We start from the raw sequence: 57,671 nt of genomic DNA, 5'->3' as shown, positions 1-57,671 counted from the left end.
AAACCAGATGCGAAACTTATTTTTGAAAATAGTGCTCCACTATTCCAACGTTTCCGCTGTTTAAGCAGTTCGCTCCAGCTACTACAGGAATCCGTAACAGCGATAGCAGATTCAACATGCCGAATTTTCCAGCCGAATTTGGGCCGGCTTACTATTTCTTTGCAGAGTATTCGGTCTTCCGTTTGGTAAATTGCAGACTCGAAAGGATCTAAAGGCTCCAAGCCTTTTAAATATACATCTAGGGGTTGCGGACCGATCTGAGGTGGTAATTTCGGGTCGCTTGCAAGTGCAGCCCAACGAATTGCGCTAAATTGACCCGGCACAACACTGATATAACCACTAGCTGATTCCCCCCAAATCCCTGCAAGGGATTTTTTTGCAAAGTCATTGAACTGCCAGATCGATAATAAATTAAAATAGTTTTTAGGCGGATGCGTATACAGGCTCGTGGAAGCCGCTCCCATGTTCTCCTGACACTGAAACGCGTACCAAACATTGTACACAGCCTCTTTTACAGGGCATGTACCAGCATCAATCTGAAAACAATAACTCGGAACTATATAGTCACATATTTTTTGATAATATAATTTATGAGAATCAAGTTTTCCTGCATTTTTACTTTTAATACACACTAAAAATTGAACAGATATATCGCTACATCGAGTTTGCAATTTGTCCTGACAAACCCCGCCACTGCATTTAACACTAAATTTGTAAAGATCCAACCATGCACTCGCTGCCGGTATCTCGTCAACCGCATTTAGCCGATGCAACTCCTTATGAGCGTTATAGAAATAAATATCGTCTTTATTTAGCATTGGCAGTGGGAATTCTATTCCTTGCGATTCAAAAAATATTTGAGCGCTACCGGACATTTCCTCAACACCATCTACAATAATGCAAATGGTAATATTTTCTGAATACTCCTCACCATTTTTCGCATAGAGATACGCGATACTATCTGTTAATGCGGCTAGTGTGGCTGCAAGTGCGTCTCCTGTTTCATTGTATAAAGTGATAAGAAAGATTAGTCCACCTTGCTCACAGGAGATAGTTTCCAAATCAAACTCATCATAAGTGCCCTTCTTTCCAAACCCACTAAAATCATGCGTCAGGCTATCGAAAGCCAAATCACTTACTGGAAAGCTAGCTATTTTTTCTTCTATACTTACGTCCACACCAGCAACGTCCCCTGTTTGCAAATATATCTTTTACATACTTTTGATTTTTATAATACTAAGTATTTAAACTGTTCACTTGTGCGTTAAATTGCAACACATCTTGGGGGCTCAAACGATGCAGCCTAATTAATGGAATGTAGCTCGCCACAACAACAACAATACTGATAGCGGTTAAAACCCACCCTACGAGCAGCCAAAACAGACTTGAATTCGTAGCAACCAGATTCTGAGTAATCGCAGGCAGCATTAGTGTCATCAAAATAACACCTGGCACCACGCCAAATGCAAAACGCTTTATATTTTCAAAAATAAATTTTCTCGTTACCCTAGCGTCACCAACGCCAACAGACTTCATCACGCCAATTTCAAGTGATTTTTGCATAATGGTTCGCTTGGTGACTCCGTAAATGCCAAGCGCCGACATTATTAGCGCAAGAAATGCCGCCGGTAGAAAATTATAGAGCATGTCCTTTAGATTTTTTCCATTTTTTGCAAGGTGTTTATCAAGGCTGTTAATTTCAGACAAAGCTACACTATTATCCACCTTTGAAGCAGCCAGCCTTAGTGGTTGACTGATTTTTTTTGCATTTAAATCGGATTTAATCACCACTTTCATTTCCCACCAGCCATGCAATACTTGGGTCATAGGCCTATATATTACGGAAAATTTAGACGGATCAAATACTATCGGTGAACCATAAACAAGCTCTGGCGCTACACCTACTACAGTAATGAGCGGGCCGTTTTGTTCAGGATTCAATTGAAACTGCTTCCCTGCAACATCACTATCACCGGGCCAAAGCTTATCAGCCATATTTTTATTGATTATGGCTACATTCGATGAAGCACTAGTATCGTTGTCGTTAAACATACGCCCATTAAGTAACTTTACACCGAGCTGAGATAAATAGTTGTCACTTACAATTATTTCTATAGCTTTTGGATTTGAACCGTTGTCGACAATCTTCTTATCTACAGACTGGTAGCTACTGGAGTAACCAAAATAACCTGGCAAACCTCCTGAGTAAGCAACTTGTTCAACTCCGCTGATTACTTCTATCCTTTGAGACAATTGTTCGTAGTAAGCTAGACGTTGCTCAGCTTCGCTGTAGCTACCAGAAGGAAGTTTTACTGAAGTGACTATGTAACCTTCCGTATCAACTCCGTAATCTGCGTTTAAAACATAGTGTAACGCTTGGAAGCTAAGCCCGGTAAAAACCATTAATACGAATGCACATAGAATTTGCGATGACGTAAATATTTTCATCAAGGGTCCTGAGCTTTTGCTACTACCCCCTTTTGAGCCACCCGCAATTGCGCTATTAGATGGTGACTTCACTGCGTGAGTAACCGGAAAAACGCCAGCAATAAACCAAATTAAAATTAACGCTACTATACCGGCCAAGAACATTCCGGGTTCGCCTTGTGTTTTCCACCAGAATGGCCCTGTGTTTATTTCACTAGCCAAGTATGTGATGGCGTATTTGCTTATGATAAAGCCGAACATCCCTGCAATTCCACACAACACAAAGGTTTCCAAGAGTGGTGGCATTACCAGTGCTTTTAGCGGTACACCAAAAGCGGATTTAATCATACTGTCTTTTGATCTTTCTAGAGCCCTTACCACCAGCAAGTTACTCACGCTAAAACATCCCATGGCTAAAATTGCAAAAGCAACTATTGACATAATTACGGTGGGAACTCGCATAGCGTTAGAGTAGGCCTCGGTATAACGATGCGTTGCTAGTGACTTACCGCCGTATACCAATGGGTATTCAGATTGAAGCTCCTGACTAAGGGAGTTAAATTCATCCCTTGCCTGCTCTAACGAAACTCCAGGCTTTAACTTCCCTACGAACGTCAGCCAACCGGCATTTTGCGGGGCTTCGGTTATTGGAGGCTCGTAAGCAATCCAGAGGTTCTGATTCAACGGGAATTCGTACTCTTTTGGCATTACACCTACGATACGAGTAGCTACACCGTCGATATTTACAAGTGTACCGAGCACCCTATCGTCAGAACCAAAAAAACGTTGCCAAAGATTAAAACCAATTACCGCAACGGGTTCAGCCCCAAACTGTACGTCGTCTTGCGTAAATAATCTGCCATGTAGAGGCTCTATGCCAGTTAAACTAAACACCTCTTCACCAACACCCACGCCATTGATGATGGTAGAAAATTTCTCATTATGCAGGGTGACGCTTCTAGCCTCCCATACACCAAAATTTTCTAGTACGGCCTGTCTTCGCTTTATATAGTGATATTCAAAATATGATATTCCACCATTTACACGTTCGTTTGCACCATCCACCCGAGATACTTGTATAAATTTTTCTGAATTGACAAATGGCAGGGGCTTATAAGCAATCGAATATACTTGTGCGTAGAGAAATAACGAAACAGACAAACATAGTGCTAAGGTAATTATAATTAGGAGTGAGTACTCTTTATCTGCCACCAATCTATTTAAAGAGTGTTTAATATCAAAAGCACTTATCATCTATTATTTTCCTGTCTTCGCGTATTCTACACTCGCAACATCAACGGCTGTATTTAGAGCAACCTATATCTAGTCCATAACTGCATGATTCTCTTTAAAAGGACTCACCACACTATCAACCGTGCTTGAGTGTTGCAGCGAACCATCTAGCATGGCGTATCGCTGGGTAGCATCTACCAGATGCCTGTCGTCATGGCTTACAACGCAAACGGTAACTCCTGCGCTGTGCTGCTCTTTCAATAAAGTCATGATTGTTGCAGCATTTCGTGAGTCTAAGTTTCCAGTAGGCTCATCAGCATAAATAATTTTAGGCGCCCCAATAATTGCCCGGGCGATCGCGACTCTTTGCTGTTGTCCACCTGAAAGTTGCGAGGGATGATGCTTTATGCGATGCAGCATATCCACTTCTTCCAGAGCCTTTTCTACACGTTTTTTTATTTCTTTCTTGGTAAATTCTTTTCGATAGCGAATGGGTAATGCGACGTTATCGAAAACTGTATAGTCATCTATTAGATTAAAGGCTTGAAATACGAACCCCAATTCTCGGTTTCGTATTTCAGCTAACTTGGAACGCCCATGTGATGTTATATCCTGACCCGCTAAACTATATCTACCAGAACTTGCCCCCTCTAGCAGCCCCATGATTGACAGCAAGGTTGACTTTCCTCCACCAGAAGGACCCGTTATAAGCAAATATTCACCGCTATTAACTTTCATACTTACATTATTCACCGCCAGCGTCTCGACATCTTCTGTTCGGTATATTTTATGTATGTTTTCTAGCTCTATCAGTGGTGTCGCCATCATCAACCCCAATATTAAATCATTTTATTCTATAATTATTTTTTCAGCGCCGCGGGCATCATCTAGATCAGTCAGTATGATCTCTTGGCCTTCTTCCAAACCCGCTTTTATTTGAACATACCGATTAGATATCTCGCCGAACTGAACTTCCTTCAAGTATGCGAACTTTTTTGATTCCCCAAAAACATATATTTTTGTTGAGCTGTTTTCAACTAGGCTAGACATTTTCTCAACAAAAAGCGTTTCTTCGATGTTAAACACCTTGATCTCGCCACTTACATACATATTCGTTTTTAAGAATGGCGCTTCTTGCTCTAATGCGATATCAACACTCAAACTTGCCCCTACAACATTAGGATCTATGCGAATAACCTTTCCCTGGATTTTTCGACCATTGGATTCTATCACTGCGTTTTGATTGACCTCTAATTTATCACTTTTTATCGCAGGCACTTTAAGGCGAACAAAAATATCGTTTGAACTAACAATCTTCCCCAAAACCTGACCAAGATTTAGACGCTGACCGGGCTTTATTTCAACCTCTTGAATAACACCCTCTTTCTTTGCCTTGAGCGATAAGGAGTCAACTTTTTGCCGGATGTTTTCTAATCGCTTTTCTGCGACCGTAACGTTTACCCTATACTGTTCTAGTTGGGCATCACGTTTTTGTTTAAAATTTTCCACTTGTTGGACAGCAAGTTTCCATTGTTTCCTAAATTGTTCAGCTCGTATTTTTGCTTGAGAATAATCCAGCGCAGAAATTGGCGGAACATCCAAATTCATAAGTTTTCTCAAAGCTTGATATTTTTCATCGACTATACGGAACTCAGACTCCAACCTTACTTCTTCGAATTCTAATTTAGTAAGCTGCTCATCTAATTCAAAGCTTCTCGATGCTAAAGTCGCATTACTCTCAGCGAGCTCCAAGGACTGCGCCGAAAGTTCAACCTTCAATTCCTCATTTGTCAGGGTAAATAAAAGTTGCCCCGGAGTAACGTAGTCACCTGATTTAACATGTACCTCCACCACATCACCCACAGTTCTCGGTATTACTAGATCTATATCGTTCGGAACGACCGTTCCGTTACCAAGTACCTGTACAGTAAAAGCCCCCTTTTTCACAACCCCCGTTCTGATATCCTCGGAAGCAACACGCAAATTTCCAATATCACTAAAACTATATCCGAACAAAATCACTATAAGAAGAACAGCACCTAGGACTACCCACTTGTATTTTAAAACCCAACTCTGTTTTCGCTCTATCTGTTTATCCAAAACATCTTTCCAAAATCTAAATTAAAGATCGATAAATACTACCCTAAACATTACTAATTTAATCAATACCAATCTAATGTTCCGTGAACATGTATCGACTTGACATTTAGATAACCAGAAAACATTGACAAAAATTCAGACCTATCTAGATGTTTGAATCTTGCATCTGGAATCATTTGACCAATTTTTAAAAATCCGATACCTAATTTAGGATCGCGCGGATCCATACCATGGTCTTTTAACCAATGTTCCAGCTTAATTTTGTAATCCATCCCAAACCACTGCTTATTCGACATACCAAAATAAATATCGAAATCGGCGGAAATGAACTCCAACGGCCGAATATTATCTACACCTACAGCACTATCTTGATCATAATATACATCTAGCACCTGCTTACCAACATCACAATAATGCAAATAAACACCACCAAAATCAGAATGGGGGCTAAAATAATTAAAGTCTTCGGGGCGCAACGGTAAACGCCTTTTCGGTCCTTTAAATGTAATATCGAGTTTTGAGAAAGACGTAGCACCTTCGTCGCTAGTGGAACGCAGCCTCGCCTCATATTCGTGAATGTACAGATTAAAATTCTCAAGCGCATTCTTCACTGATTCGGGCCCACTAACAAACATCCAGCCTGGGTTTAATCTCGGCCCCCGGTGAAGTTCAAAATATTTATGAAGCTCATTTAGGTCATCTTGTGTACAACTTTCGCTCGCGTTTATTGGAATAGCATCCTTAGCAAAAGTGTTTACAGTGTCAATACAATTATTAATTAAATCTGTCAGCTCCTTCTTTGATTTTTCAGCTCCAGGAAAACCTACAAATCGCCCCAAAACTTTTGAACTATTCAACTGGTGCTCTTCCAGCGCAACCTTGGCATCCAACGTCTCTTTCAATAAATCCAACCACTTTTCAGCAGGAGAAAGGTTAAAAATATTAAAAAATAGCGGGATATCGTTTACCAATCCGTTTTGATCAGAAATACTGTGTGCATTAGTGAACACCACTTCAACGACGGCCATTCTAATTCCTCATCCTTTGCAAACCCAACCAAAAACTTAGCCAATTTAAATACCCCTTGATTCGGTCAAAACCTTTTGCACCTCGAACATTTGAGCCAAAATATATCGTTCGAGCCTTATGGGTATAAACGGCTATTGTTTTAATTTTTGGATTACATATAAAAAACCCATCAACATCCTCAACCTTACAATCGCTCATCATTTCAATAATATTATTTACGCTGCTATTTCTGACAAGCATACAATGAGCACCCCAGTAAGCTGGGTAACACTGAAAATTCGGGTTGTAAATACCTTCTTTTATTTTATCTTTTGCAAGCGGTCCATCACCATTTGGATCAACAAACGCTATATCAAAGTGCTCGCTATAATTTCTTAGAGTATTTTGGATGGCCGCAATAAAATCTTTTCTAAAAATAAGATCATCCTCTATTACAAGGGTGAACCCTGATTTATCTTTAATGCTTTTCAATGCATTATTATGGGCAATCCAACAGCCAACGATACCCACCCTTGCCCTTTCGCCTAAATCCTCAACGTACTCCCTTACACCTCTTTCCGTTGTACACCGATGCTCGATAGAGTTAGCTTGGTAGCTAACTCCCTTTATCCAAGTTTGTTTTAACGGTATCCGCATCAACAATAATCTCAGCAATGCCCGTCTGCCCATATTATTAGGCATGCTGATATACCGAATAGATTTAACATCTATAGTGCTATAGTTTTCAGCGCTCATGGATTTTTTTGTGTGAATAAATTATTTTTCATTACTATTATTATAGCTGTCCAACATACGTCTTACTGACGACAAAATACCTCTATTCGCCTGCAATCATCTCAGAACATAAATCATAAAAACTATTTAGCTCTGGAAAAGTCCTTCTAAAGGATGTCCCGCGCCGTCGATCATGCTCATCTACAAAGCGGATAAAGTCCTTACGGGAATCGGCAAGATCAATATTTTCATTCCCTTGAGGCGAACTCTTGATAAACTCTATCAATCTCTTTAGTTTGTTTATTTCAAAATCGTAAAAACCTGCCTGCGACCCCATCTCAACTGAATTTTGCTGCATGTAATCCAAACTTGCATCAAAAGCGTCGTGGTATTCAGGGGAAAGAACGGAAAGATTCAAATGATGAGGGTGTCGTAGAATAGCAATATCTATTGCGATGGGAATCCATCGATTTTCATTCAAATATCTACTCTTAAGCGTATAAATATACTCCAAAAGGCGTTTGTAACGAGTAACAGAAAATACATTTGTAGTACTCATAACCACCACTGTGGCTGATGGAATTTCCCGCAAAATATGCTCTATGTTTTTTTGCCAGAGAGAGAAATCCAATCCAAAGCGACTATATTCAGCGGTTTCTTCCCACCCATCAACACTTGTGTAAATAGTCAAACTCTTAATTTTTTTGTCTTCCAGCAAGCTTTTTGCGTTCTGCACAAACTTATCAAATAGTTCAAATGGAATGCTACCATTTGTATTTATACCCAACTCAAGAAAAGGTTGCGGATTTACCTTGAGTTGATTCAGAATTTCAAAAGAGTCCTTACTTAATAAAGGCTCTCCTCCCGTGACTCTTAAAACTTTCAAGCCATCTATTAATGTGGGCCACCAACGCCAGAAAGCCTCAACAAATGGATTATATTTACTATGGTGAATAGGGAGTTCACCACTTTCCTCAAAGTACTGTAAATCCCCAAAGTTTGCACTCGTTGGATAAGGGCCGTGGGTTTTTATTTCTTCAACCCAGCGACTAGAATATACCGGAGAACAATATGAACACTTCATATTGCAATGGTTAGAAAAACTCACCTCCACATAACTTGGATCCACTTTGTCCACAATCTTATCTTTAGAGAAACTGTGAATATATTGATTTGCCCAGCTATCTGAGGATTTTATTACACGATCTGAAAAAAGATTGCCTTCCGAAAAACCCTTTAAATCCTCCACATTCCAACAATATTGGCACTCAGATGGCCGCTCACCGTTAAGCATTTGCAACCTGGCGTTTATTTTTTGGGGTGTGTTGTGAAGTGCGTCATGTCGATCTGACAAAGACTCGAGTGGGATAGGGTGAACCTGGGGATGGTGGCAACTATGAGTATGTCCATTGTGTAAATGTAAGGTGACTTGCTTCCATTTTGCTACACACATTGTAGGGCTAACTTCATCAAGCAGCTCCTTTGTTTCAATAAGCGTAGTGCTCATACACTTCCTTTTTTCCTTGAAACACACTAGTGACATCTAAAATTTTTATTCAACGAGTTGAATTACAACCCAAATAGTAAAACACAACCCCTACACTATGTACAACTAAACTCTTCAACTGATATTGATTACGCTAGGTCCCAATTAAAAATTAGTTAATATATACATTATTCTTCATTCTATTTAATATCCCGCACACCCTAAAACCCTACATTTCTAAAGGAATAATAGCGACGCTCACTTTGATGAGAGACAATACAAATCAGAGTTAAAAAATCCTTATTAGGCCATAAACACTGCTACAAAGATTGCCCCAGTGAATTTTATAAAAACGCCTTCGCGATAGTCCGAACGCAAGGCTATGTAATGCCAGAAGTGGCGTATTCTTTGGTCTAGCGAACAATATCCTCCAAAAATTCAAGGAAAAAAACTAAGAATAAGTAAAAGGGTAAAACCATGGTCTAGGATGAGCATGTTTAGCCAATGCGTTTGCGAAAAGAGTAAAGCTTCTGCGCATGCAGAAAGCGATCTACGAAAAGCAGGATTCTTCTTCACGAAAAAACTTAATTAATGTACGAGCTTATGAAGCAATAAATCTCATGCTTTGTGGCGATAAAGTCATTCCAAGTAATAGGCGATGGTACTAACGCGTTTGTTGATTAGCGAATGCGACTGGCTAAACTAATAGTAGAGGATACAGTTCGCCTGCATTGCAGCAAGAAGGGTCTGTTTGACCAAAGTCCAAGCAGTCTCTGTAGTCGCCAGATGCTGAAAGAGGTCCTCGAAGAGGGCTTTTCTTTTGATCGCTATTGAGTATGGTACGTGATAAAGACACATGGATTGTATGAAACACAACGTCTCGCGTAGCACGCGACTACTAAGCAAAATGCCAGAGATGCAGCGGCCGATAACTGATTGAATTAAAATTTTACAGAGCCTGGATTGGCCCAAATGTAGGCCGGCGACCTCACTCAACAGCGCCCAGTTAAATAGCTACCACTCTCTGTATACGAAACAATAATCTGGCTCTATACCGAAGCGTTACACTAGGGCCTGTTAACACTAATTCAATTCGCTCTGCTGGAGCCTGTATTTTCAGGATGAAAGGCATTTTTGGCGTTGTTTAGCGGGCTAAACGAGCGAAAAATAACGCATCAGCCTGGAAATACAGGCCCAGACCTGCGGGTTGCGGCTAAAATCCCGCTCTCAGCGTTGTTTATCGCTCATTTGGAACAACCACTAAAACGCCGGGAGCGTTTTAGCGTGTAACCCCGTAGGGGTGAGGCATAGGGATATGCCGAACAACCTGCGCTCCAAACGTCGGGGTGCCGCATCACTCGATAGCGAAATTTTAGCCGCAACAGAATGAATCGAATTAGTGTTAACAGGCCCTTTGAGGGAACACCATCAAGCCGCAAATCCCTGGCAGCGACTCACGGATCTATAAGTATTACGGCGAAATGAGTGGCAAAATAGCCACCACCATACCGTCGTACGATGCCAGTGATGGTCTGGATGGTTTTCACACTCTGGACATAAGAAACAAGCGGGTAAATATTATTGTTGGTCAATATTTTCAAGGAGTCGTGAATAAAAAAAACCAGTGGACTCCCTTCTTCCTTGATGAATAACAATATAAGGATAAAGGTTTAATATCTCACACGGTCAAGCAAAGATTCACCTGCTGAGGTACCGCCAGTTGACTCTGGTTCGATCTACACAATTCATCCGGGCACACTAACTGAAGGTAGCGTTAGACATGGCTAATCCACACGAGTACTGTGGATATCGAGTGTCGTTGCTGTGGTACGACTAACCCCAAGTAGAAGCGAAATCATCAGGTTAATAAAGTTTGGCAGTTATACAGTGTATTGATGAAGGAAACCAATTGCTGAAAACGCTAACGCCGGCTTTCTCCGTAGGCCGAGATCGCAGGTAGAAAACTCACAACTACAGTAACGCCCAATATTAATAATATCGGGACTAAGGCGTCTCCAGTGAGCACCGCGGGGCTGATTGTCAGACCGAATTGACTGACCATAGAGCTTTGTGCCAACCACAGCCCCGAACTTAATAACAGGGCCGCCAAACAAATGCTCATACTTACAACAATTAAGGATTCAATTTGTATTAGAGTAAAGATAAATAACGGACTGGAACCTACGGCTCTAAGCACCATAAACTCATGACGTCTCTCGCGCATTGCAGCTAGCATCATGGTGGTAAGGCCTATGAGCGCTGCCCCCAGCACCAGCCACGATATAAACGTAAGAATATTTTCTACCGTTCCCATCATCCGCCACAAATCCGACAATGCAATACCTGGCAAAATCGCCAGCAAGGCTTCTTTTTTGAATTCGTTTACCTTGCGCTGATAGGTGAAAGTAGACAGTTTGGAGTTCAGCCCAACCATAAACGCCGTAATGCTGCTGGGCGTTAGGTTCTGATCTTTTGATACGTGCGTATATTTCGATAAATCCACACCGGACTGCCACCCTTTATGGGTCGCGTCTATACCATCGAGCCTGACATGGACAGTCTGATCAACTGGCGTACCTGTTGCGTCTAATATGCCAACGATAGTAAATGGATTATGCTTGTGTTCGCTGAAGCTGTTGGCGCTAATACCGTGTGTGAGCGTTATCTTATCGCCAATTTTATAACCCAGGCGTGCGGCTACCTCGTGCCCAAGAACAGCTTCAAAGGTACCGGTAAAAGGTCTTCCTTGTGCGAAGGTAAGGCTGCGTTTGTTTGCATACTGAAAATGTTCGAAGTACGAACCCGTTGTCCCCAGAACCCGAAAGCCTCTGTGAGAATCACCCAGCGAAATAGGAATTGTCCAGGCAACAGCCTTTGACGAAGCCAGTGCTTGATAGCTGTCCCAGCGGATATTGTTGGTGGCATTGCCTATTCTGAAAACCGAATAAAGTAAAAGGTTGATTTGCCCCGTGCGGGCGCCAACAATCAGATCGACGCCTGAAACCGTATTGGTGAAATTGGTTTTCGCTTCAACTCTAATGTGTTGGATGGCCAACAATACAAAAATGCTAATGGTGATAGACGCGATAGTAAGGCCAACGGTAACTTTTCTGGCCCAAAGGCTTTTTGCTGCGAGACTAGCTATCATGACTGGCTCCCTCGCTTTGGGCGATATCAGGCACAGCATTCAAGCTTGTTAAATTTAACTCTGTATTAAAATACCTCGCAAGCGATCTATCGTGGCTGACAAATACAATTGAGGCGCAGGACTCCTTAACACACGCCATCAACAGTGCCATAAAATCGTCGCGAGATTCAGTGTCGAGAGCCGAAGTGGGCTCATCCGCGATAATTAATTCCGGGGCATTAATAAGTGCCCGCGCTATTGCAACGCGCTGTTGCTGCCCGATACTTAAGGCGCGAGTCTTGTGTTGCATAACGTCTTTTGCCAAACCCAGCTTTTCCAGCAGCTCCGCCGCTCGACTAACCATTTGTCCTTTAGGCGCGGCTTTTCGTCCCGAAAAATGCTGGGCAACGGCGATATTGTCCGCCACTGTAAGCCAGGGAATCAGATTGAATTGCTGAAATATTATGCCGATGTGCCTGGCTCTGAATTTATCACGCTGCGGCCCGCTGAGCTTGCTAATCTCGGTTCCCAGAACGTTGACCGCACCGCTGGTCGGTATGAGTAGCCCGCCGAGCAGGTTGAGTAATGTTGATTTTCCAGACCCGGAAGGGCCGTAAATGAACGCACTTTCACCCTGAGGCAGTTGCCATTTATCGATATTTAATACGCTTTGACGACCTTGGCCATAGCTAAACTGCAAGTCATGCAGCTCGACGGCACATTTACCGTCAATTTTATGGAAAGGTGAAGCCGGTTTTGACATAACAACAATAATAAAAATAGGGTTTATCGTAAGACAATATACAAATATAATGATATATCCTATCACCTTCTTGTTTGAGACACACCCTATGGCGCGCACAAAATTTATCGCTTGGCACTACGTTGTTATGCTGCTACTAGCGCTTTGCGTCCAGCCTCTGTCTGCTACCACCACTGAGGATGCGGGCTCTAAACAAAGGAACGGGTATCAGCTCATAGAGTGGGTCGAACTGATGCCCGACGACGACCTGGAGGCCTTGCTGAATCCTCCGGCGTATTTGGATAACATCGCTGATGGATCAGAAGCCGATCAGATTGGGAGCCAAGCAGCAGAAGCCGCTGCCAAGCAAAGCAATGACCGCTACCAGCAAGCTTTAACGTCAACCAAAGTTCGCCCCGAATTTAACCAGCGCAAAATCAGCATACCGGGGTTTATTGTGCCCCTGGCTTTTGATGAGAATATGGTTATCACTGAATTCTTTTTGGTTCCATTTTTCGGCGCTTGTATTCATGCCCCACCGCCGCCGCCAAACCAAATGATTTATATCCGTTACCCTAAAGGCTTGAAGCTGGAAAACCTATACGATCCCTATGTCGCAGAAGGCTCTTTAATTATCGAGGGCCACAAATCGGACGGAATGGGAGCTGCGTCTTACAGTATGAACGTGGACAACCTGTCACCCTATACGGAGAGTTAATCAATGAAAACATCATTGAAAATAGTGGCTGCAGCGATCGCAATAGGTTCAACCACGGCATTCCCCTATGCTCTCGCTTGCCCGTTCCACCAGCAATACGGCTATAGCAGCCATCCTTACGGTGGTATTGAAAAGTGGCGATCGGCGGCCAATACCAGCCTACGTGCGGCTACCACTGCTGCGGGAACTCAATGGGTTGAACTTACACTTCCCCCGCTGGTTGCCGCAAATCGAAACGAAAAATCTGAGATTAAAGTAGCCTATACCAACGCTAACGATGTCAACGACCTGGAAGTACAGCTGGAAGATATTCCAGAGATTTCAATTGTCAACGTTGAGCACATACAAAGTGATTCAACAGCCGGATTCTATATTTTCACTGTCGTTCCTGTTAAAGACGGCATACACAAGCTTTCAGTTGTGGCAAAAGCACGTACTACTAACGGTGATAAAACACTGCAAAAGTACCTCTATTTAAATGCCCTTGAAGCTTAGCGGCTGAAGTGCTCAGAACCTGAAGCGCTCTGAAATAGATGTGTGTTTAAAAGGCAGGGCAATGCTGACTGCCTATTTAAGTGCGCCGCTTAAGGTTCTCAAGTTGTAGTTCATCATCTTTAAATACGTCGAAGCGGGCCCTTCTCGTTCACTCAATGCATCGGAGTACAGGGTTCCACCAACCGAAACGCCCGCCTCCGCTGAAATCTGCTGGAGAAGCCGTTTATTGCTGATGTTTTCCAGGAATAACGCTTTGACGTTTTTCGTCTTGATCTGCTGAATGAGCGCCGCGAGATCGGCTGCACTTGGTTCTTCGTCGGTACTTATTCCTACCGGCGCAATAAAGGCCACCTTTAAATCGCGGCCCAAGTAGCCAAAAGCATCATGATTAGTAATGACTATGCGATTTTGAATGGGGATATCTGCAAATGAACGCTGACTGCGTGCAATTAGCGCATCCACCTGTTCAATAAATGCCTGATATCGATTATCTAGATCGGCCTTTCTATTGGGCAACGCCTCGATCAAAGCCTTGTTGATATTTTTTGCATAAATCTTGATGTTCTGCAGGCTTTGCCACGCATGCGGATCCACCTCATCGCCGTGGTACATTTTACGTACCCCTGCGCTAGCTTCGATCGCCGCTCCATCAAACCCCGAACTTTGTATAAGTCGCGACATCCAACCTTCGAAGTTCAACCCATTAAAAATGAGTAAATCCGCGGCCGATACCGCAACCACATCAGATGGTCTGGGTTGATACAGGTGGCCATCGCTATTAGCACCAACCAGATTGGTAATTTTCACATTATCGCCACCGAGTTCTTTCGCCAGATCAGCCAGGATCGAAAAGCTGGTTACGACATTTAAAGGTGATGGCTGGTAATTATCCGCATTCGCGCGAGCCAGACTGCACAAAATGAGGATCAACGAACAGGCAAATTTGGCGAAATATGTCATAGCACTACCCGGTGTAATGTTTGTTCTGAGTTATTTTTGATATATACCCGCCTTTTTTTCCGACCAGCAACGAAATTACATAGAAGACGCCAAGGCAGAGCACTATTGACGGGCCGCTTGGAAAATCCCAATAAAATGAAAAAAGAAGACCGCAATAGCAGCCGATAAACCCTAGGAGAAGCGATAACAGGAGATGCGCTTCAAGCGTTTCCACCCAGAGTCGTGAAACGGCCGATGGCAAAATCATTAACCCAACAGCCATGAGAGTCCCAAGCGCGTGAAATCCAGCGACAAGGTTAATCACCATTAAAAACAAAAATCCGAAATGTGAAAAAGCCCCGAACACACTGCGCATCTTTAAAAACTGGGGGTCTACACACTCAATAACTAACGGGCGGTACAATAACGCAAGCAAGAGCAAGCTCGTGGAGCAAATGGTTCCGAGAAGTAGCAGCATATCTCGATCCAATGCGAGAACATTACCGAATAGCACATGGAATAAATCCACATTGCTCTTCTTAACGGAAATGATTAACACACCCAAGGCGAGAGAAATCAAATAAAAGGCACCCAAGCTGGTATCTTCTTTAATATGCGTATTCCGGGTAACCCAGCCTGCGGCAAGCGCGACTAGCAGGCCTGCGCACATTCCCCCGAGCGTTAACCCAAAAAGCGATAAGCCGGAAAACAGGTAAGCGATCGCCACGCCGGGCAGAATTGCGTGCGCCATTGCATCACCCGTTAAACTCATGCGCCGCAACGTCATGAAGACACCAACGGGAATTGCACCCACGCACATGGCTAAGCAGCCGACCAGGGCGCGTGACATAAACCTATATTCAGAAAACGGCGCAACGAATTCCAGTGTCATGCCGCTTTAACACGTTTGCAAATCGGGGCTTGCTGATCAACAGCTTCAACCATGCGCCTGGCCTTTTTTAGATTCTCGTTTGAAAGTACCCAATGGGTTGCACCATAAGCAATGCATTCGCGCGCGAGCAATAGTGATGTCGGGCATATCTCGCGTACGTATGGCAGGTCGTGAGAAACAATAACAACGGTTCTTTTCTGTGCGTGCCACGTCAGAATGACTTCGGTAAGATCGCGGGTAGTCTCTGTATCCACAGCATTGAAGGGTTCATCCAACAAGATGGTTGAACAATCCTGAACCAGAACACGTGCAAATAGCGCGCGCTGCAGCTGACCGCCCGAAAGCGTGCTGATCTGACGTTTTTCAAACCCCGATAACCCGACAGAGTCGATCGCCTGGGCACAATATTCCTTATGTTCGGGTGTCATGGATCGACTTATACCAACGGCTTTCCACAGGCCAGAAAAAACCAGCTCCTGAACTGAAATTGGTATCTCCTTGTTGATCAGCGCCTGTTGGGGTAAATAGGCCACACCCTCACGTTCTATGCCCAGTATTTTACCTTCAGAAACCTTTTCCAACCCCATTAATGCGTTAAGTAATGTCGATTTTCCTGCGCCATTTGGGCCCACGAGCGCTACCAGCGAACCCTCCGCAATCACGGCTGACAAATGATGCACCGCAGGGTGGCGATCGTAGGTAACCGTGACATTTTCAAGAAAAATCGGCATAGTCAAATCAACCTTAATATCCAAAACCAAACGACGAGTGCGATGCATGCCGCAAATGTCAGTCGGGAATAAACGCTCCAAAACAACAACGGTCTGATGTCGGGTATTCTCAGTTTAATTTTTGTAACCACGGCGTTTAACATCTCTAGATCGCTGCGCACCTGTTTATATTGCCCCAGGAACTGGGGCAACCACACCTCAGGGTGCGAGCAATAGTGTCGAATGCGATGCGTCGAGAGTGGCTGAGCTTTGACGATTAAATGCGATCCATTCTGCAGTGATTTTCTTGAATCCGGGGAATACGTCAAATAATTTCACAGCCATTTTTATTTGACGTTGGTCGGCACATTGCCAGTCGTAAGTCGCATCGAAATCCATATGCTGACCCTCGTGACCCTCGTGACCCTCGTGACCCTCGTGACCCTCGTGACCCTCGTGATCCTCTCCGTCTTCATGAACGCCTTCATCATCACTATGCTCATGCCCAACTTCAGGTATTTTTACATCCGTGCGGCTCAGCCTGCATGAACGCGTAAGCTCGAAGAGTTTTTCTGGCGCTTTTAACGTGGCTAAAGCGTTGGCATAAATTTCCCGCTCAGACTCATCTTGAGGTGCATGCTCAAACCCCATCACATTCGCAGCTGGGGTTTCCAGAGCCACGAGCAAATGCCCGCGCTCGAATACCACCGTTAATTTACCTTCTCCGTGCGTATGTGCCTTTAGCGGTTCCGCGAACACATTGACACAAAAAGAAACACACATAATTACTATAAATTGACAAAATCTCATCGTTATTTTCCACAACGGCAGTAAGGGTCAGCACCCAGTAATTTATTTCAGACACGCAAGGAATGACTACACGCAATCCAGCGTGAGCACACAGCGCGGCGAATGAACATTAGCATTGGCGGAACGGTGTATCAGGCCTTTGCCTTCGTTACCCTCCCAGATTTCACCCTTCATAAGTGCCACCTGTCCGCTACCTAATTGGTTTATCGGCGCCGAATCTGGAACCACGACAAAGCCACTGCAGTCTCTGCTAGCGAATGCGTTCTCAACCCACTCAGTCCCGTCGCCGTTATAGGTTGTAATCAAGCGCGCAGGAACTCGATCCACATGAAAGCGCGGACACATGGCCCGGGTTAAAACAGCCAGCCGTAACCCCACTTCCCGCAGCGCGAGCAATTCCGAAAACATGTCCGACAGCAGAACAATATCCTGGATAAACTGAGACTTGCCGGGTGCGGGTGGCAAATCTTTAATGAGATGTTTTTCCACCGCGGCGAGATTTCCGACAAAGCGTGTCGAGTAATGGGTAAATGCTGCGCTGAGGTTCTGTCCATAGGAAGCAACATCCTCAGTGAGTGAACGATGCCATACGGCAAGATTACAGTCCGAACGGTAGATATCGGTCAGTGCACTGGGGTCGTCATCGGCCTTAAACAGCCGCTCTGCGGCACTACTCATAGTCAATGCACTACTCATACTCAACGCACTACTCAATGCTCTGCTCCTCGCTTAGTTGCTCCGCCCAGGCTGGGAAAGGATCAGACAGCGTCTGCCAATATTCTTTGCCCGCCAATAGCTCATCATCCGTCAGCAAGCAGTCATCAAGCGAGGCAGTAAGATTTGTCTGATCCAGCCCCTGACCGATAAACACCAATTCTTGCCGCATATCCCCAAAGGGTTCGATCCAATTTTGTCGAATGGACGCGAGATAGTCTTCGTCTTGTGGCCATTGCTCTTTGGGGACGGCCTTCCAAAACAAGCCAGCAAACCCATAGCGTGCAATCCCACCAGCCTGATTCCACTGCCCTGCGTATTCTGGCCGCGTCGCCAGCCAAAAGTAGCCCTTGGAGCGAATTAACTTGCCTGCGCGGTCCTTAGCGTGCAAAAAGTCGTGAAATTTTTGTGGATGGAACGGCTTGCGCGCCTTATATACAAAGCTCGAAATGCCGTATTCTTCCGTTTCGGGTACATGCTCCCCACGCATTTCCTGCAGCCAACCAGGCGCCTGCTGCGCCTGCTCGAAGCTAAATTTTCCCGTACCTAACACATCGCCTAACGGAACTTGCCCGTTAATGATTGTTTGAATGGAAGCACCCGGGTTCAGGGTTTTAAGTACCGCGCGCGTGCGCTCCAAGTGTGCACCGCTTACCAGGTCCGCTTTACTAATAAGTATTACATCTGCAAATTCGATTTGATCTACCAGTAAATCTGCAACAGTACGTTCATCCTCTTCGCCAAGGCTCTCACCGGTTTCCTGCAGGTATTTGGCTTCATCGAAGTCGCGCAGAAAGTTTGCGGCGTCTACCACTGTTACCATCGTGTCCAGTTCGGCGACATCGGAAAGGCTCACCCCAGTTTCGTCTGCGAAGGTAAAGGTTTCCGCCACGGGCAATGGTTCTGAGATGCCCGTGGATTCAATTACGAGATAATCAAACCGGCCCTCCTTTGCAAGCTTGTTTACCTCGATCAACAAGTCCTCGCGCAAGGTGCAGCAAATACACCCGTTACTCATCTCTACGAGTTTTTCCTCGCTTCTATTAAGAGCGACCTCCTTTTGCACGGTAGTCGCATCTATATTCACTTCGCTCATATCATTGACAATAACCGCTACACGACGCTGCTCGCGATTATTAAGAATGTGGTTTAGCACTGTCGTCTTGCCAGCGCCGAGGAACCCTGAGAGTACGGTGACAGGTAATTTTTGATTCATTTAAGATCCTGCTAAGTGTTGCTTACCCGGTTGTCGTTCGCGTAAAAGGCGGAATGGCAGCACCTGAACCGATACCGCACCCCAACAACCGGTAACGTTATGATATACCATATCATTATGTTTGCGAAAATCCCTCGGTGTCAAGCATTAGGCGCACGAGGGTGCGGGTGACAGGACGTTAAAGTCGTGCTGCTTGTGTTAGCCATACGACAGCAGTAAGGAAGTGCAATGCAGGAAAGATCCGTTTGCTAACTTTTAAACAAGTTTGATTAGTCGCGCCTACGATTCACGCGCGCCAATAATTTGCTTAAGTTGCCCCTGTAACACTGCCAGTTCCTTTAGCAGCTCACGACTCTCCAGCGTCCGGTCAGCCAGCGCCTGTCGGCAACGCTCCAACTCTTTATCCGTACGCGCTAAGCTTTGATTAACCAACAACAACTCTTTTTCGCTGGCTTTGTTGGCGTTTGCCGCCAGGGCAAGCTTTTCGATTACAGCGGTATTGTCCGCTTTTAACTGGCTGCTCTGCGCGTGCTCAACCTCAAGGTTTTCTGTTAGCTGACGAACCTGGGCGGCCAAGGTGTCACATTGATGGGTAGTGCGTATCTGGTCCTGTTCAAGCGCGAGATTGTGTTTACGCAAGGCTTGATTTTCTGCCGCCGCCTGTACCCCCCGCTCTTCAAGGGAGGCCACCTGCGCTCTCAGCGTGTCAATCTGTATCATGAGCTGCTGGTTTGCGGTGCGAAACTGCTCACGCTCGCTCTGGCGATCCTCCGCACTGCGTTCCTGATAGTGGGCGAACTGCGCGCGCGCGTCACGATTTTCCTGCTTGAGCTCGCTCACGGCGTCACGCGCTTCCATCAATAAAGCGTCTGCCTGCTGCAACTTCAGGCTTTCGCGTTCCAGCAAGCCCTTAGTATCAGTCAAATCAGCGGTTCGCTTCTCGAGAGCCAGCTCCGTGGCCGCCAACGTCTGCGCTAGCTGTTCCACCTGTTTGGCCAGGGTGCTTGCCTCGGCTTGCGACGCGTTAAACCGCTCACTCAACGCATTTAATTCCGCTTGCTGAAGGTCGTGAGCAGTTGCAATGCGCTTATCCGCTGCAGTGTTTACCTGACCATACAATGTTTTTAGTGCGGTCAATAATTCTTCCGGCAAGCCATCTGTATTCACCTCTTTCACTCTTTCAGACCGCCAGCGCTTAAGTAGCGGTGCAATGGTGCTTTTACTGCCGGTCCCTAAACGTTCCCTAACGCGATCAACGGTTGGCTCCTCCCCCGCTTCCACAACAGCGGTAGCAGCGTTGCTTATGTCTTCGAACGTAACGCCCAGGCGTGCCATCAATAGCTCCAAAGCTTATCTAGATTACGTAACATGTAATATTACATTATTAGCGCTAAAAATAGCCACTCCAAAAGAGCTATACCTAACCTTCGATAATGTATATTATCGTGAGTTATGCTTTCTTTATGAAGATATTTGTGCCGTTATACTGGTACATCCCCACTTAACATTGAGGCTTACCCAAGGGTGGACAAGAACAACGCGGGTCTTACATTACGTAACGAACAAGCACCAAGCACGCAGCAAACAAACCACGAAGAGCTTCAAAAGTACCTTCGTGCGGCTACTGCAGACAACACACGAAAAACCTATCAATCGGCCATTCGGCAATTTGAAAAGTGGGGTGGCCGCCTACCAACTGAGCGAGAGACGGTAGTTCGCTACCTGTTAGACAAAGCCAGTGCATTAAACCCGCGAACACTCAGCTTGCACTTAACCGCAATCAGCCAATGGCACTACTATCAAGGCTTCGCAGACCCGGTACGTGACCCAGTGGTTCGTAAAACGCTGGAAGGCATCACAAGGACGCACGCTAGGCCAAAACAAAAGGCTAAAGCGCTCCGGCTGGAGCATATCGCCCATATGACAACCTATTTGCGCGCCTTACCAAAAAGCAAACAGACCTCTCGTGATTTGGCTCTGCTACTTGTCGGCTTTTTCGGCGCATTCAGAAGAAGCGAGCTGGTAGCCATTCAGCTGGAACACTTGGTGTGGGAGCCGGAAGGCGTGTTGGTACGGTTGCCGCGATCAAAAACGGATCAATCAGGTAGTGGTTTAATGCGTGCGCTACCTGCCAGCAAGAACTCAAGCTGCTGCCCAGTTGTTGCATTAAAGGGATGGATTAAGATCGCAAACCTGACAGATGGCCACCTTTTCAGGCGTGTTAACCGATGGGGAGCCGTGGGCGATAGACCTTTAGCTGCAGGAACAGTCAACGAACGACTTAAAGCCATAGGTGAAGCCTGCGGCTTCGATTTTGTACCAGATATGAGTAGCCACAGCTTACGCCGCGGCCTCTCCACCAGTGCCGCGAGGGAACGGGTAGATTTTGCACTTATAAAAAAACAAGGTGGCTGGCGCAGCGACAGCACTGTGTGGGAATATATCGAAGAAGGCCAACAGTTCGATGAAAACGCAGCAAATATACTTTTGGAAAAAATGGCCAGGCTCGTCTCGGTCGAGAACTAACGCTGCGAACCAACTCCCAGTAATTGTGCGCAAATTTAACTTCGGCAGCCGCGCTACCGATCCTCAGATACACCCCGCGCGGAGGTAATCCACAAGCCCGTTTAACAGACACATTCAGCAAAGACAGTACTAACCCAATACGCGGCAAGAGTTCAAATCGCTGCGTTGAATAATTTGAGTTGACTACAAGGCCCTCCCGCACTCTATGATCATCGAGCTTATCTATCAGCATATTTTCGGCGCGTCGCTGCTCGCTTTGCTATGTATTGTCGTTAGCGTTTTTACGCAGCGCATTGGCGCACCTATATTGCTGGTTTTCTTGATACTGGGAATGCTCGCCGGGGAAGATGGTCCTGGCAAAATCAATTTTAACGATTTTGGCCTCGCATTTTTATTTGGCAATATCGCACTGGCCATTATTATTTTCGACGGTGGTTTAGGCACGAAAACGTCAACCTTCCGGGTGAGCCTCAAACCTGCATTATCTTTGGCTACACTTGGCGTTGTCGCCACCGCAGGCATAACCGGCTACGCCGTGCAGCTTATTCTTGAACTACCTTGGAAAGAAAGCCTACTTATTGGCGCTATAGTCGCATCAACAGACGCCGCCGCAGTATTCGGCCTACTACGCGGTGCAGGCCTTGAAATAAAAAAGCGAACCGGGGCGACGCTCGAAATTGAGTCCGGGTCAAATGATCCAATGGCAATCTTTCTTACCATGACTCTCGTGCAAATCATGCAAATCGAGAGCGATGGGAGCCACGCGGGGATGTTTTTACTTGCCCTGCTCCGCCAAATGGGCCTTGGATTAATAATGGGTTTTGCTGGTGGTGCACTTTTGGCACAACTGCTCAAGCGTCTTCCACTACCCGCGTCGCTCTACCCATTGTTAGCTTTGGCTGGAGCCGTTTGCCTGTTTGGCTTTACTACGCTGCTTGATGGCAGCGGTTTTTTGGCCATTTTTATCGCAGGCGCGCTTATTGGAAATGCGCCACTCACATCGGGTAGCGGCATCCAAAAATTTCACAATGGCTTGGCCTGGCTAAGCCAAATCGGCATGTTCCTCATGCTTGGGCTACTCATAACGCCATCCCATATCTTGCCACTCGTGCTGCCAGCATTGGCAATAGCGTTTGTACTCATTTTTATCGCCCGGCCAATCGCTGTCGCTTTTGCGTTGCTGCCATTCAGATTCCCCTGGCGGGAACAGGTCTTTATAAGCTGGTGTGGTCTGCGTGGGGCAGTACCAATTATCCTCGCTCTTTTTCCCTCCCTCGCCGGCTTGGAGAATACCCAGACCTACTTCGAACTCGTGTTCTTCGTTGTGCTTGTGTCACTTATCATTCAGGGTTGGACCATTGCTCCCGTCGCGCGCTGGTTAAAGCTCGAAGTTCCACCCGCAGATAGAGAACCCGAGTATGTGCAAGTCGCCATCCAAAATGCGCACAGTAGTACGGTTACCGTTTATCCAGTAACCGGTGAAAGTAATGCGGCAGGCTTGAGTACACCGCAACTCCCTATTCCCGAGTACGCGCAGTTAATGGGGGTTATTAGAGAAGGGAAATTACTCAACAATTCTGGTAAACATACGCTACAAGCTGATGACCGCGTCGTGTTTTTAGTCGGCCAGGGTTCTAGGACAAAATTGAATCGCGTTTTTGCTCCCGCTGGCAATAATTTTTCGCTTTCGTCCAGTCACTTCCTAGGCGAATTCACTCTCAGTCCCACCGCTCCTTTGGCAGAGGTTGGAGCAATATATGGATTCTCAGCGAAAGAAGAGGATAAAACAAAATCCCTGGAGGCGTACATACTTAGCAAGTGCGGTAAAAAACCGGTTGTTGGCGATAAAACTCAGATTGGGTCAGTGGAGCTGGTGGTGCGGGAAGTGGTAGACAATCGCATCAGCGCAGTAGGTTTGAAACTGCCTAGCTAGGGCCTGTTAACACTAATTCGATTCATTCTGTTGCGGCTAAAATTTCGCTGTCAAGGCGTTTGGAGCGTAGTTTGGTTGTTCCAAATGAGCGATAAACAACGCTGAGAGCGGGATTTTAGCCGCAACCCGCAGGGCTGGGCCTGTATTTCCAGGCTGATGCGTTATTTTTCGCTCGTTTAGCCCGCTAAACAACGCCAAAAATGCCTTTCATCCTGAAAATACAGGCTCCAGCAGAGCGAATTGAATTAGTGTTAACAGGCCCTAGCATCTCTAGGTCCAGCACTCAAGCCATAGCGGCCTGGAGCAATAATTCCGTCAGGGTCCAGTAATTGTTTAATTCTCTGGCTGGTGCGCGACAGCTCTGTGTGGTTATTACAAAATTTTCGGTAACTATCAATATCCAACCGATAGGGTAAAAACCCCTCGGCAGCGCACTGCTCCAACAAGTTGGTCATGATAGTTTTTGTTCGCTGTACGGTATCTGCATTCTGGCGATCGAATTCAAGGCTGATGACCGCCTCGATACAACTCCTGTTCATTGTATTCAACGTAATCGCAAACTTCACCAGATACGTGCGCTCAAACTCCTGCGTAATCTGGTGAAATTTTTCAATCGCGCTGCTGCACATTGGCAGCAGTGGGGTACAAAATATCAAACCTCCATCACTCGGAAAGTCCGGATTTTGCCAGTTAGCCTGCTCATTGCAAAATGGCCAGTACGCACTTCGCAGCGCCTCACTACTGGGTTTTCCCAATGCATAACCCAAAAGCGGCGTAACCGCCTCCAAAAATATTAGCTGGCGCTTCAAACCAATAAGACGCATCGCATTTTTTGCTATTCGTAATTTTTCAGCGGTCAGCCACCCGACTTTTCCGTAAGCCCCTAACGTCTTTTGCACTATCTTTTTATGTGCTTTTACACAGTGCCGATTGCCGGCGATAACACCAACCGCAGACCAGTCACCGCGTGATGTGCGATTAACCAAACCCTCGCACTCCCCCCGAGTTAGGGTCACACCGTATTTCTTTGCGGCTTCGAATACCAAGGGCGCAAGGGTGATTTCCCGGCGTTTATGGTTACCAACATGCACAACGCAGTCGAGAATTTTTTGCTGGAGCAGCAAACGCAGATCGTCTATCACGTTTGCCACCATCCGAGTCTCACGGATATTCGCGATGAAGACGAAGTGCGATTCCTGCTTTGGCAGGAGCGTGAGTGTGGCGGATATGACAATGCCAAAATTGGACTGCAAAAAAATCCCGGTGAGGTTAGGGCCTAGCCCATGGGGATACAGGTGAGAAACCAAGGAGTTGGGTGCCTCGCCAAAACCTGTTTTAACAATTGAGCCATCGGCCAGCATAACTTCGAGCTGCACCAACTGGTCGACGCGAAGTGTATTGTATGCAACGCCACGCTCGAGAAGATTCCCAATAACGCTGCTCTCCCTGCTGGAGCCAGTTACATCCATGTAAAACGGTAGGTTCTCCTGCAGAAGGTGCTCATATACTTGTTGTTGGGTTACGCCAGGCTCTAAAGTTATCGTACCGAAAACGGGGTCGATATGCGCAATCTTGCTCATACCAGAAAGATCCAGTACAACACACCCGTTTTGCACCGGCAATCGCGAGCCCATTCCCCAGTTTTTTCCCTGGCTTACGGGGTAGAGGCCAAGTTCAAACTTTTTACATAACTGCAATACTATGCGAATCTGCGGTATATCACGAGCTTGTACAACGGCAGCAATTCTGCGCGAATGGCCACTAACACACTGCTCGAAGGCCTGAGCCAACGCCTTTTCCAGTACGAATTCCGCCCCGAGCGCATTGCGCGCTTCGGTAATAAAATCGGCCACTCGAGTGTCGGCGACTTCCATTAAGCTAAAGTCAGCCTGTTTTCTTGCATTGCGTTCTGAACGCTGGGATCGAGTACTTCCCAAGCCTCTTCGGCACCGTATTTAAGATTTACCCGAGCAGGAAAGAGTTGATAGCGGTGATTATCACCTTCATAAAACACATCCGGCAGGTGCGACAGCCACTCGACGTCCATAAGCAGCTCAACAAAACTTTTGTTTTCGAACAAGCTCAGATTATCGTTATAACCTGATTTAGTGCCATGCAAAAACGTGAGATAGGTTAATAACGGCCACAATCTGAATCGACTGCGATATTCCGGATGCACAATGCCTTTTGACGAAAAATAGCAACTTTGTAGCTCCTCCCCTGTGGCGCCAGTCATTTCCGGGTAAGGAGATTGATCGACAGGCATACCAACCATGGCAGCTACCAAAATACCAGAATGGTAAACACATACATGGTGGCAGGTATAATCTTCCGGCAGCAATAGCTGGTCTTCCTTCAGAAATGCCTGCTCTTCTCCGTAGACCATTTTACGCAGTTCGAACAAACCTTCGGGTATCTCACACAAATAGGTTTTTAAAATAAATGTCTCGCCATCAATATCTAGTTCAAGCGGGCCCTTAGTTAAAGTATGGAGTTCCTGCAACATACGGCTACGCCACTTTGCGCTTTCGTTCAATATGCTCGGGCGTTAGACGTCGCACCGACCACGCAAGCCCAAGTTTTTCAAATACCCAAATAAAATACCAGGCGATATCGATTTGCCACCACTTCAAACCTAACATCGCAGAAAGCGGAAATGCATGGTGATTATTTTGCCAGGAAGCACCAAACGTCGGGATCGCGCACCAAAAATTATTTGCACTATGATCGCCCGTTTCAAACGGTTTTGAACCATATCGATGTGCAAAGGAGCCATTTAGCCAGGTAGAATGCGTAACAAAAAACATGCGTACCAAACCACCCCACAAAAATCCGGTAAGCGCGCCGTACCAGCTGTTGGTGACGATTCCGCCGATAGCTGCCGGTATGATCAGGCCGAGAATTAAAATGGGAAAGTAGAGATCGTTAATGGCTTTTGTCAGCGGGTCGCGGGTGAGATCTTCGGTGAACAGTGCACTGTTAGTTACCTTGTCGTTTACCATCCAGCCGAGATGCGCATGCAAGAGGCCGCGGCGCAAATTTAGCTCTTCTGGCTCAGCCCCGGTGTGGCAAGTATGCGGCGAATGCGGATCAAGCGCTGTGTCACTATGGATGTGATGACGACGGTGAGTGGCCACCCAATATATTACTCCCCCTTCACCCGCCATTTGGCCGAATACCATCAGCAAATAATGAACAAAGCCAAATGTTTTAAATGTACGATGCGCAAACAAACGGTGGTAGCCCATCTCAATACCAAGATTTGTCAGCAAATACATGCCGACAAGCAAGGCGATATCCAATTGAGAAATGCCGTTTTGATATGCCAGATAGAGTGCAGCAACCAGACCCAACAAGGGAACGATAATAGTTAAGTAGGCGATAACTTTTTGCGTCGCCTGCACGCCAGGGTCGTTAAGCGTAACTCGCGCATTTTTCCGCGATTTTTTACGCGGTGCCACTGTGCTTACTCCTTCGAGATCCATCCCGGTTTGCGGCTGCGCGAGGGCGTTGTCAAATGTATTACTCATCAGATGCCCCCCTATTTCGCGGCAATAAATTGCGATAGCGCATGGATAGAATTATTTTTGCGGATGGATTTAATACCTATCGCCACTCCACTCCACTCACTAAGATCTGCCACTAAACCCACAACAGCAGACGAATCCAGCCCGAACTGGTGGAACGGCGTATCAAAATCAATCGCACTTTCGCTAATTTCCAATACGTCTGCAATGTATTCAGCGAGCCATTGCTGAACATCCTCAGCAGTGATTGTTGGTTCTAGTGTTTCTACAGTTGTCATTGGGTGCCCCACTCTAACGAGTTATCAAAGTCCGTATTTCAAATTTTTCAGGCTGGGCGCTTTACATCCCACGCCAGCCCCGCTTTTTCGAGTAGATAAATAAAAATAAAACCCGGATCTAGCTGCCACCATTTATGCCCAAATTTCGCGGAATGCGGAAATGCATGGTGGTTGTTATGCCATGACTCACCGCCAGACAGCACCGCAAGCCACGCAAGATTACCGCTGCTATCACGCGTTAGATGAGGACGACCGCCGAACATATGGCACAATGAATTAATCGCGCTAGTCACATGCAGCGCAACACACAATCGTGTTAACCCCGCTAATAAAATCGCAATGGCCGCCTGTACAGGACTTGCCGTCCACAGGTACACAAAAACACCTGGAGCGAGAATTCCCAGATAAACCCACCACCAATACAGACTGGATATTCTCCCTAGCAGGCGGTCCTGTAAAAGATCCTTCGCATACCGGGTTGTAGGGGTTAACTCGTGCGTAAACATCCAGCCAAAATGACTGTGAGTAAATCCTTTCCACCGCCCGAGACTGACATCACTGTCACAAACGGGTGAATGCGGGTCACCGGCCTTATCGCTGTACTGATGATGGCGGCGATGGTTGCTGACCCAGTAGGAGGGCGTGCCTTGCGCGGCCATACAGCCACAAATCGCAATAAAACATCGAATAGCCGGGGGCGCTTTGAAAGAGCGGTGAGCGAGCATTCGGTGATACCCGACAGTGATGCCCACGACCATTGTGAGAAAATACATCACAATAAAAACGACCCAATTCACCAAGGCAACAGGAACAACAACAGCGCACGCAATGAGCGCACAAACACCAGCGAATGGCACAAGCAAAATTGCGCCGGCATGAAGCTTTTGCGACCATTGCAATTCTTTTGCGAAACTGGAAAATTCTTGTTTGGCTGGCGATGACGTATCAGCGGACATAACTTACCCGCTCCTCTAATGTGCCATTTTGTGTAACTAAGGGGGCAATTCTTGGCGATAGATACCGCCATATGGGCGTGACAGCATTTTCCGCAAGGCGGCTACGCATAGCGGAGCGTTGTAACTTTCCGCTAGTGGTTTTTGGGATAGTAAATGGTCGAACAAAATAGATGCTATCTAAGGTCAGCCCGTGTTCCTGATTTAATTCTTCACACATTTTATCCGCTAAATCTTCCAGAGAACCTGATTTTGCGTACGTTGGCGCAATCTCTTGCACGACAGTCAGAAAATCCACATCCCCAATATTGTCGGTGAAACATGCACAGGCGTATTCGCCGAGACTAGCGTCGAGCTGCTGTAAAGTTGCTTCTATATCATGCGGATGATGGTTGAGCCCGCGCATCACGATTAGATCTTTTAACCTTCCTGTAATATACAAATCGCCACTAACAACAGCGCCTAAATCGCCGGTGCGGAGGTACTTGCACTGGCTCTGATCAGCATTGCTATCAGATGCCGAATCGAAGGTGGCTGCTAACGTTGAGCGACTCAGCTCAGGATTTCGGAAGTACGACTTTGCTACATGCGCACCGGTCACCCAGATTTCACCAACACTACCGTCGGCCACGGGCAACCTACTCGCAGGGTCCACAATACACACTTGCTGCCTGTCAATATCGTCGCCACAACACACCAAAGACTTGCTGTTTTCATTCTCAGCAGCGCCTATAATTCGCCCCCGCTGTAGTTCTGCCGAATCGATTTGCAGTGCCTGCGGTTCGTTATGTCGTGAACCGCCGCTAATAAATAACGTCGCTTCGGCCATACCATATACAGGGTACATACTCTTGGCCGAAAATCCGCAGCTTGAAAATTTTGCGTGAAACCGTGTTATCGTCGCGAGTTTGACTGGCTCAGAACCATTGAAAGCCACTTCCCAACTGGTTAAATCCAAAGATGCTATTTGCGCATCTTTTACACGCTTGGCGCACAGCGCATACCCAAAGTCGGGCCCACCAGATGTGGTAACACGATATTTTGAGATTAAGGCCAGCCAACGAAATGGCTTTTGAATAAAGGCAATCGGGGCCATAAAATAACAAGGAATGCCCAAGTACAATGGCTGCAAAATATTGCCGACCAAGCCCATGTCATGATAAAACGGCAGCCAACTGCCAAATACAGTGCTCTCGTCATGACAAAAACTACGCTGAATCATTCGCTGGTTTTCGATGAGATTAGCATGAGTAATCACAACGCCTTTCGGTTCACCGGTAGAACCCGATGTGTACTGAACAAATGAAATATCGTCGGGTTTGGCGCTCGGCTCAATGTAACTTTCAACGTTGTAACTTTCAACGCTACTTTCAGCCCCCTGTAAACCAGTTGCTTTTGTGCTAACTTCGCCTGGAACAAGGGTGCCGTTGACATCAGAAACACCTTGCGGCAATGGCAACAACAAGCCGTTTAGCAATGAGTCGATATCGATAACCGTAACGCCATCATCTGCCAAGGTCGAAAAATAGTTCGAGCAGCGTTTAATATATTCAGATGATGTAAGTAGAACACGAGCGCCGGAACTATGAACAATCGAAGTAAATCGAGCACGCTTGTGTTTCCCTTCCGGGGGATAGACAGGTATAGCGATTAACGACTCCAGCTGCGTCGCAAGAAAACCCACAATGAATCGGCAGTCGTTTGGCAGTGCAAGAAGCACCGGCTCCTGTGTCTGGCAAACAGATGAAAATATTCGCGCCACCACCGTCGACATTTCGCGTAAATCTCTGAATGACACACGTTGCCGATCTATCTCACCATCCTCCAGAAAGCAGTAGGCGAGCGCGTCTGGTTTATTTTCTGCGTGGAATAAAAACCGGTGAATTAGTGTTGGATCATCTTCGACAATTACAGAATTCATATTCGCGAATACTTATAATTAGCTGAAATCAATTGCGAATTATCATAAACACTAATTATATGAGATGCATAGGTTTTTAAATAACTTCGTTGTTTTTGGCGTCCATCAAATTAAATTGTCATGACCAGCGCACATATTGGCGTTTCGCTAGACGCAGAATTAAACAGCGCTATTGCCTATCATGGAAATATAATAAACAAATTAATAATGAATAATTCACAACGAAGTAACAAAAACGACCAAACATACGCCTAGCGACTTGACAATTTAAATTAACATTTTCCCACCTTGCGTAACCCCCCTCCTTACGAAGCTACCCTACTTGCGCAATAGCCTCAAGAAACGGCCGAATCAGAAAGGGCTAACAAAACTCATTCGATCACATTGCCTGACACTGCAACCACTCAACTTTATATCGCTTATTAATAACCAGAAGAACATGCATCTGTCGACACACGCCTTGAGAGTCACATACATAATAAATATCTAAATTAACGTAAGCTTAATTTTGCCATGACCAGAAACCTAGATTCATATGAATCGAGCGTGTTAATGCCTAGCGCAATCATGTACCAAAAAACTCGCCGAAAGAATGTGCCCACGCTAAAACAGTCCATTAACAAAGAATCCCTTGGAATAAAAAATCCGGAGAACAAACGTTCGAAACACTCAACTTCGTCTGGCGTAAATATCGTCCATTAAACCCCACAGCAAAGCAACAACAAGCCTAAGGTTGTTAAAACCTCACCACACGAACCGCGCAAGGCCTACTTATACAGTGCCGCACGCTCAAATCCACGAAACCACCTTGGTCGTCTTGCAAAGCATGATGGCATCCATTATCCCGACAAGGACGGTTACTTCTAATCGATATTAAACAGCCGTTTTAATATTGACTAAAAATATTTATAACCAAGTGAGACATTCGAGAATCTGCTCGCACATATACGATTGAGCAAATAAATATCAGGTGGGAGTCGTTTATGGATGAGAGTTAAGAACTATTTGAATAAATTCTCGTGGATGCCCCTCATACGTGCGTCTAAGCTTCTAGGTACCCCTGTAATCTACGCAAAATCAAACGAGTACACGCACACAAATCCAGCGATACTCACTAGCACTTTAGATGAGCGTATATATGACGATTGGTTGTACTATCACCAAGATATGCATCGAGGGCTCATGGGTTATTCCATAGATAAAACGCAAAGGCCCAAGCCAGCAACAGAAGACTACGGGCTGACACCAGCGTGCCCACATTTCAAAAATAACACTAAAAATATCGCTAGATAGCAAATCATTCTTAGCAAAACAGAATCGAAGAAATCAACGCCGTTTTAGCCTTATCTAGCCGAGGACAACTCGATGGAAATGTCGCAAATTAAATATTTTATCGCTGTTAGCGAAACCCTGAATTTCACGAGAGCAGCCGAACAATGCTGTGTATCTCAACCAGCGCTGACTAAAGGGATTAAGAAATTGGAGTCGATCATCGGTGGTGAGCTTCTATGCCGAACCAAGAACTCAGTCGAACTCTCTCATCTGGGACGCCTGCTATTACCGAACTTTGTCGATATATATACTAATGCACGCCGCACCAAAGAAGAAGCTAGCCGTATACTGGAACAACAAGCGGAATTTCTACGCATTGGATTCCAACACAATCTATCGTTCAGCCTAATATGTCGCTTATTGGACAACTATAGGCACCTCAACAGTGACCTCGACTTTACGTTTTTAGAGTGCAGCGCCCCCGAACTGGAAGAGAAAATGCGCCACCACGAACTGGATCTTATATTCGCTAGCCGAATTCACTCAGGCAATTCCAATCTCATCGACACCATCCATCAAGAACCGTTTGTGATCGTTTTTGACTTCGCACATGAGTACTTAAATCGCGAAAACCTTTTTTTGAACGACCTGGAACATCAGCGAATTCTGTTTAGAGATCACTGCGACTCGTCGCTGTTACTTTGCGAACGCATACAAGCGGAAGGTCTCACTATTAAAGCCACATGCAGTAGTTGTTGTGACGATTGGATTCCAAACTATGTGAAATCAGAACAGGGCATCGCCCTAATACCCAAATCGAGCGCGATCAACCATGGATTACCCTACCTAACAATCTGTGATTTTCCGATGCAACTGAGCGTTTACTTTGAATTGCACCACGGCGTACAAACGAAATACGATAGACGGTACCAGGATTTGGCGCTCTCATTTAACAGCGGTAGCGACTTACTTTCGGAAAATGTTGCGTGAATTAACATACTAATTGTATGAAAAATATCTCTCAGCAAACATAGCAGGATACTCGTAGCCCTGCTGCTAACCCAAATTTAAGCAACGCTCTCGCGTGAGATGTACACATTTCGTAGCGATTTCAAAGACTCGGCAGGCTCGCTTCCAGCGGTCGGCCGACTGTGCCGCTGGTCAGCATACTGTTGGGTAGCGCGATCATTTCATTATCGTCGGTTACCAGTGAGGTGAACCTCCAACTCATATTGACTACCGTGCCGCAAATTTCGGAGTTGACAGTTATTTTATCGCCGATTGAAAAAGGTTTATCGATATTTAGAATTAAGCCAGAAAACAAATCCGTTAAATTTTCCTGCAATGCTAGTCCAGCAATAAATGTCAGTAAGCCAGACGTCGCCAACAAATGTGTAATTTCCATGTCAAATACAAAACGTATAACACCAAAGCCACAAAGTGTAAAACAAAACCAACTGGTGAGCGTACGTAAAATTGTAGGAATCCCGGTCGCCGCCAGAGCTGATTCGGATTTCAATACACGAGCCTTTCTATCGAGCATATCCCAAATATAGTTGTTGATTCCCTGAGCCAAGGTATACGCAAGTAGTACCCACCAGGCAATATCGAAAGATCGAGAGATCACAGAGGTATGAAACATCGGCAACATTTCGACGGATTTAGCCAATATCAAAGGCTCCAGAGTAAGTAAAATGAATGCGTAAACAATACTGCGCAACCAAAGGAGCCGCTTTAGCGGGAGCCAACTCAAGACGAACGCGACAAGCAGCCAGCCAAGTAAGCTGACTTGAAATATCATTTTTTCCAAACTGGGCGGTATAACGCCACGCAATGAAAACGAGCGGGATTTAAGTAGATATACGGTGCTATACAGTGAGGACGTACGCGACTTAGTCGACGCGCTCAGTAGCTCAGGATCACCCAAAGTTTCACGTACAAAACTCGACTGAAACGCTGATTCCTGCACCAATTGCCAGCCGTCCATTTCAAGCCCCTCGCCCCAATTGGTATCGACACCGCGAAAGTCAGTAGCATAAATAATATTTTTACGGGGCAGATTATTATGTCGAAACTCAATTGCCGCTATATACTCACCAAAGGCACCACGCCCGCGCTGCTCCGTTAAGAGGAAGGTGCGCTCGGCCGTATAGCGCTTGTAAGTAATCGGTACTTGCGCCTTGTTCAGCGTATATCCCAGAGGAGCTTGCATAAATTTTTCAGACACACGTTCACGCTCATCAAGCCCCTCAGCGTCAACACTATTAACAAAACTAACCGAATCAATATCAATGCCGCCTACTCCCCTAAACCACACTTCGAATACCGCCCTAAAGGTATTTTTTTCTAACGAAACATCTGTTATCTCTTTTACTTTAATTGCGGTATAGACTACGTGGGTTTTATATAGCACTCCACGATCATAGCCCAATTGTATCGGCGCTGAGATAAACCGCTCACCACTGAACTGTCCCACCATAAGAGGGCGCACGACATTGCCCAATTCATCAAAGAAAAAATCGCTAGAGAGTCCTTGGATGGGCCGCTGGGGGTCGTCCAGCTCCGCCAAACTATCGCGCAAAGTTATTCGCTGCTGCGCGATAGGAAGGTTATCCTGAACACCGGCAGCCGCGCTCACCACAGCGTGAATAGCGTCGAAGTAACTGGCAGCCGACGAGTCTGGTCGGCGGCCGTAAGCAGCGTAATACGCTAGAGAGAAATTTTGTGCGCTTTGGCCGGCGATGTCGTATATCATTGGGCTAAGGGCAAACACTCCGTCGAGATAATGATCAACGGGAAGCGAATTGACCCCCAAAATCTCACTAAAATACTTTGCAAACCCTTGCTTGCCAATAGACGCGCTGGCAACAACCGGCAGCCCCGCAGTGTTTGGATTATCGCGCAGCGCTTTTATCAGATAGCGGCCCTCAACATCATGTACCGCTAGAAATATTGCGTTAATTCCACTATGTGCCGGAAGTCGGTCGACCATCTTTCGCGCTTGTTTTACTGAGTATTCACCATCTTCTGGCAGCTCGACAGCGTAGCTGCTTAGCGTCATATTCAATTCTCGAGACAGTTGCCCAGCCCTCTCCACAAATGCCTGATTCATGGACACGCCATACTCGTCGTTACTAAACAGTACGGCCACGTTTAAGGCCGTATCAAACAACCCTGAACTCCGAAAATAACGCAATGCCATATGAGCTTGTAAGCGATTGTCCGGCACTACGCGAAATGCCCAGGGATTGTTTTCAGTGATGCCGGACGCCGTAGCCGAGCCTCCCACCATTGGTATGCCAAGTTTCGCGTATTCGCGCGCAGCGGGCTTACTAACACGGGAGGAGCGGTGACCAATAACGGCAATATTGCCGTCTTTTTTTATCTTTTCAGCCAGTCTGGCTAAAACTTCCGGATCATCGCTATCACGGTCGTTGTAAACCGTTATTTGTAGCGGCCGCTCGTTAGGTTTAACCTGCGCGTTAAACTGCTGCTCATATAGGAGTACACTCTCACGCATTACCCTGCCCTTATCAACGGTATCTGGCTGAGAGAGTGACATTCGGTCCAGCCGCATCGGGCCAACCAGGGCAATCTTCAACGGTAAAAGAGAACTGTTAGAAACTTCTGGAGAGTAAGACGAAAAAAGCGATTCACCAACAGCAATCAGCAATACTGAAAACCAAAAGAGCTGGCGTAGGGTCAATGGCCATAGCCATTTACTCGTAAAAATGTTCAGTGGCACGAGCAAACACCTGCAACATATTGGGAATTTTTAAACCTCGTTGTTCCATCGCCGTCTGATTTATGGCTACCACATACTGATCAGAAATATCGACACGTTCTAGCGAGTTAATCGGATGATCATCCATAATCAAATTGGACGCTTTGACAAAAGCCTTGTAACCAAGTGCAGATGCGGAAACCCCAACCGAAAGCATAAACCCGTCTTCGCTAGAAAATGCGTTCAGGCCAATAATAGGGATATTGGAATTTGCTTCGGTCCATCGGGCAACCTTAAGCGGATCGGCGTATATACGTTGCTCGGCGGTATTATGCGTTGTGACGCTCTCGTCAACACGCAACTTGCGATACCCATCAACCAGCAGGAAGTCGACATTTTCCTGGTTGATTCCTAGAATGTAGTTTTGCCAGTCTTCGTAGGTATCAATGGGGGGGGAGACGCTAAATGCCATATCCTGCCAATCCTGGTTCTCCAAATAGAGCGCATCCTGAGTGGCTGTAATCGATTCATCGAGCAGAAAGTGGACATGCTTAGCGGACGCCAATGTCTGCGGGTTCTCTAACCGCAAGAAATGAATAATATCAACTACGCTCGCAACAGGTATGCGCTCAAGTGTACCCACCACATTTACTGCCGTGTTATAACAGACTTTTTCATCACCCCGAGTTGAGCTACAGTAGCGAGTCTCATCGCCGTTTACACCTGAAAACACGACATCGACACCTGGTCGATTTATATAGTTGGGCGCCACAACAAATTTTTGGGCAATATCATCAAAAGCGATAATCACATCAGGTTGATACATTTCTATTGCCTGAACCGCTTGCTTCACCGGCCCCCGCACGTCCGCGTCCGTTTCAAATGGAATATTCTTCGCATTCATATAATAATATCGAACATCGTAATTAACACGACCGTGTGAAAGCTCGCGCATCCCCTTCTCGAGACCAAAATTCAACCCGCGTGTCCAAGCATAATCTGTATTGTAGCTGTGTAGAATGAAAATTCGCTTTTGTTTCGCGCTGTTCAAAAGCACTAGTGATACAGTCACCAGTAAAAAAACCAACATGGACCCCCTATGCAAAAACACTTTCACGCCAGCAACCCTAGGTGAACCCAAAAAGGAATACTCGCATAAACAGCGCTTAGTTTAATTAGCCAAATTGCACAGTGGAACACGAATATTTTTTTCTGCGATCCGACTTCGACAGAAGAAGTCAACTCCAAGAACAAGGAGTAGTAAGACGCTTGATAAGGTAAAATAAAGCTTTCTGAAAAAAGTAAAATCAGAAAGCCGATTATCCACGGGTTCAAACTTACATTTGACGCCAAGGGAATCAACAGTGTCGCAAAAACGATCACAGTTGCATTAATAGGCAGCACTATTCGCACTAGGGCAATACTTATTGCCAAAACCACCACAAAAATTCCTGGTGAGCTATCCATAAGCACAACTAGAAAATTAAGCTGATCACTTAACCAAAGATGAATGCCTGTCTCACGGATTACATTGACCATACCGATCAAAGAACCGAGAAAAACAAGAAAGCTCCAATCGATAGACGCCCTAAACTGCTTTTGTCCCAGGAAGCCAAACATCATCAGATAAAACAATATAGCCATGGCAACCCAAGCAATATCCAACTTGTGCAAAGAAGAAAACATCAAGCCAAACAACAATACTGCCAAGCCAAGCAGACCCGACCACTCCTGCCCGGTCAGTCGCCCAAGTAGCTGCTGTTGCGAGCGAACGATAGATTTAGGTACCACAAAACTCACGCGATTGCGAAACATCACGAGATTAAGCAGTAGATACAGTGCAAGCATAACCCCACACACCGCACTCCCGGCAATAAACCAACTCACCCACTGAAAAGACTCTTGAACCTGCAGTGGCAGCATACCTAGAACAATAAAGTTGACCGATTTACTACTAACAAAAAATGGAGAGAGCAACGAGGCTCCATGTAGTAAATTCATTTTTAGTCTAGGCCCTTCAGCACGGCGAATTTTCTCTGGCACGCCCGTGAGTATTTCAGGCAGAAGATTCGCGACTAGTGTTACGCGACCGTTAGTGGTTGGAATAAATGGCGTTAGCAACCCGCCTACGGTGAAAAAGCTTAAGTTGTACCAGAACTTGCGCGCAGGCCCAATACGCAGGAGTGCGATGAACAGCCTGTAGCTCAGGCCGGAACTTTTAATAACCACACTCAGCCCCAGGATGCCCATCGCTAAAAAAAAACTGTCGCTCGAAAAACCGCTAAAGGCGGTTTCAGGCGCAGCAATGCCCATCAATACAGCGCTGAGAATGGAAAACAAACCGGTTATATAATCCGGCAATAGCCGAAACATCCACATAACCGCGCAGGTGCCTAAGATGGCGCTATAAGTGATACCATTGTCGGAAAGATCCAGCAGCCCCTCTGATTTTAGTGAGTGCAACCCCAGAAAGACGGCCAACGGAATACAAAGCGACAGCGCCCAACCCACTAGCATGCCGTTATCAACACGGGCCAAGGCAAGTGAGCCGGAAGGTTCGCTTATGACGAGCTCTCCAGATAGCTGGCGATGAAAATGGTCTACAATTCCTTGGTAGAACTGGGCATATCGACTGTGAAGTGCAATAAACGCGCGTGGCATAACGAGTACTGTGCAAGCCCTACTTGCCACTAGTCCTGCTATATAGGTCGGCATACCCATCACCGACTCTTCACCGTAAAAACCCGCACCCAAGGTGTCTTTATCCGGCTCGCCTTCTAACGCCAGACGACCATCCAATAAATAAAACAGGGTTTTCGCACGGTCTCCTTTGTGAAACAGGACTTCGCCCGATTTAAGCTCTTTGATGTACGCCAGTCCAACGCTGCGCGCTTTGTCCTCAAGGGTACTTGCAGCAAACAGCGGGCAATCCAATAAAAATTGACACACCCTGCTCGACCCATCTTGACTCGCAGAAAAACCATAAACAGTCTCGTCACCAGCGACGCGCACATCACTACCCAAAACGGCCTCCAACAGCTCGAGTTACACGATTTTGAAAGGCTGTTTGCCTTGTTTTATCCAGAATTGCCAATGTACGGAACTACAAAAAGAAGAGCGTTATGAGGTTCAACGCGATCATAATGGAAGGCCAGTAACACACTTTAGGAATAATATTATCTTTATATGTTATCCATTTCTCTATTGCTCTAGGGCGGATGGCAAACAAATAGGTATTTACCGTACTGGCAACGAGAACCACGTACATAACAATGTAATAATATTCAAGATAGACTACCCCTGCGCCAGCGAACTGTTCACGTAATTGAATATGTGCGATAAGCACCACAAAGAACAACGCCGAACACATGCCAAGAAATCCCGAAATATTAAATCCCAAAAGCCCACTTTTTTCATGCTCTTCGCTAGTCGTTAACAATGCTGCGAAAAGCAACACGGCAACAAGAAACAAGGGGAGCAAGTGTACGGTAAATGCGTTGTCGAAACGCCTCTTGATCACGAAGTTGTAATACAATTCCGGGAAATCCGTTTGACCGACATAGTTGGGGATTCCGAAATTAGTATCGTAGCTGCTCGTCTGGTAATTAAAATAGGTATTGGCGCGCGTCCAGGCACCTAGAACAATACCTTGCTCAATGCCGAAAATGGCATCCATGGAGGTAGATTTATACGCTGAAAAATCGGGTACCAGAACAACGTTTTTGGAAAAGGCTTTAGGCCAAAGTCGCATCCAGACTGTTTTATGATCGAACGGGTAGTGAGAGTAATCGAATCCCTGCTTTAAGGTCGCCTCGAAGTACCAACCCAATACTTCGCCGTAATTTGACTTTTCTCTATAAGTTAATGTCGGGCTTATATCACTGCCAGAGTTCACCTGCTCCGGCAGGATGAAATCTGCGCTTATCTCCGAGTCGGGTATTCCCGCATATCGTGCCAGCGGAAAGTGTTGCCAGATATAACCGGTGATATTAACCTCACTGGAATCGAAGAACTTGAGAGACTGAATAAACAAGCCCGTAATTATTCTCTCCCCCGCCGGGTCAGCCATCAAATCGCTGTGATTATCCTCAAGATAGCGAGTGACCTCCGTCATATTCGTCAGCTGTTGCGCTTTATTTATGTCGTACTTATCCATTTCGTGCCATTGCAGCACTAAAGTAACAACGAGAAGGCAAGTAACGCCAATGGAGGTAGCCCAGAGCTTCATCGTGTCGACCCTTGGTTAGCGCGATTGACTAAAGCCGCATCAACGCCTTGATTTTGAGCCTACATCTTGAAGTTTTATCTGTGAACTGCGAAATGAAATATGTTTATAAGGAGATAACAAGCTTTTATTAGGCGAACTATGGGCCGCCCACTGCACCACAACAGCCAATCGAACGAACAAAGGACACCCCACTAAGCGCTATAGGCGGCCATACATAGAACAGCCGGATACCGGAGCAAATCCATGACAACTCAGACTTCGCCGATGCAGATTTTTCCATATAATGCTAGGGCCTGTTAACACTAATTCGATTCATTCTGTTGCGGCTAAAATTTCGCTATCGAGTGATGCGGCACCCCGACGTTTGGAGTGCAGGTTGTTCCAAATGAGCGATAAACAACGCTGAGAGCGGAATTTTAGCCGCAACCCGCAGGGCTGGGCCTGTATTTCCAGGCTGATGCGTTATTTTTCGCTCGTTTAGCCCGCTAAACAACGCCAAAAATGCCTTTCATCCTGAAAATACAGGCTCCAGCAGAGCCAATTGAATTAGTGTTAACAGGCCCTGATACAAGAATTTCTTAAACCAGTCGTAATCGCATCCAAGTTGTAGTGGTCTAAGTGGTATCTGCAGCGAACAATGCCCAACTCCGCGATGGTAATGTGAATACAATATTGGCTTATCCACTAAAAACTGCTCTAAAGTTTTTCCTTAATGCCGCACTCTGAATTTTTTCGAGCAACTTGTTTAACAACCAGATTTGGATAAAGGCCGCCATAGTTGCAACAGAAAAGGCAATTAAATATTTTACTGCGAAATTGCCATGAAGATTCTTTACAAGTGGAATATGCCAAAGGTATATCCAAATAGAGTTTTGCGCACAGAACAGCACAAACGTTTTCAATTTAAGCTTGTCAATCAATAGCTCGATTTGCTCTCTAAGCATCCATAACAGGCAAGAGACAAACAAGGCATATGAGACATAGTACAACGCCGGGGGGTACTTCATCTCCTGGGTTGGCACAAATACCCCTTCCATCACATAAAGCCCAAGCGCGAGAGAAACAAATGTAGCCAAGGATAAGACCACAAAATGAGTAATTTGCTTTTCGTTAAGCTGGGGCATTCTCAAGCCTATGGCAAAGATAACTCCATAAGGAACGATAAAGTGAGTTACGAGTGAAATTTTGTTTCCCACGTCATGCTGAATGTAGGGCAACGTAAAATAGCGAACAACTTCATAAATCATGAATACGAACGCAAGAGTAATAAAATACACGAAGTTGGAAGGCTGGGCCTTGTGCCATATGTAAATAAACGGTGAGACCAAGGCAACAAGTAAAAATACCCGTATAATCCATACGTAGCCAATGCCGCCGTTTAAAAGGTAGGAGTTAACGGTAGTATTCACATCCAGGTCTGGATGTGACGGGTTAAATATCAACAGCGCAAAAAAATAACCCGTTAAAAAAACCCAAACCGGCACGACGAGTCTAAACAGTCTTTTCCAAAGATAGTGAGAATAGCGGGTACCAGGTTTGTAACTTAACCCGAACGCCATACCCGAGACCAAAACCATTAACGGCACATCAAAATTTCGCAACTGGTACAGTAATTCGGGCGGGCCCACATGCGCTAATATAATGGCTGCCAGGCCAATAAATCGCATTATGTCAATACTATTGTCGCGCACAATCTTCTCCATAATTTTAATGTTAACTTTTGAAATACCGTGTTGGTCCGCCTAACAAAGCTCCGCATTGATTGTAAGCGCAAGCGCACGCTTCGAAGGCTACTGCACCATTCCGTGGTGGGTGCATAATATTTAGTCGCCCGCAACGGCATATGGGTGCCCAAACGAGACGTTTTGGTTGCGACTAAACCTATTTTCTGATCACCTCTATCGCTATAGCCGCTACCGAAAAATTGAAATTACCGCAACATCTGGGCGTTTGCCATGTAATATTCACAATATCCAGTGTAAAAACGCCGTTATAGCGTTCACAGGAGAACAAAAGGAAAACCTCCAATTCGACAAACGCGCAAAGCAATGAAGACTTTGAGGCTGTTTCACCTTTAGCAAACACCAAAGAAGGTCGGAACCACACGATAGCCGCCTCCCCATACACCTACCAAACTCGAATACAGCAAATATCCGACCAACTATCACAACCTTTTAGTAATTGCCTTTTGCTGTTATTTCGCTTCAACCAAAGTACTCACTATCCGTCACGGCCTCCATCCAAGTCACATTTACCCCGTCCAACATTTCGGTAACAGCGATGTGGCTTAATGCACTTTCTCCAGTTGCGCCATGCCAGTGTTTATGGCCAGGCGGGCACCAAATAGTATCGCCCGCGTTAATTTCTTTACGCTCACTATTCTCGCACTGCGTCCAGCCTCTTCCAGCAGTGACGATAAGCAACTGTCCCAATGGGTGGGTATGCCAGTGCGTTCTTGCTCCTGGCTCAAATGTGACTAAGGCTGCAGTTACCCGCGAAGGATGCTGTGGCTCCAGCTGGATTGGGTCGATGCGAACCGCACCAGTAAATGTCTCGGACGGACCGACAATCGAGGCCAGCGAACCGTTTTTACAAATAATCAAATGATGCTCCTTAGTATTAGCCCGGCGATTAAATAGATGGTCCTACCTACTTAATCGCGCGCCCTTGAAGTACTGCCATAAATGGGTGAATATTTCTAATACTTCAAGGACTTACATTGGCCTTCGGGCAATGGCGGTGCATCCATGCAGCGCCTATTAACTTCGCAATATTCATTGCCAAGTTAATAAGCTTTACAGCCGTTTAGGGAAACTGGGCAGACGCGCAATACTATTACGCAAGGTTTGCCCGGAAAAACTCACTTAGCTTGGCAAAGGGAATTTTCTCCACTTGGTCGTAGAGATCAACGTGATTTGCGCCCTCCACAATAAGCAGCTCTTTCGGCTGGGCCGCTTGTTGATACGCTGTTTCGCTAAAGTAGCGGGAGTGGGCTTGTTCACCATGAATGAATAACACCGGGCGCGGTGAAATTTCAGCAATATAGGTGAGTAAAGGCATGTTCATAAACGATAACGAGTTTGTGATCGTCCAGGCGCCGTTGGAGTTAATTGATCTCGAATGGAAACCACGCTCCCTGGATTTATAGTAGCCAGCATATTCCACGACAAATTGCGGCTCACCACCTTTTAGCTCGAGAGAAACAGGACCTAACTCCGGTTGCCCGCGCTCCGCGTCAGTCCATCGTTGCAGACTTAATTGCTCCAGAGTTTTGGTGCGATCATCGAGGGTCATACTGTCGTTGTAGCCTTTTGCCATTACACGAGTCATGTCGTACATAGTGGACGTCGCTACCGCTTTTATACGCTTGTCCGCCGCTGCCGCACTTAATGCCATCCCTCCCCAGCCACAAATTCCCAGAATGCCGATACGCTTGCGGTCTGCGTTTTCCAACAGACCAAGATAGTCAACCGCCGCACTAAAGTCCTCGGTATTGATATCAGGAGAAGCCACGTGTCGCGGCTCACCACCGCTTTCTCCGGTGTAGGAAGGATCAAACGCCAGTGTTATAAAGCCCTGCTCGGCAAGCGTTTGCGCATATAACCCCGAGGCTTGCTCTTTCACCGCCCCAAAAGGCCCACTAACAACGATAGCCGCCATCTTTTTCTCAACGGTTTTGGGCAGGTACAGATCACCCACCAAGGTAATGCCGTATCGGTTTGTAAAGGTCACCTTTTGATGTTCAACTTTATCGCTCTTTGCAAACGTTTTATCCCACGCATTTGTCAGGCCCGCAAAATTTTGAGTTTTGGCACCGGCCGGTAAGTTGTTCATTGCTAAAAATCCTCCTGTTAACCATAAAAATTGGCGGCGACTGAATGCATATTTTCCTAGCCCACGTATTTTTCTGTGTTGCTTCACTGAGCAATCCTCCGTTGGGGTCTACCCCTTTGCGTTCGGCAGGTTCGCCGCTATGGCTTTACAGTATGCGCCTGACGCATTGCGAACAACCGGCTAACGCTCATTGCATCTATGAATGTAACGCATGGATAGAGTGCCCCTAAGTGCACTACACTGCATAATCAGCACTTAACGCCTCGATTTATTCATGGTTTTAGATGCATCAGGCGTACAATCAACCTGCTGTTCGCCGGGCTAACTCCTAAAGAAATAAAACATGCAGGTAGAGAGACAAAACATGCGCGAAGATTTAAGTGATCTGGCACTATTTATGGTGGTTGCCGAGCTGCAAAGTTTTACTCGGGCAGCGACCCAACTGGAGCTCTCGCAATCGGCGGTAAGCCATGGGGTGCGCCGGCTGGAGGCCAGTGTCGGTATAAAACTGTTGAACCGAACATCCCGCCGTGTTTCTACGACAGATGCAGGAGAAAAACTCCTGGCTGCACTGCGCCCCGGACTGGGTATGATCAATGCGCGTATCGAAGAGTTACGGCTCCTCGGCGATGCGCCGCGCGGACTGGTGCGCATATCCACCAGCAAACCCGCGCTACGCACCCTACTCTGGCCAAAGCTCTCCGCCGTTGTGCGCGACTATCCTGAAATCCAAATTGAGTTGAATTTAGAGAGCCGCTTGACCGACCTTGCGGAAAACCGCTTCGATGCAGGTGTACGGCTGAAAGAGTTTGTCAGCCCAGATATGATTGCAGTCCCTATCGGTCCTCCCATTCGGTTGGCGGCGGTGGCAGCACCGCATTATTTCCAGCAGCATGGTACCCCCGAGCACCCGGACGATTTAGAACAACACGACTGCCTGGCGCTGAGATTTCATGCGCAGGCACCAGTGTACGATTGGGAGTTTGAAAAGGCCGGGCAGGTACTGGTTAAAAAAATCACTGGCCCTTTTATTTTTAGCGAAAGTGGTATCGCCATAGAAGCTGCCAAAGCAGGCCACGGTATCGCGTTTGTTACTGAACCAGAAGTTATCGACGGTATTGAAAATGGATCACTGCGGCGAGTGTTAGCCGACTGGTGCCCACCGTTTGACGGCTATGTACTTTGCTACTCAGGCCGCCGCAATCTCAGTTCCGCTTTCCGCCTGGTGATCGACCGGTTGAAATACGTCCCGACGCTGGACGCTTAGCGGTACCGCGCGAAGTTAAAAAAGCAGAAGCAATCTTCAGGAAGTTATCGGCAAATAATTTTGCTTTCCTATCCGTAGTTGGCTGGCGAAACCGTTTTACGAACAGGCCCCATTCACGCCAGACAACGTCGATAATAAAACACCACATCAACATCTATTATCAGTTGGCGCGAAAAGCGCTTGAATCAAAGCTGTAAACCGTCGTTGCCATGAAAAAATAATCTAACACGCAGCCCAATAGCGTTTCTCACGCTCGACTATCCTCACGGAATAAATCTACTCATTTGGAGTTTTTGCTTGATGGGCCGCTTGTTTCGTGCGTGTGTTGCGAGCTTTCTTGTTATTTCGTCCTTTTCCACAGTCAATGCAGATACCTACCCACCCACCTGGGAAAATGGTGCGGGCGGTGCGATTCATTTCCCCCCGGTGAACTGGCCAACAGAACCCGCCAACCCACAGGATTGCGGCGAGAATTGCGGCCAGTGGCAACCCTATACGCGATTTCAAAACGAGATCGCGGATGCACGCAACCAGGACCCTTCAAACGGTGGTACCTCACCGCAAAGCTATGTGAACGTAGCCTCCTCCTGCGTGGATAAATCGCTGCCAAGTGTGTATTACTACCTGCATCAAGGCGCTACCGAAACAGACGATGTGCTGATGTTTCGCTGGCGCGTGGAAAGCAGCGCACACACGTATGCCACAGGGCCTAACGCAGGCAACTTTTCCAGCAGCAACCCATGGTCTTCCGCACTGTGGACTGTGTTTTTTGACGTGGCAGGCAGCGGCTACCGCATGCTGGCCGCACACCTGGACGGCTCCTCCGGAAGCCCATCGGAGTCGGTAGACAGATTGGCCGGCATTTGGGGCGAAAGCGCGAGTCAATCGCTGGACTATCTCAACGACCCCAATGTCCACCTAATCGCCCACAACCCCACTGGATTCGTCGGCGCGACTAACAAGCTGTTGAATTTTCAGGGCAGCCTCACTCCGACTGAAAGCTGGCCGAACGGCAGTAGCGAAACGGAATGGGACTACGGCACAACGCGCGCAACGCTGGTCAGCAAAAATTCGTGTACCGAGTATTTTGTTGATTACCAAATCCCTATCGCGATGCTGGATGCGAGTGGACAAGGGGGCCCAAGCCTGAGCCGCACTACCCCCATCGCCATGTTGTTTTGTACCGCAAACAGCTTGAACAATCCGCTGCAAAAAGACTGCGCCGTGGGCAAAGAATGGCTGGCAGACTCAGGCGTGCGCGCGCCGTTTGGCGACTATATTTCATTTAATAAAACGTCTGCCTACGAACAGCCGATTATTGCAGAAATTAAAGTAACACCTCCGGCCAGTTGTCCTGGCTCATACAACCTTAGCGCGCAGGTAAAAGACACGCTGGCGCTGCAGAATGGTGTGGTTACCCCGTCGGTAAAAGCCGTGGATTTTTACTACTGGTACGACGCCAACGGCGATGGCGAAGCCACAGCGGCGGACTCCGGCAGCACCTGGGTCCACACCGGTACGACTGCAACCCTCGCGAGTGGCAGCATTAATACCTGGCAAGCCAGCTGGGATGCCACCAGCCTGGCCAAGGGCCAGTACCTTGTCGCGGCGCAGGCGGTGGATGATAACAGCCTGGTAGACGACGACATGACGCCGTCCGGCATGGACAACCGTACCTTCTCCTATCTCTCCGGTGACAGTGATAACCGTATTTACATCGACGGCAACTGGATCAGCGGACAACAGGCACTGTTCCCGATACACACGCCAGCACAGTCTCCAAGCGCAGTGGAAAACTGGTACGGCAACCCTAGCGTAACGGGCAACCAACTCGCCCTGGTCGGCACCGCAATTAATGCCTGCGGTATTGCGCCAACAATACAGTTAAGTGTCAACACCCACGAAGTTGGCGCCGGTGACGACGTAGAATTTAGCGTTACTGTGAGCAACCCCGCCGCTAACGCTACCGGGATCTCCCTCGCCAGCTTCAGCAATCGACTGCCCGCAGGCTTCAGTTACCAGGCGGCGTCCACCAGCGGGAGCACGACCAGTGAGCCAATTGTCGCGGGCCAGCTGCTTACATGGAATCTTTCTAGCCCCATCGAGCTTACCCCGGGCGATAGCGCCAGCATTAGCTTCCACGCACAGGCCAGCGCAACGGTGGGCAATTACAACGACTCGGCCAGTGCAGTCACCAGCTTTGGCGTGTTAGAGGCCAGCCCGGTAAGTATCGCCGTGGATGCCGCCCATGCGAGCCTGTCAGCGACGGCAGATGTGTGGACTATTGCAGCGAACAGTAGTGATTTGGTGACATTTACTTTCATCTACAGCAACGACTCGAACCTGGGCCTGGTCGATGCAAGTGTTACTACCCAAATCCAAACCAACAGCACTTATACAAGCTGTAGTGGTGGCCTAAGCTGCGCCGAAAGTGCTGGCGTTGTGACCTGGCAGCTTGGCGATATCGCCGCCGGTGGCACTGGGTCGGTGAGCTTCTCAGTGGTGGTGGATAGCAGCTGGCCGAGCGCTTTTCTCACCCAACAGGGCGAACTTAACGCTGCGGATTCCGCCAATAACGCCGTGCAATCATCAGCGGCAATCACAATTTCTGTCACCGGTGGCACCCTGCCGCTCAGCCCCGCAGACTTTAGCCTGCTAAAAACCGCATCCGTCATTCAAGCGGTACCGGGCGACCCGGTGACATTCACCATTGCCTACAACAACTACGGCGGGCAAAGCGCTGAGGATGTGGTGATTACCGACACCCTGCCCAGCGGGCTCAGTTTTTTAAGCTGTAGCGATGGTTGCAGTGAAAGCGCTGGCAATGTGACCTGGAGCCTGGGCACCGTTACTGCGGGTACGAGCAACAGCGTCACCGTTATCGCAGAGGTCGCGTCACCATTTACCGCACCCAACCCGGCAATTAACAGCGCAGCGCTGGACTGGACCGGTGGAACCACTGTAACAACCAGCACCAGCCTGGGCGTATCTGGCAGTGCCTGTAATGACTATTACTTTAGCGATACCAGCGGCGACGTAGGCTTCGACGGCGCAGAAAAACTATCCGTGTTAAGCCCCGTACCCACGGTAGCCGATACCGGCAGCACTGTGTTAATTACCGCCCCCAATAATTCCGGCGGCTATGTGGAAGCCGTGCGCTTTTATCAGGACCCGGCAACGCAAAGCGACGTGCCGTTTAGTGGCAATATCGAAACGCGAATTTACATTGATCGCGCCAATGGCCCGGCAATGAATTTGCGTTCAACGGTGTACGACTACGACTCCACCAGCGGTGCGCTCACCCAGCTCGGGCAGCAACTGGATTCATTTAATGGCAGCACCAAAGGGTTGCTTGAGGTGAGCGTGCCCACCAGCGGCACCTTAAACAAAGATCACCGCTTATTGTGGGTATTCGAGGCGCAATCGAATCACAATTCGCAAACTCTGGATGTGGAATTCCAGTATGGCGGCACCGTCACTAACGGTATTTCAAGTGGCACCACGCCCGCCATTTCCGGTGCCAGCTTTTGTGTTACACCACCGGCTAACCTGATTTTAAGCATTGTGCCGAGCGTCGGTCAGGTCGCAGAAACCAGCACCGAAACCGTCACCTACACGCTCGACTACGCCAACACCGGGTCGGTTGATGCCACTAACACACAACTGGTCAATACCCTGCCCTCGGGCTTCACTAACTGTGAGTTCTCGACCGACAACCTAAATTGGAGCAGCTGTAACAACGGCGACAGCCACAACTTTAACCTGGGCAATATTGGCGCGACTCAGAGCGGCACCGTGCATGTGCGTGGCGCCGCGCCAGCAGGTTCCAGCGATGGCGAGACACTGAGCAATAGCGCTGCAATTTCCAGCGACCAAACCACAGAGCAAACGGCCACTGCCGATATTGCTGTTGTGGGTGCAGGCACGGTGAGCGCGCCGAAACTGGCGGTTAACCTGGTCGCAGACACCACACGCGTCGTTCCGGGTGACACAGTTACTTACACATTCACCGTCGTCAACATTGGCACCGCCTCCGCAAATAACGTAACCGTCAGCAATGTGCTTCCGCTTGCCAGCTACTTTACCTATCAAAACTGTACCGGCGGTTGTATCAATACCAGCGGTACCCTGAGTTGGACTATTCCCTCGCTTTCTGCAGGTGCCTCTCAAACCTATAGCTACTCATTGCTCGCCGGTACCAACGGCCTCAGTGCGGGTGTGACCACAATTGATGACGACCTGGAAGCCAGCGCAACCAGCGTTGCTGCAATCACCAGCAATAGCGTATCGGTAAATTTAAGCGGCAACCCTCAGCTCAGCTTAAGCAAGGTCGCGAGCGCCACCAGTGGCCTTGCGCCCGGCGAGACGCTGACCTACACACTTACCGTAACCAATTCGGGTTCTGTCGCTGCGACCGAGCTGGTGATCATTGACCCCATCGCCGATTACACCCAATTTGCGGGTAATACCAGCGCAGCCAGTGGCACCGTGAGTTTCGATGCGGTGAACAATCAGGTGATCTACTCGCTGAGTACACTCTCTGCAGGCGCCTCGGCGGTGTTTACCTTTGATGCGCGCATCAACCAGGAACTCGCCAGTGGTGATACACACATTACCAATACTGCCTCGGTAACCGCCAGCAATGCACTAGCTACAGCAGACAGCGTAACCAGCACCGTCACCGCAACGCCGCAGTTGCAGCTGAGTCACCGGGTTGCTGGTTCCAGCGCCTACCCCACTGCGACGTTGACGGCTGATGCCAGCAGCACGCAGATCGAGGTCGATAATCCTCAACACTTCAGTTTGGGGCAGTCGGTATTGATTGGCGGCAATATTTACCGTGTTCTCGCAGTTTCCAGCCAAACGCTGTTGTTAAACCAGCCGGTTAGCGCGAGTGACGGCGACTCGGTCATCGGCGGCATTGTGTTTACTATTGGCTACCAACACACAGGCACCGCTGAATCCATTGGTACCACGCTTCAACACCAACTGCCCGCCGGTCTTTTATATTACGCAGCGAGCCCCGGCGCGAGCAGTGCCCCAAGCACAGGCGCAAACGGCAGTATCAGCTGGGATCTCGGCACTCTTCAACCGGGTGACACCGGCAGTTTGCAGGTTCTCGCCATGCCAGATGGTACGACCGGCGCACTCACAGCGACAGCTGTCATTAGCGCCGCCAATGCGAATAACGCCAGTGCCGATGCTATGATCTCGATTGGTGGCTTATCTGCCGCCAAAGCTACCAGCACGCCGCTGAAATCGGCAGGTGAAATTGCCAGTTACACCATTACACTGCACAACAGCCTCAGCAGCCCAGTCACCGGCATCAGTCTGCGCGATCAATTGCCTGGGGGTTTCAGCTATAGAACAGGCAGTGCACTGGTGGGCGGAATTGCCATTGAACCCGACTTTGATGTGGGTGACAGCGACGCTATCGAACCTGTCTGGAACAACCTTACCGTGCCAGCCAATGGTAGCCTGCAGATTGACTTCGATGCCGATATCGCCCCGAGCACCGGTGCGGGCGTTTACCAAAATAACCTGCAAATAAATGCGCCGGTCGGAATAGGACTACAAGCCTTCGACCCGCTGTCGACAACCAGTGACGATGTCACTGTATTGGCCGACAACGAAGCCCGTATTAGCGGCACCGTGTTCCACCGCACCACAGCCACTGGCGAAAGTTTTGTCGCAGGCGAAGATGCCCCGCAAGCCGCCGTTACAGTACATATTTACCAAACCGGTGGCGATTGCAATAACGCTTACGACAGCCTTTGCTACCGCGTATTTACCAATGCCGATGGTGTATTCAGCACTATCGTTCCCGCTGGTGACTGGTTAATTCAGGTAGTTGCAAACACTGGCGATCTAAACCCTTCGTGGGTGCAGCTCGTGGGCGACAACAACAACGCGGTCACTTTACTTGCGGGTGAACAGTACACGGACCACAACGGTTACGGTGTGCTCAGCGGAAACTCACAAGTCTCCGCCATTGATCTCAATACAGACCAGGACACACCGCTAAGCTTTAACGTCGGCGACTTCGACAACGCATTTACACCGCTTAACAGCAGTAATTTGCTACAAAAAATCCGCGTGGAAAGCTTGCCTGGCCAGGGCACGCTTACCCTGAGCAGCAGCCCGGTTAACGTGAATGACGAAATCGAGCGCAGCGACATTGCGAACCTGGTTTATACACCTGGCAGTGGCGTCAGTGGCATGGATACCTTTCAATGGAACGGAACCGACGGCCTTGCGTACGCGGCAACAAATGCGGCTGTGAATATCGCTATCGCACCCGCAGCTACACCGACACCGACTCCCGTACCTTCGCCCTCTCCTTCGGCAACGCCGACCACAACGCCAATACCAACCGCTACGCCAGCGCCGACTGCCACGCCGGTACCAACAGTGACGCCTGCACCAACAGTAACACCGTCCCCAACCGCGACTCCGGTGCCCTCGGCCACGCCGACGCCAACAGTTACACCTGTGCCGTCAGTCGTGCCATCTGCGACACCTACGCCTACCACAACACCGTCACCAACAGCTACGCCGGTGCCGTCCGCTACGCCAACTGTGACGCCAGTTCCTTCAGCAACACCTTCACCGTCACCAACCCCGGTCAGCCCCAACAAACCACCGGTTGCACAGGATATGGATATCACCGTACAGGATGACGAGCCACAGGTAATCGATGTGATCGCAGCCTCTGCTGATCCCGACGGCGACCCGCTAGTAATTTTGTCCGCCGTGAGCGACTACGGCCTGGTCGAAATTGTCGACAACCGACTGGTGTTTACGCCAGATGCGCTGTTTAGCGGCACTGCAGAAATTCGCTATAAAGTCAGCGATGGCAAAGGCGGTTTTGCAGAAGCCTCTATTATTGTCACCGTCCCCGGTACGGCGGAATCGCCGAGCCTGACGGTACCTGACGATCTCGCAGTGGATGCCAACGCGCTTTACACCAAAGTTAATCTGGGTGTTGCCAGTGCGGAAGACCGCTTTGGCAACCCACTTCCTGTGTCGCTCGTTGACGGCCAACCGTTCTTCGAGCCGGGGGTCAATCGCGCGTTCTGGGAAACCGTGGACGCGAACGGAAATCGCCGTGTGGAAATGCAACTGGTGCGGGTTAACCCGCTAATCTCCATCCGCAAGGACCAGATAGTGCTGGAAGGCCAAAGTGCGCGTGTTGGGGTTTACCTCAACGGGCTGGCACCAGATTACCCGCTCGAAATTCCCTTCACGCTTGCTGGCACCGCGAGTAATGCCGATCACGATCTGCAAAGCGGTAGCCTGGTTATTACATCCGGCACGGAAGCTTCGATAATGTTGAATACCATTGCAGACGCGATAGAGGACTCCGGCGAAACGCTGATAATTTCACTGGCACCAACACTTAACCGAGGCAACAAATTCAGCCACACACTGACCATCAGCGAAGGCAATATTGCCCCGGTAGTGGAAATTGCGGCGCAACAGAATGGCGACAAGCGCTTGCTCATCAGCCGCACTGACGGCAGCGCAGTACTCACTGCCAATTACAGCGATGCTAACAGCGGCGACAGTCACAGTTTTACCTGGCGCGTAGTTCGCGGCGAAGCAACCGACCAGGATTCCGAGGAAACGACGTTTACGCTAGAGCCAGCAAGCCTGGCGACCGGGCTGGTGATTATTGAGGTGGAAGTGACGGACAACGGCAGCCCGCCCATGAGTGACACCGCGCGGGCTTACCTGGATATTGTCGAAGACCTGCCGCAATTGCCTGCCGACCAGGACAGCGATGGCGATTTGATTCCCGATAGTATTGAAGGTTTGGCCGACAGCGACAACGACGGCGTACCGGATTATTTGGATTCCCGACCCGAGTGCAATGTGCTGCTCGAACAGGTGACGGAGCAGGATGCCTATCAGATTGAGGGCGACCCAGGCGTGTGCCTGCGCAAAGGGGTATTCACCGTCGCCGGACAAACCGGGGGCGCTCAGCTACACGATGCCGACTATCAATTTGAATTAAACGACCTGCCTGTCGACACGGAAGCACAATATCCAAGCGGCATTTTCGACTATATCGCCTACGGACTGCCGCAACCCGGCTTGCTGTATCAAATCGTGATTCCGCAACGGCTGCCAATTCCTGAAAACGCGGTATTCCGCAAATTCAGCAACAACCGCTGGGGATTTTTTGTGGAAACTGACGAGGACCTGGTCTCCAGCACCGAAGGCGAACAAGGCTTCTGCCCACCACCAGGTGGTGCCGGATGGCAGCCGGGGCTCACGCCCGGGCACTGGTGCGTGCAGCTGACAATTCGCGACGGCGGCCCGAATGACGATGACGGCTTGGCAAATGGCCGGGTGTTCGACCCGGGTGGCGTAGCCATTCTTAGTGCCGCCAACAGTGCGCCTTTGGCGGAAAACTCCAATACAGAAATGCCGCAAGACAGCGTCATTAATCTGCCTTTGGACGCACTGATTCACGATGATGACGGCGACCCGCTCACCACCATCGCAGCCAGCGTCAATATTGGTGACGTCACGATTAACCCGGATGGCAGCTTGCGTTATCAACCGCCAGAGGGCTATGTCGGCGATGCAGTAATCACTTATTCGGTAAGCGACGGCAATGGCGGCACCGCCGTTGGTGTTATTACCGTTAGGGTTACCGCACTTTCCAATTCGGGAGAACCGCCAGTGCAAACCATCGATACTAACTTGCGCACCGAGGGTGGCGGCGGTAGCTACTCTGCTGCGCTGCTGAGCCTGCTCGCGTTGCTGTTGCTATGGCGACAACTGCTGCTGCGACAACCATTGAGTCCGCGAGCTCAGACACGACAACACGCTCCGATGCTGCTACTAGCCCTCTGTGTTGTTGTTACAGGTTTTACCTTTACCCCGCCCGCACGTGCAGAAAAGGCAAACGACGCGTTTTATCGCTGGTACCTGCAGGGCCGTATTGGCAATAGCCGCAGCGACACAAACGATGGCAGCCTGAATAAGCGATTCGCAAAAGCTGGACTGAACGCGCAAGTCACCGATTTCGATGATTCCGATACCGGGTATAGCATGGCGTTGGGTTATCGGTTTACACCTCGCTGGTCGGCGGAACTCGGCTATCTGGATTTGGGCGAATTTAAAATCGACATACAGGGCAGCTATCAAAATCCTAGCGAGTTTTATAACACCATCGAAAAACTCCATCCGGAATCGGGCGAAGGAGCCTTTTTGGCGGGGATGTACCTGCTGCCGCTCAGCGAGAAAGTTCAGCTCGGCGCTCGAGCCGGCATATTCCGCTGGCACGGGGATTACACGACCCAGCAACCAGCGAACAACAACACCGTAGTCGGCACCAATTATCAAAAAGGCACCGACGGCTTTGTTGGACTCGTGCTCAATATGGATGTGACACCGCGTTGGGCGGCAGCATTGGGTTGGGAACGTTTCGGCTTCGATAACCACAATGTGGATTTTATTAACGCAGGGTTAAGCTACCGGTTTGGTAAAGCTGTGCGACGCAATGAAACCACAGCGCCGTTAAAAGTGGTTGCCGAAATACCCGAGGCGAAACCTGCAATCCCAGCGGAGCCTGCAAAGGAGTACGTGGTCATTTCCAAAGACGATTGCGCGCTGTTTAGCGGCACCTTGGAAGGCGTTACCTTCGCAACGGCCTCCGCTCAGCTCACCGAAGCCGCACAACATACGCTGCAAAATGCCGTGGATGCATTACAGCGCTATCCCCGCCTGGCCATCAGCATTCGCGCCCACACAGATGCAGTCGGCAAAGCCGAGGATAACCTGGCGCTGTCCGAAGCACGCGCGCTGGCGGTTCAACAGTTTTTTGTTGCAGCGGGGGTTGATAACGAACGGTTGAGCGCCCGGGGATACGGCGAAGCCGAACCTGTAGCAGACAATTCCACCGCAGCGGGCCGCGCGCAAAACCGACGCGTGGAATTAAAACTCGCAGAAGACACAAACGAAATTTGCCCGTGACTATTTCTTCGAGTAGCGAATTACTCGGGCATGACTGCGCGCACGAGTGAACTGCCAGTAACACGGCTAAGTTCAGTGAAAACAGGCTTCAAGTGATTACCAGAGGTGCAACAGATTGTTAGCGGTTGCACCTTTTCGTCCCTGAATATTGACAGCTCTGCACAATTGCAGATAACGCGCTTACTCAAATAAAGGTGATATCAGGTCGATGAACCTGCTTATTACACTTGCTTTAACGCCATAAGCTATACGCTATTCGACCTGCTTTGTGTGCCAGGAAATTCGCTCCATTTTAGTCCAGCGTACGCCGGTAGCGTAGCACTGCCATGCATCCGACTATGACAATAAACACGCCCACCGCGACAAATTCGTTCGCTACATCCGTCATCGCGCTGCCTTTTAACATGACGCCGCGAACTATCCGCAAAAAATGCGTTAGCGGAAGACCTTCGCCAATTACTTGGGCCCAAACCGGCATCCCGCGAAATGGAAACATAAAACCAGAGAGCAAAATAGACGGTAGAAAAAAGAAAAAGGTAAGTTGCATGGCCTGCATTTGGGTTTTCGCCACCGTAGAGAAGGTAAAACCCAAACATAAATTCGCCAGAATAAACACCAACACGCCGAACAACAGTAAGGTCAAGCTCCCAACAAACGGCACACCAAAAAGGTATTTTGCAGCGAGTAAAATAATCGCCGTTTGTCCAATCCCGACCAGCACATAAGGGGATATTTTACCAAGCATGACTTCGTGCGCGCGGGACGGCATAGCCAGTATATTTTCGAGATTGCCTTTTTCGCTCTCCCGGGTCATCGCCATTGAGGTGATCATAACCGAAGTCATCGTCAAAATTACGCCCAAAAGACCTGGAACAATATTGTATTGGGTAATTCCTTCCGGGTTATATTTCCGGTGAACCACGACGTCCACCGGAGCCTCTTGCGATTTTAAATAAGCGAGACTCCCGGTGAGTTCTTTGGCTAAAGCCCGACTAACAATCTCGTTCGCACGGCCGATGGCGTTGGAAGCGGCGGCCGGGTCTGACGCATCGGCTTCGATCAATAACTGTGGTCGTTCGTTGCGTATCAACTTGCGGGTAAAACCAATGGGGATATGAATTACAAACGCGACCTTGCCTTGTGCAAGCAGTTTTTCAGCGTCTTCCTGATTCGTGATTTGCGTTGCAAAATTATAGTAATGGGACTGCTCAAACCCCGCGAGCAACGTGCGCACAATCGGCGTGTTTTCTTCGGCATAGATTGCGGCAGGCAAATACTTTGGATCGGTGTTAATGGCAAACCCAAACAATACCAGCTGAATGATAGGAAAACCGATCATCATCGCAAATGTCATGCGGTCACGCCGCATTTGGATCAGCTCTTTGGCCATGATAGCCCAGATACGCGACAAACTACTCACAGTGCTCAACCTCAACTAATGTTTGCGTGCGTCCACACCGGCTTGTCGCATTAACGCGATAAACACGTCTTCCAAGTCCGGCTTAATTTCCTGCCAGTTCAAATCAGCGAACTCGGGCTGATTCACTGCTTTTTCGAGCAAGTCTCTGTGCGTACCGCTTACATGCAATGCCGACCCGAAGTAGGAGGCATTGTCGACCCCTGCTATGTCGGTAAGGGCCTGCACATGCTTGCGAACATCCGCACCGCTTGCAGCAAAAGTAACTAAACGCGATTCATCAATAACGTCCTGCACCCGCCCTTGAGTAATTAAATTCCCATGTGCGAGGTAGGCAATTTTGTCGCAACGCTCCGCTTCATCCATATAGTGAGTGGACACGAGAACGGTCATCCCACTGCTGGCGAGTTCATGAATTTCATCCCAGAATTCACGCCGCGCCTGCGGGTCAACACCCGCCGTAGGCTCATCCAATAACAGCAATTTGGGCGCGTGCATGGTAACCGCAGCCAGTGCCAGGCGTTGTTTCCAACCACCGGATAAGGCGCCGGCCAATTGGTGCTGCCGCTGGGTTAAACCGAGTTTTGTGAGCGTCTCGTCTACCACTGCATTTTTTCGCGGCAAGTCGTACATTCGGGCAACAAACATCAGGTTTTCGCGAATACTTAAATCTTCCCAAAAGGAAAATTTCTGGGTCATATACCCGGTACGCCGCTTAATTTCTGCAGCCGATTTTAGGATATCGTAACCGAGGCACTTGCCAGACCCTCCGGTGGGCTTTAACAGGCCGCACATCATCCGAATGGTAGTCGTTTTGCCCGACCCGTTTGGCCCGAGAAACCCCCAAACCTGCCCTTGCGGCACATCGAGATCAACACCATTAACTACGGTTTTGCCACCAAAGGCCTTCACGAGCCCGCGAACCTGAATTGCCATGTCGCCCATACATATGCTCACAAATAGACATCCACAGGTTGGCCTGGGCGCAAACCGCTGGCCGGTGTTAGTGTCGCCTCTACCAAATAAACAAGTTCCGCGCGACTCTGATTGCTGTATAACACCGGGGGAGCAAACTCCGGCTGCCGGCCAATATAGGTGATCGCAGCTTGCCGTTGATCGTTGTTGTCGTTAATTATTTTTACCGCCTGGCCTGGGGATATTTCAGAGAGAAGGGCCTGCGAAACATAAAATCGCACTTTGGTACTCTCCGGTCGAATGACCGATAGAATCGGGGTACCCGGGCTAACGTATTCGCCCTGTCGATAAAAAAGTGTGTCAACAATGCCACTGTTGCGCGAGATAATCGTGCGTTGCTGCAACTGCCACTGCTGCTGCGCCAGGGCCTGTTCGGCTGATTTTTCTGTATTGCGCGCGGCCTCAAGCTGATGTTCCCGCGCGGGTAATTTGAGCAATTTCAGTTGTTGGCGGGTTTGCTCAACCTGCGCCTTTGCC

At 48.0% G+C, this 57,671-nt stretch carries 40 protein-coding genes (2 of these 40 cut by a window edge); 8 read left to right on the top strand and 32 right to left on the bottom strand.

What is annotated here, in order from left to right:
• The 7 genes from TERTU_RS10100 to TERTU_RS10070 form a co-directional block, all read right to left on the bottom strand.
• Window positions 1-1,178, bottom strand: the 5' portion of a protein-coding gene (locus tag TERTU_RS10100; protein WP_015820607.1) for a glycosyltransferase family 2 protein. Its footprint begins 793 nt before the window's first position; the window shows 1,178 of its 1,971 coding nt (coding positions 1-1,178); the start codon lies at window positions 1,176-1,178; the stop codon falls past the left edge of the window.
• A gap of 58 nt (window positions 1,179-1,236) precedes the next feature.
• Complete coding sequence (locus TERTU_RS10095; protein WP_015818254.1) at window positions 1,237-3,681, bottom strand: ABC transporter permease; 2,445 nt, start codon at window positions 3,679-3,681, stop codon at window positions 1,237-1,239.
• Between the two features lie 69 nt (window positions 3,682-3,750).
• A complete protein-coding gene (locus TERTU_RS10090; protein ID WP_015817355.1) occupies window positions 3,751-4,485 on the bottom strand; it encodes an ABC transporter ATP-binding protein in 735 nt (244 codons plus the stop codon).
• A gap of 24 nt (window positions 4,486-4,509) precedes the next feature.
• Window positions 4,510-5,760 carry an efflux RND transporter periplasmic adaptor subunit gene (locus TERTU_RS10085; protein WP_015819663.1) on the bottom strand — a complete coding sequence of 417 codons (1,251 nt, stop codon included), beginning with the start codon at window positions 5,758-5,760 and terminating at the stop codon, window positions 4,510-4,512.
• 62 nt (window positions 5,761-5,822) lie between these two features.
• Entirely contained in the window at window positions 5,823-6,788 is a 966-nt protein-coding gene (locus TERTU_RS10080) for a hypothetical protein (RefSeq protein ID WP_015819202.1), read from the bottom strand.
• A 1-nt stretch (window position 6,789) separates the two neighbouring features.
• Window positions 6,790-7,524, bottom strand: coding sequence for a hypothetical protein (locus TERTU_RS10075; protein WP_015820151.1), 735 nt, complete (start codon window positions 7,522-7,524; stop codon window positions 6,790-6,792).
• Between the two features lie 82 nt (window positions 7,525-7,606).
• On the bottom strand, window positions 7,607-9,010 hold the full coding sequence (locus tag TERTU_RS10070; protein ID WP_015820600.1) for a twitch domain-containing radical SAM protein: 1,404 nt from the start codon (window positions 9,008-9,010) through the stop codon (window positions 7,607-7,609).
• A 1,460-nt stretch (window positions 9,011-10,470) separates the two neighbouring features.
• Between TERTU_RS10070 and TERTU_RS22005 the strand changes: the two genes are divergently transcribed.
• The gene (locus tag TERTU_RS22005) at window positions 10,471-10,641 is read left to right on the top strand and encodes a hypothetical protein (protein WP_187148804.1); all 171 of its coding nucleotides are present in this window, start codon (window positions 10,471-10,473) and stop codon (window positions 10,639-10,641) included.
• 269 nt (window positions 10,642-10,910) lie between these two features.
• Here the strand turns inward: TERTU_RS22005 and TERTU_RS10065 are convergent, their stop codons facing one another.
• Window positions 10,911-12,137, bottom strand: a complete 1,227-nt coding sequence (locus TERTU_RS10065; RefSeq protein ID WP_015817909.1) for an ABC transporter permease — start codon at window positions 12,135-12,137, stop codon at window positions 10,911-10,913.
• Window positions 12,127-12,978, bottom strand: coding sequence for an ABC transporter ATP-binding protein (locus tag TERTU_RS10060; RefSeq protein WP_015818366.1), 852 nt, complete (start codon window positions 12,976-12,978; stop codon window positions 12,127-12,129). Before TERTU_RS10060 ends, TERTU_RS10065 begins: the two co-directional genes overlap by 11 nt.
• On the opposite strand from TERTU_RS10060, the gene TERTU_RS10055 reads away from it, so the two are divergent.
• Both TERTU_RS10055 and TERTU_RS10050 read left to right on the top strand, forming a co-directional pair.
• Window positions 12,968-13,576, top strand: coding sequence for a DUF3299 domain-containing protein (locus TERTU_RS10055; protein ID WP_028882649.1), 609 nt, complete (start codon window positions 12,968-12,970; stop codon window positions 13,574-13,576). The two genes, TERTU_RS10060 and TERTU_RS10055, sit on opposite strands and share 11 nt — an antisense overlap.
• A 3-nt stretch (window positions 13,577-13,579) precedes the next feature.
• Entirely contained in the window at window positions 13,580-14,071 is a 492-nt protein-coding gene (locus TERTU_RS10050) for a hypothetical protein (protein WP_015818392.1), read from the top strand.
• A 72-nt stretch (window positions 14,072-14,143) separates the two neighbouring features.
• Here TERTU_RS10050 and TERTU_RS10045 read toward each other — a convergent pair whose 3' ends face one another.
• The 7 genes from TERTU_RS10045 to TERTU_RS10015 all read right to left on the bottom strand — a co-directional run bounded on the left by TERTU_RS10045 (window position 14,144) and on the right by TERTU_RS10015 (window position 20,687).
• Window positions 14,144-15,031: a metal ABC transporter solute-binding protein, Zn/Mn family gene (locus tag TERTU_RS10045; protein ID WP_015816989.1), complete on the bottom strand. Its 888-nt coding sequence runs from the start codon at window positions 15,029-15,031 to the stop codon at window positions 14,144-14,146.
• A 4-nt stretch (window positions 15,032-15,035) separates the two neighbouring features.
• Window positions 15,036-15,902, bottom strand: coding sequence for a metal ABC transporter permease (locus tag TERTU_RS10040; RefSeq protein WP_015817461.1), 867 nt, complete (start codon window positions 15,900-15,902; stop codon window positions 15,036-15,038).
• On the bottom strand, window positions 15,899-16,633 hold the full coding sequence (locus tag TERTU_RS10035) for a metal ABC transporter ATP-binding protein (protein ID WP_015820766.1): 735 nt from the start codon (window positions 16,631-16,633) through the stop codon (window positions 15,899-15,901). Before TERTU_RS10035 ends, TERTU_RS10040 begins: the two co-directional genes overlap by 4 nt.
• A gap of 198 nt (window positions 16,634-16,831) precedes the next feature.
• Complete coding sequence (locus tag TERTU_RS10030; RefSeq protein ID WP_228378305.1) at window positions 16,832-17,371, bottom strand: DUF2796 domain-containing protein; 540 nt, start codon at window positions 17,369-17,371, stop codon at window positions 16,832-16,834.
• 117 nt (window positions 17,372-17,488) lie between these two features.
• Entirely contained in the window at window positions 17,489-18,100 is a 612-nt protein-coding gene (locus TERTU_RS10025) for a DUF1826 domain-containing protein (protein ID WP_041590412.1), read from the bottom strand.
• 28 nt (window positions 18,101-18,128) lie between these two features.
• Window positions 18,129-19,352, bottom strand: coding sequence for a zinc metallochaperone GTPase ZigA (gene zigA / locus TERTU_RS10020; protein ID WP_015820235.1), 1,224 nt, complete (start codon window positions 19,350-19,352; stop codon window positions 18,129-18,131).
• Between the two features lie 279 nt (window positions 19,353-19,631).
• The gene (locus TERTU_RS10015) at window positions 19,632-20,687 is read right to left on the bottom strand and encodes a DNA-binding protein (protein WP_015820422.1); all 1,056 of its coding nucleotides are present in this window, start codon (window positions 20,685-20,687) and stop codon (window positions 19,632-19,634) included.
• Window positions 20,688-20,876: 189 nt separating this feature from the next.
• On the opposite strand from TERTU_RS10015, the gene TERTU_RS10010 reads away from it, so the two are divergent.
• Together TERTU_RS10010 and TERTU_RS10005 are read left to right on the top strand one after the other, a co-directional pair.
• Window positions 20,877-21,878 carry a site-specific integrase gene (locus tag TERTU_RS10010; protein ID WP_015816988.1) on the top strand — a complete coding sequence of 334 codons (1,002 nt, stop codon included), beginning with the start codon at window positions 20,877-20,879 and terminating at the stop codon, window positions 21,876-21,878.
• Window positions 21,879-22,083: 205 nt separating this feature from the next.
• Window positions 22,084-23,811 (top strand): potassium/proton antiporter, encoded by a 1,728-nt coding sequence (locus tag TERTU_RS10005; protein ID WP_015819019.1) that lies wholly within the window; start codon window positions 22,084-22,086, stop codon window positions 23,809-23,811.
• 251 nt (window positions 23,812-24,062) lie between these two features.
• On the opposite strand, the gene TERTU_RS10000 is transcribed toward TERTU_RS10005, so the two are convergent.
• The 6 genes from TERTU_RS10000 to ttuA are packed head-to-tail and all read right to left on the bottom strand — an operon-like array spanning window position 24,063 to window position 30,490.
• Entirely contained in the window at window positions 24,063-25,685 is a 1,623-nt protein-coding gene (locus TERTU_RS10000) for an FAD-binding oxidoreductase (protein WP_015819883.1), read from the bottom strand.
• Complete coding sequence (locus TERTU_RS09995; protein ID WP_015820419.1) at window positions 25,685-26,317, bottom strand: hypothetical protein; 633 nt, start codon at window positions 26,315-26,317, stop codon at window positions 25,685-25,687. Before TERTU_RS09995 ends, TERTU_RS10000 begins: the two co-directional genes overlap by 1 nt.
• A gap of 4 nt (window positions 26,318-26,321) precedes the next feature.
• Entirely contained in the window at window positions 26,322-27,341 is a 1,020-nt protein-coding gene (gene ttuB, locus TERTU_RS09990; RefSeq protein ID WP_015817111.1) for a decanoyl-ACP acetylenase TtuB, read from the bottom strand.
• An 11-nt stretch (window positions 27,342-27,352) separates the two neighbouring features.
• Window positions 27,353-27,616 (bottom strand): acyl carrier protein TtuC, encoded by a 264-nt coding sequence (ttuC, locus tag TERTU_RS09985; RefSeq protein ID WP_015818925.1) that lies wholly within the window; start codon window positions 27,614-27,616, stop codon window positions 27,353-27,355.
• A gap of 47 nt (window positions 27,617-27,663) precedes the next feature.
• A complete protein-coding gene (locus TERTU_RS09980) occupies window positions 27,664-28,572 on the bottom strand; it encodes an acyl-CoA desaturase (protein ID WP_015819107.1) in 909 nt (302 codons plus the stop codon).
• Window positions 28,562-30,490, bottom strand: coding sequence for a medium-chain-fatty-acid--ACP ligase TtuA (gene ttuA / locus TERTU_RS09975; protein WP_015820200.1), 1,929 nt, complete (start codon window positions 30,488-30,490; stop codon window positions 28,562-28,564). Before ttuA ends, TERTU_RS09980 begins: the two co-directional genes overlap by 11 nt.
• Before the next feature lie 1,365 nt (window positions 30,491-31,855).
• Here ttuA and TERTU_RS09965 point away from each other — a divergent pair.
• The gene (locus TERTU_RS09965) at window positions 31,856-32,752 is read left to right on the top strand and encodes a LysR family transcriptional regulator (RefSeq protein WP_015817417.1); all 897 of its coding nucleotides are present in this window, start codon (window positions 31,856-31,858) and stop codon (window positions 32,750-32,752) included.
• A 121-nt stretch (window positions 32,753-32,873) separates the two neighbouring features.
• Here the strand turns inward: TERTU_RS09965 and TERTU_RS09960 are convergent, their stop codons facing one another.
• The 7 genes from TERTU_RS09960 to TERTU_RS09930 form a co-directional block, all read right to left on the bottom strand.
• Entirely contained in the window at window positions 32,874-35,507 is a 2,634-nt protein-coding gene (locus TERTU_RS09960; RefSeq protein ID WP_041590186.1) for an ABC transporter substrate-binding protein, read from the bottom strand.
• Window positions 35,482-36,441 carry a hypothetical protein gene (locus tag TERTU_RS09955; protein WP_228378304.1) on the bottom strand — a complete coding sequence of 320 codons (960 nt, stop codon included), beginning with the start codon at window positions 36,439-36,441 and terminating at the stop codon, window positions 35,482-35,484. Before TERTU_RS09955 ends, TERTU_RS09960 begins: the two co-directional genes overlap by 26 nt.
• A gap of 158 nt (window positions 36,442-36,599) precedes the next feature.
• Window positions 36,600-38,510, bottom strand: a complete 1,911-nt coding sequence (locus tag TERTU_RS09950) for an SLC13 family permease (protein ID WP_015820723.1) — start codon at window positions 38,508-38,510, stop codon at window positions 36,600-36,602.
• 79 nt (window positions 38,511-38,589) lie between these two features.
• Window positions 38,590-39,714, bottom strand: a complete 1,125-nt coding sequence (locus TERTU_RS09945; protein WP_015820623.1) for a ligand-gated ion channel — start codon at window positions 39,712-39,714, stop codon at window positions 38,590-38,592.
• Window positions 39,715-40,391: 677 nt separating this feature from the next.
• Entirely contained in the window at window positions 40,392-41,405 is a 1,014-nt protein-coding gene (locus tag TERTU_RS09940) for an acyltransferase family protein (protein WP_015818045.1), read from the bottom strand.
• 513 nt (window positions 41,406-41,918) lie between these two features.
• A complete protein-coding gene (locus TERTU_RS09935) occupies window positions 41,919-42,317 on the bottom strand; it encodes a (R)-mandelonitrile lyase (protein WP_015818369.1) in 399 nt (132 codons plus the stop codon).
• 232 nt (window positions 42,318-42,549) lie between these two features.
• Window positions 42,550-43,548: an alpha/beta hydrolase gene (locus TERTU_RS09930; RefSeq protein ID WP_041590184.1), complete on the bottom strand. Its 999-nt coding sequence runs from the start codon at window positions 43,546-43,548 to the stop codon at window positions 42,550-42,552.
• 343 nt (window positions 43,549-43,891) lie between these two features.
• Here TERTU_RS09930 and TERTU_RS09925 point away from each other — a divergent pair, with 343 nt between their 5' ends.
• Complete coding sequence (locus TERTU_RS09925; RefSeq protein ID WP_015820291.1) at window positions 43,892-44,815, top strand: LysR family transcriptional regulator; 924 nt, start codon at window positions 43,892-43,894, stop codon at window positions 44,813-44,815.
• A 300-nt stretch (window positions 44,816-45,115) separates the two neighbouring features.
• Window positions 45,116-54,802, top strand: a complete 9,687-nt coding sequence (locus TERTU_RS09920) for a cadherin-like domain-containing protein (RefSeq protein ID WP_015820282.1) — start codon at window positions 45,116-45,118, stop codon at window positions 54,800-54,802.
• A 292-nt stretch (window positions 54,803-55,094) separates the two neighbouring features.
• Here the strand turns inward: TERTU_RS09920 and TERTU_RS09915 are convergent, their stop codons facing one another.
• The 3 genes in view from TERTU_RS09915 to TERTU_RS09905 are tightly spaced (at most 15 nt apart) and all read right to left on the bottom strand, a layout consistent with a single transcriptional unit that may run on beyond the window.
• Window positions 55,095-56,222: an ABC transporter permease gene (locus TERTU_RS09915; RefSeq protein WP_015820913.1), complete on the bottom strand. Its 1,128-nt coding sequence runs from the start codon at window positions 56,220-56,222 to the stop codon at window positions 55,095-55,097.
• 15 nt (window positions 56,223-56,237) lie between these two features.
• On the bottom strand, window positions 56,238-57,164 hold the full coding sequence (locus TERTU_RS09910; protein ID WP_015819148.1) for an ABC transporter ATP-binding protein: 927 nt from the start codon (window positions 57,162-57,164) through the stop codon (window positions 56,238-56,240).
• Between the two features lie 8 nt (window positions 57,165-57,172).
• Window positions 57,173-57,671, bottom strand: partial view of an HlyD family secretion protein gene (locus tag TERTU_RS09905; RefSeq protein WP_015819725.1) — the 3' portion only. Its footprint extends 446 nt past the window's final position; only the last 499 of its 945 coding nucleotides appear in the window; its start codon lies off the right edge, out of view; it ends in the stop codon at window positions 57,173-57,175.

Source organism: Teredinibacter turnerae T7901, from assembly GCF_000023025.1.
Classification (GTDB): domain Bacteria; phylum Pseudomonadota; class Gammaproteobacteria; order Pseudomonadales; family Cellvibrionaceae; genus Teredinibacter; species Teredinibacter turnerae_B.
This window is presented reverse-complemented; position numbering and strand designations above follow the sequence as displayed.

Bases quoted from the DNA above. Each gene is read 5' to 3' on its own strand.
- TERTU_RS09955 (WP_228378304.1), bottom strand. From the start codon at position 36,441: ATGCGCGAGCTTTCACACGGTCGTGTTAATTACGATGTTCGATATTAT.
- TERTU_RS10080 (WP_015819202.1), bottom strand. From the start codon at position 6,788: ATGGCCGTCGTTGAAGTGGTGTTCACTAATGCACACAGTATTTCTGAT.
- TERTU_RS09945 (WP_015820623.1), bottom strand. From the start codon at position 39,714: ATGAAGCTCTGGGCTACCTCCATTGGCGTTACTTGCCTTCTCGTTGTT.
- TERTU_RS10090 (WP_015817355.1), bottom strand. From the start codon at position 4,485: ATGGCGACACCACTGATAGAGCTAGAAAACATACATAAAATATACCGA.
- ttuB (WP_015817111.1), bottom strand. From the start codon at position 27,341: ATGAGTAATACATTTGACAACGCCCTCGCGCAGCCGCAAACCGGGATG.
- TERTU_RS10045 (WP_015816989.1), bottom strand. From the start codon at position 15,031: ATGACATATTTCGCCAAATTTGCCTGTTCGTTGATCCTCATTTTGTGC.
- TERTU_RS10000 (WP_015819883.1), bottom strand. From the start codon at position 25,685: ATGGAAGTCGCCGACACTCGAGTGGCCGATTTTATTACCGAAGCGCGC.
- TERTU_RS10025 (WP_041590412.1), bottom strand. From the start codon at position 18,100: ATGAGTAGTGCCGCAGAGCGGCTGTTTAAGGCCGATGACGACCCCAGT.
- TERTU_RS10005 (WP_015819019.1), top strand. From the start codon at position 22,084: ATGATCATCGAGCTTATCTATCAGCATATTTTCGGCGCGTCGCTGCTC.
- TERTU_RS09910 (WP_015819148.1), bottom strand. From the start codon at position 57,164: ATGGGCGACATGGCAATTCAGGTTCGCGGGCTCGTGAAGGCCTTTGGT.
- TERTU_RS10075 (WP_015820151.1), bottom strand. From the start codon at position 7,524: ATGAGCGCTGAAAACTATAGCACTATAGATGTTAAATCTATTCGGTAT.
- TERTU_RS22005 (WP_187148804.1), top strand. From the start codon at position 10,471: ATGAGTGGCAAAATAGCCACCACCATACCGTCGTACGATGCCAGTGAT.
- TERTU_RS10055 (WP_028882649.1), top strand. From the start codon at position 12,968: ATGGCGCGCACAAAATTTATCGCTTGGCACTACGTTGTTATGCTGCTA.
- TERTU_RS10035 (WP_015820766.1), bottom strand. From the start codon at position 16,633: ATGCCGATTTTTCTTGAAAATGTCACGGTTACCTACGATCGCCACCCT.
- ttuA (WP_015820200.1), bottom strand. From the start codon at position 30,490: ATGAATTCTGTAATTGTCGAAGATGATCCAACACTAATTCACCGGTTT.
- TERTU_RS09995 (WP_015820419.1), bottom strand. From the start codon at position 26,317: ATGTTGCAGGAACTCCATACTTTAACTAAGGGCCCGCTTGAACTAGAT.
- TERTU_RS09965 (WP_015817417.1), top strand. From the start codon at position 31,856: ATGGAAATGTCGCAAATTAAATATTTTATCGCTGTTAGCGAAACCCTG.
- zigA (WP_015820235.1), bottom strand. From the start codon at position 19,352: ATGAATCAAAAATTACCTGTCACCGTACTCTCAGGGTTCCTCGGCGCT.
- TERTU_RS10065 (WP_015817909.1), bottom strand. From the start codon at position 12,137: ATGATAGCTAGTCTCGCAGCAAAAAGCCTTTGGGCCAGAAAAGTTACC.
- TERTU_RS10070 (WP_015820600.1), bottom strand. From the start codon at position 9,010: ATGAGCACTACGCTTATTGAAACAAAGGAGCTGCTTGATGAAGTTAGC.
- TERTU_RS10015 (WP_015820422.1), bottom strand. From the start codon at position 20,687: ATGGCACGCCTGGGCGTTACGTTCGAAGACATAAGCAACGCTGCTACC.
- TERTU_RS09980 (WP_015819107.1), bottom strand. From the start codon at position 28,572: ATGTCCGCTGATACGTCATCGCCAGCCAAACAAGAATTTTCCAGTTTC.
- ttuC (WP_015818925.1), bottom strand. From the start codon at position 27,616: ATGACAACTGTAGAAACACTAGAACCAACAATCACTGCTGAGGATGTT.
- TERTU_RS09920 (WP_015820282.1), top strand. From the start codon at position 45,116: ATGGGCCGCTTGTTTCGTGCGTGTGTTGCGAGCTTTCTTGTTATTTCG.
- TERTU_RS09925 (WP_015820291.1), top strand. From the start codon at position 43,892: ATGCAGGTAGAGAGACAAAACATGCGCGAAGATTTAAGTGATCTGGCA.
- TERTU_RS10050 (WP_015818392.1), top strand. From the start codon at position 13,580: ATGAAAACATCATTGAAAATAGTGGCTGCAGCGATCGCAATAGGTTCA.
- TERTU_RS09930 (WP_041590184.1), bottom strand. From the start codon at position 43,548: ATGAACAACTTACCGGCCGGTGCCAAAACTCAAAATTTTGCGGGCCTG.
- TERTU_RS10040 (WP_015817461.1), bottom strand. From the start codon at position 15,902: ATGACACTGGAATTCGTTGCGCCGTTTTCTGAATATAGGTTTATGTCA.
- TERTU_RS10095 (WP_015818254.1), bottom strand. From the start codon at position 3,681: ATGATAAGTGCTTTTGATATTAAACACTCTTTAAATAGATTGGTGGCA.